The following is a 53123-nucleotide window of genomic DNA, read 5'->3' as shown; positions in this document are numbered from 1 at the left end:
GGGTAAAGCCCGGCATGACCCAATCGGCCCCGGCCTCGGCCTGCGCCAAAAGCGCGCGGATCAGGGCCAACAGGCCGGATTCAGCCGCGTCCAGCTGATCGCGGACCCACAGCTTGAAATCGGTTGCGACCTGATCATTGCGCGAACGCCCTGTGTGCAAACGGCCTGCGGGCTCGCCGATGATCTCTTTCAGGCGTGCCTCGACATTCATGTGGATGTCTTCCAGCGCGGTCGAGAACTGGAACTCTCCGTTCTGGATTTCTGACAAAACGGTGAGCAGCCCTTCCCGAATGGCTTCGGCGTCACTATCACTTATGACGCCTGTAGCAGCCAACATGGCCGCATGGGCGCGCGAGCCTGCGATGTCCTGGGCTGCCATCCGCTGATCGAACCCGATCGAGGCGTTGATCGCCTCCATGATCGCGTCTGGACCGGCGGCAAAGCGGCCGCCCCACATCTGGTTCGAGGATTGATCGGTCATGTAAGAAAACCCGGAGTTGATATGCGCCTATTTCGTCTGATCCCCCTTTATATGGCCCTTGCGCTGGGTGCAAATGCCGCCTTGGCGACCGATGCCGAGACGCTGGCCCCTCTGCGGGAAGACAGCCTGAAACGTCTGATCCTGCACAAGGAGCCGAAACCCGCCAAATCAATCGAGTTCCAGCTGGAAGACGACAGCGGTGTCGGCACGCTTGCTGATTACGAGGGCAAATATGTGCTGCTGAATTTCTGGGCCACCTGGTGTGCGCCCTGCCGCAAGGAAATGCCTCAGATCGCTGAGCTTCAGGAAGAGTTCGGCGGTGACAAGTTTCAGGTTCTGACACTGGCCACGGGTCGCAATTCACCTGCCGGTATCAAAAAGTTCTTTGAAGAAAACGGTATCGCCAACCTGCCCCGTCATCAGGACCCCAGCTCGGCCGCTGCCCGTGAGTTCGGCGTCATCGCTTTGCCGATCACGGTCATCCTGAATCCCGAAGGACAGGAAATCGCCCGGCTGATCGGCGACGCCGAATGGAACTCGGACAGTGCCAAAGCGATCATCTCAACGCTTGTTGGCGCCGAAAGTTAACGTATTTAGAAAAATTCGCGGATTTATGGTACCCTCCCACGCATTAAGAGTGGGAGGATTTTCACGCATTAAGAGTGGGAGGATTTTTATGAAACTCATTTTCAATCTGGCAGCTGCAGCACTACTTGTCACCGGGCTAACGTCTGCCGCTGAAGCCAAAGAGCTGAAGAAACAAAAGCAATTTATCGAAGCTGTAGCGGGTAAAAAGCTTGTTAGCGGTGATACTTGGCTGGTTATTTCCCCGGACGGAAAAATTGAAGGCGTAGGGCGAAACAACGTAAAGATAACCGGTGCCTGGGTCTGGAACAAACGTTTCTGGTGTCGGAATGTCGTCGCGGGTCAGAAGAAATTTCCTGAAGACTGTCTGAAGGTCAAAATTGACGGGTCTCAGGTGGAGTTCATTCGCAACAAAGGCAAAGGCGACGCCATAGTCTACACGATTGCCAATTAGGCACGCGGCTCTTTTCGATTCGTGTTACACTTGAGCCGGCCCCTATGGGCCGGTTTCCGTTTGCGACCTTAGAGAATGGAGGCAATGATGAAACCCGTCGTACTGCTGATCGGACGGTTGCCAAATGTGATCGGTGACGTGGCGCGGCAACTGGATCATCTGCCGATTCAGTGGCTGGGCGCACATGACACGGACGAGGTTCGAAAACAGCTGGATGCCGAGCCCCGGATTGCCTGCGCCATCCTGGGCGCCGGGCTTGACGACACGATCCGTGGTGAAATGGTGGGCATAATCGCCGCCCGGCGCCCGGATATCTGCATCCATCTGAAGGATCGTACATCCGGCCCCGAGGGGCTGGTGCCCTTCGTCGAACGTGTGGTGCAACACGAGATACTGGAAAGGCTGGAAAACAGCTGACGCAACGCCACCTTTGACAGAGTTTCAACTCCTTTGCACTCTGCGCTCAGGAGGATGGAATGCCACTTGAAGTTCTACTGGCGCTGGTCGTCGGCGGCATAGCTGGCGTCACCCTGTTATTGCATCTCACCGGCAGGTCGCAGCAGGTGATGCTGACGCCCGACATTGCACGCTCACAATGGGCACGTCACTTTCCGGACGATGATGTGGTCGATGTCACGGTTTCCCATGATGGCCACGCCGCGGTAGTGCGCACCAGTACCGGCAATGGGTTGCTTTGGTCCTTCGGGGCCGACACCGTGGCCCGGCATCTGCTGGACTATGATCTTCTGGATCATCCGGAAGGCTTTGAGATTCTGTTTCACGAATTCTCGGTGCCCAAAACACTAATCCGACTGGACGAATTCGAACGCCATCACTGGCGTGACCTGATGGAGCCCGCATGACAGACCAGATTAGTTTTCCCGATGCGGTACAATGGGCCGTTCCTTTTTTCATCGCAGCAATTCTGGCCGAGTTTCTGTGGATCGCAGTCAAAGGCAAAGGCGGGCGCTATGAAACACGCGATGCGGTGACCTCTTTGATCATGGGCGCCGGAAACATCGCGTCGGGCTTTTTGCTGGGCTTTATCGCCTATGCGTTTTTCATGTGGCTGTGGCAAATCACGCCGATGAACCTGGGCACGTCAATTCCTGTTATCATCCTGTGCTTCGTCCTGGATGATCTGCGGTATTACTGGGTCCATCGCTTTGGCCATCGCATCCGCTGGGTCTGGGCCAGTCACGTAAACCATCACAGTTCACAGCACTACAACCTGACGACCGCGCTGCGGCAGACCTGGACCTATACGTTCACTTTCATGATGGTCGTACGCGCCCCGCTGATCCTGCTTGGGTTCCATCCGGCGATGGTTCTGTTCGTCGGCGGCCTCAATCTGATCTATCAGTTCTGGATTCACACCGAAGCCATCGGCAAGATGCCCCGCTGGTTCGAGGCGGTAATGAACACGCCCAGTCACCACCGCGCCCATCACGGCCGCAACGCGCGCTATCTGGATTGCAACTATGCCGGGGTGTTCATCATCTGGGACAAGCTGTTCGGCACCTTCGTCCCCGAGCAGGAGGACGACCGGGTGGACTATGGTCTGGTGCACAATATCGGCACCTTCAATCCCCTGCGGGTGGCCTTTCACGAATGGGTGGCCATCTGGCGCGACGCGACCCAGCCGGGCCTGACCCTGAAACAGCGGCTGGCCTACTGCTTTGCCCCACCGGGGTACAGCCACGATGGCAGCCGGGACAGTTCGGAACAGATCAAGGCCAAGCATCTGGCGCGCCATCCGGAAGATCGCGGAACGCCAGGTTTTGAGCATCTGGACAAAAAACTGCCCAGCGGACAAGCAGAACAGGCCTGAAACGGCCGGCTGAACCCTGCTTGTGCCTTGAAACTCGGCCATTCAACGCCATATCGGTCGACAGGCGCCGTGTATTGAGTGAGCGAGGGTCGGTATGAATCGTTTGGCAACCATTTCAACCTTTTTCGGCCTGTTCGGCCTGTTGATGGCCATGCTCGCAGCCCTTGGGGGCGCCGTTTCAGCCCTGATCGCGCTGGGTTTTGCAATGATGGCCCTAGGTGCGATGGGCGCAATACTTGGCGCCGCAGCCTCTTTGGCGCGCGCTTGGCAATCCACCCGCTGAGCCCCCGAGGCGGAAATTTTTCCGACCCCTTAACCGCAGATTCATCTCTTTGCCCCGAGACTGTGACCGGACACCTGTCCCGGACACATGGGAATCCGCGCTTATGGGAAACAAAAAACTGGCACATCTGCCTGAAGGGTCGGACAGCCCGTTGAATGCGGCAGTTTCGACACGGGATCGTTCGGTTGTGCAGATGGCAACCGATGCCGTGAAGCATAAGCAATGCAAACTGGCCTTTCAGCCGGTGATACAGGCGCACGCCCCTTACAGTGTCGCGTTTTACGAAGGGTTCATTCGGGTTCTGGACGAAACCGGCCGCGTCATCCCGGCCCGCGAATTCATGCCTCAGGTCGAAAACACGCCTATCGGCCGCGAACTCGACTGCGTGGCGCTGGAGCTTGGGCTGCGTACCTTGGCGAAGAACCCGGAAATACGCCTGTCGATCAACATGTCAGCCCGCTCGATCGGTTATTCCAACTGGTCGAGAATACTGGACAGGTTTCTGAAACGAGATGCCGGCTTGGGCGAACGGTTGATCCTCGAAATCTCCGAAAGCTCGGCCATGCAGGTACCTGAGCTGGTTGTCGATTTCATGGACCGATTGCAGGATCGTGGCATCGCCTTTGCGCTGGATGACTTTGGTGCCAGCAACTTCAGCTTCCGCCATTTTCGCGAGTTTCTGTTCGACGCAGCCAAAATCGATGGACAGTTCGTGCGGGGCATCAGCACCGACCCCGACAACCAGACATTGGTGCGGGCGCTGATCGCGGTGGCCCGTGAATTCGAAATTCTGGTCACGGCCGAATCGGTTGAAACGCAGGAGGATGCAGCGTTTTTGGTGGCAAATGGCGTGGATTGCCTGCAAGGATTCTTGTATGGCGCACCCAGCGTCGCGGAACCCTGGAAACAGGAAAACAAATCAAAAACAGGAAGTTGATTGCCTGCTCATCGACATTTTCCCACCTTTTCCGACACTGAGACAAGCTGCCCGTTGCTGCATGTGCAGCGTTGCGCTATTGCAAGGGTACTTGAGCGGGGGATCACGGGGCGCTCTTGTTTCGAGAGGACACCTCTTGACCTGCGCCGTCAGAAATTCCGCTGGCCCATGACGGTAAAGGACTGATCATATGACCAACGTAGTAATCGCATCCGCCGCACGAACTGGTGTCGGCAGCTTCAGTGGTTCGTTTGCGAACACCCCTGCCCATGATCTGGGCGCTGCCGTCCTGGAAGCAGTTGTCGAGCGCGCCGGAGTGGAAAAAGGCGAAGTCAGCGAAACCATCATGGGTCAGGTTCTGACTGCCGCCCAAGGCCAGAATCCCGCGCGTCAGGCGCATATCAATGCCGGCCTGCCTCAGGAAAGCGCCGCATGGGGCATCAATCAGGTTTGTGGCTCGGGCCTGCGCGCCGTTGCTTTGGGCGCCCAGCATATTCAGCTGGGAGACGCGGAAATCGTCGCTGCTGGTGGTCAGGAAAACATGACGCTGTCACCCCACGCCGCCGCGCTGCGCGCCGGTCACAAGATGGGCGACATGAAATACATCGACACGATGATCCGCGATGGTCTTTGGGATGCTTTCAACGGCTATCACATGGGTCAGACTGCCGAGAATGTTGCAGAGAAATGGCAGATCAGCCGCGAAATGCAGGATGAATTCGCCGTCGCTTCGCAGAACAAAGCCGAAGCAGCCCAAAAGGCCGGCAAGTTCGCGGACGAAATCGTGCCCTTCACCATCAAGACCCGCAAGGGCGACATCGTGATGGACAAAGACGAATACATCCGTCATGGCGCGACCATGGAAGCCATGGCCAAACTGCGCCCGGCCTTCACCAAGGACGGTTCGGTCACCGCAGCCAACGCCTCGGGATTGAACGACGGTGCGGCCGCGACACTGCTGATGTCAGCCGAAAACGCCGAAAAGCGCGGAATCGAACCTCTTGCACGCATCGCGTCCTATGCGACCGCCGGTCTGGACCCGTCGATCATGGGCGTCGGCCCGATCTATGCATCGCGCAAAGCGCTGGAAAAAGCAGGCTGGTCGGTTGACGATCTGGACCTGGTCGAAGCCAACGAAGCCTTTGCCGCACAGGCCTGCGCCGTGAACAAGGATATGGGCTGGGATCCGTCGATCGTGAACGTAAACGGCGGCGCCATTGCCATCGGCCACCCGATCGGTGCTTCGGGGTGCCGTGTTTTGAACACCCTGCTGTTCGAAATGAAACGGCGCGATGCGAAAAAGGGTCTGGCGACCTTGTGCATCGGCGGCGGCATGGGCGTTGCCCTGTGTGTGGAGCGCGACTAAGCGCTTTGACAATCAAATAGAATTAGGCGCCCAGTTGGGCGCCTTTTTTGTTACATTGAGGTTCTAACCCTTGGATGCGACGATATTGCCGCCTGGAAACCAAGATTCACGACGAAACAATATTGCGCACGATCATCTCTCAGAGTAACAGCATTACCAAGACGACTAAAATTGAAGGAGTCATAAATGGCACGAACAGCTCTCGTAACCGGCGGTTCCCGCGGCATTGGCGCAGCAATTTCCAAGGCGCTCAAAGCCGAAGGATATAACGTTGCGGCCACCTATGCGGGGAATGACGAAGCCGCTGCAAAATTCACCGAAGAAACCGGGATCAAGACCTACAAGTGGAACGTCGCGGATTACGACGAATCCAAAGCGGGCATCGAACAGGTCGAAGCCGAAGTTGGCCCCATCGATGTGGTCGTCGCCAATGCAGGCATCACCCGCGATGCTCCGTTCCACAAAATGACCCCCGACCAGTGGAAGGACGTGATCGACACCAACCTGACCGGTGTGTTCAACACCGTACACCCCATCTGGCCCGGCATGCGCGAGCGCAAGTTCGGCCGTGTCATCGTCATCAGCTCGATCAACGGTCAGAAAGGCCAATTCGCTCAGGTGAACTATGCTGCGACCAAGGCCGGCGACCTGGGCATCGTGAAATCTTTGGCGCAGGAAGGCGCGCGGGCGGGCATCACTGCCAACGCGATCTGCCCCGGCTATATTGCAACCGAAATGGTCATGGCCGTGCCCGAGAAGGTGCGCGAGTCCATCATTAGCCAGATTCCGGCCGGCCGCTTGGGTGAGCCAGAGGAAATCGCGCGCTGCGTGGTCTTCCTGGCATCGGACGATTCGCAGTTCATCAACGGTTCGACGATCTCGGCCAACGGTGCGCAATTCTTCGTCTGATCCAGACTTGTGAACAAAAAACGGGCCGGTCCCTTTGGCCCGGCCCTTTCTGATCCCGTAAGAACGCGCGCGCTGCGATCAGCGGGAACCGAATAACCATCCCCAAAACTGCCAGACCACCCGGCTGCGCTCTTGATGGGCACGCAGGATCGCCATCTGGGCGGCGGGATTTGTCGTCATCTCGATCATGGCAGTCTCCTTTTTCAAATCAGTTTTATTTGACCTGGTGTGAATATGAGGGTTACGAATGAAAGCGGCAAACGAGCTTTCTTGGATCTTCAGTTAAGATTTACTTCACTATGAGTGACTATCTTCCTCCGCTGACCGCGTTGCGTGCTTTTGACGCCGCGGCCCGGCACATGTCTTTTGCGAAGGCGGCGGAAGAGCTGCATGTGACACCAGCTGCCCTGTCCTTTCAGATCAAGTCGCTTGAAGAACACCTTGGACGTCCGCTGTTCCGCCGCCTGAACCGCGCCGTAGAACTGACCGAGGCGGGCCGTGCCCTTGCGCCCGGTGCGGCAGAAGGGTTTGCCACCTTGCAATCCGCGTGGCGCGCAGTGCGCAGACAGGAAGATGACACAAGCCTGACCGTCACCGCGGGCCCTGCTTTGACCGCCAAGTGGCTGGCGCCGCGGCTCTATGAATTTGCCCGGGCGCATCCCGAGATCGATCTGAAATTCTCGGCCACGCTACGCAACATGGATCTGGAGCGGGACGATGTGGATGTCGCCATCCGGTTCGGGAATTCAGCCGATGACGGGCTGTATTCCGTCCCCGTCAGAAAGGAATGGCTGACCCCTGTCATGACCCCGGAGTTGGCGGAACAATTCACCACGCCGGAAAGCCTTGAAGCGGCCCCGCTGATCCATGACGATTCGATCAGTTTTCTGACCCCGCCCTGCGATTGGCCCGCTTGGTTCCGTGCCGTGGGCATGGATTTTACCCCGACCCATGGCGCGCATTTTTCCAATGCAGATCACGCGATTGATGCCGCTGTTGCCGGTGTCGGCGTGGCACTGGGGCGACGCGCCATGATTCTCAAGGACCTGACCGAAGGCCGCCTGGTTGCACCGTTCAAGGTGGCACTGGAAACACAAGGCCGGTTCCGGTTTCTTTGCCTGCCGGGGGCCGAAAAGAAACCTCAGATCGCAGCGTTTCGCGATTGGTTCCTGACCGAGATTGAAAAAACCGCGCATATATCGGATGAGTTCAAAATCATACCGATTGAAGAGGTTTCCCATCCATGACCAAAATGCGCGCAACGGCCATCGGTTTCGTGGCTGTCTTGCTATGGGCCTTGCTGGCGTTGTTCACCGTCGGGTCGGCGCCTACGCCGCCCCTGCTGCTGAACACGATCTGCTTTTCGATTGGCGGTGCGCTTGGGCTTGTCTGGGCGATGGTGACAGGTGGTCTGAGCGATCTAAAGCGAGTCCCCTGGACGACCTACCTGTTTGGCGCATTGGGCCTGTTTGGCTATCACGCGCTGTATTTTTCGGCCTTGCGCATGGCACCGGCTGCCGAGGCCGGGCTGATCGCTTATCTCTGGCCTTTGCTCATTGTGCTTTTGTCGGGGCTTTTGCCAGGTGAGCATCTGCGTATCGGTCACCTGATCGGCGCCTGTCTTGGATTTTCCGGTGCCGCTGTGATCATCGCCGGAGGCGGCGGTGCGGGCTTTCAGGCCCAATACCTGCCCGGATATGCACTGGCCTTGCTGTGCGCACTGACATGGTCGGGCTATTCCGTTCTATCACGCAGATTGGAGGGCACGCCGACCAGTTCCGTCGCAATTTTCTGCCTTGCGGCTGCGCTCGCCTCGGGTCTGCTGCATCTGGCGGTGGAAGACACTGTACTGCCCGATACGGCACTGGGCTGGGCGTCGGTGCTGGCGCTCGGCCTTGGACCCGTCGGGCTGGCGTTCTACGTCTGGGACATAGGCGTCAAGCAAGGCGACATACAAATCCTCGGAACCTCATCCTATGCGGCCCCGTTGTTGTCGACCCTAGCTTTGGTGGTGGCCGGGATCGCGACCCCGTCCTGGGGGCTTGCGATCGCGGCCTTCCTGATCACCGGCGGAGCCTTGATAGCGGCCCGCGCCAGCCTGAAAACTTAAGCAGACAGGCGTTCGATCTCTTCTTTCAGCTTGAGCTTCTGTTTTTTCAGCTGAGCAATATGGAGATCATCGATACCTGGCGAGCGTTGGGCTTCTTCCACTTCCAGACCGAGAGATTCGTGCTTTTTCTTCAGTTCCGTCAGATGTGCGCTCACGCTCATTGCGATCCTCCTTGTTTATGTGTCTGTATGTCACGTAAGAATTTGACCACATCGTTTCCACCCTGTCACGCTGCAGACGCACAGAATCTGTAACAAATCCGACAAATTCGGCTGGTCATTGCCGATGGCACAAGTTCCGAGGCAACGGAGCGGCCTGTCGAAGCACGGCAGAGACCGCCTCGGTATAGCTGTCACCGTCCTTTTCATGGCGCTCACCGGCGTGCAGAATCAAAGGCGCATGAAGACGAAATGCCGCGCGTCCCCCTTTGCGGGCGCTCAGGATGACCAGCTCGGCCTGGCGGCCCGCCCGCGCGCTGAGCGGCAGCACCTCGATGGAACCCAGTTTCCCCTCACATGCCGTCAGCATATCGGGAAGACGGTCGGCTTTCTGTATCATGTGCAAGAACCCCCGAGGGGCAAGGCGTTTGGCCGCCACGGTGATCCAGTCGATCAGCGGCGTATCTTCGCCCAGGGCAATGCTCCGCCCTGTGTCGCTGGCGGGGCTATGCGCCCCTGCACGGTAATAGGGCGGGTTCGCGATAACGTGATCAAAGTGACGCTGTCGGAGGTCATCAGGCAAAGCGTTCAGGTCAGCCTCGATCACGTCCAGATCACAGCCGTTGATTTCCGAGTTGCGGCGGGCCAGATCCGCATAGGCCGGTTGCAATTCGATCCCAACCAATTGCAGCCCTGGTACCCGCGCGGACAGGCACAGAATGGCGGCCCCCGCGCCACACCCCAGTTCCAGCACGGTTTGCCCGGCCTTTGCAGGGACGGATGCGGCAAGCAGAACAGGGTCTACCCCGGCGCGGTAACCTGACGCAGGTTGCAGCAATCGCACCCGACCACCAAGGAAATCGTTGCACGTCAATTCATTGTCGTCAAAGCGCATCATCGGCCCAGCGGGATCTCGTTGTCGCGCATCACACGCTCGGCCCGGGTCAGGTCTTCGGACCGAACCATCAGACGTCGGGGGAATATTCCGATACCACCTTCGAGGATGCTCATATTTACGTCCATCTGAAAGCAGTCTATATCCTCGCCCTCAAGGAGAGCGGATGCAAAGGCCAGGATCGTCGGATCGGTACTGCGCAACAGTTCTTTCATGGGGATGGATGTAAGGGCAAGGCGAGGCGAAAGTCGAGCCTTGTATCAGGAGTGTGATGACCGTCGACATGATCTCAAAACCGCATGAGCGTCTCGCTGAAATTCTGGCGGGTGAGATGGAGGCCGTGAACGGGCTGATCCGCACGCGGATGGCGTCGGACCATGCGCCACGTATCCCCGAAGTGACGCAGCACCTGGTCGAAGCCGGTGGAAAACGCCTGCGCCCGATGCTGACACTGGCCGCAGCGCGCCTGTTTGGCTATTCCGGCGACCACCATGTGCGCCTTGCGGCGACGGTCGAGTTCATCCACACCGCCACCCTGCTGCATGACGACGTCGTGGATGAAAGCGCACAGCGACGGGGCCGCCCGACCGCCAATCTGCTGTGGGACAACAAATCCAGTGTTCTGGTTGGCGACTACCTGTTTTCACGCAGTTTCCAATTGATGGTGGAAACGGGCTCGCTTCGGGTTCTGGATATCCTGGCCAATGCCTCTGCAACCATTGCCGAAGGCGAAGTGCTGCAAATGACGGCCGCAACCGATCTGCGTACGGATGAAAGCGTTTATCTTCAGGTCGTGCGCGGCAAGACGGCGGCCTTGTTTTCAGCCGCGACCGAAGTGGGCGGCGTGATCGCAGGCGCCTCGGAAGAGCAGGTCAAAGCGCTTTTCGCCTATGGCGATTCCCTGGGGATCGCGTTCCAGATTGCCGATGACCTGCTGGATTATCAGGGCGACAGCAAAGCGACCGGGAAGAATGTTGGCGATGACTTCCGTGAACGGAAACTGACCCTGCCCGTCATCAAAGCCGTGGCGCAATCCACGCCGGAAGAACGCGCCTTCTGGGAGCGCACGATCGAAAAAGGCCGCCAACAGGACGGGGATCTGGATCAGGCGCTGGGTCTGATGAACAAATACGCCACGCTGGAAGAAACCCGGCAAGACGCCTTGGGTTGGGCAAACAAGGCCAAAGCCGCTTTGGATGTATTGCCTGACCACGAAATTCGCGGTCTGCTACGCGAATTGGCCGATTACGTGGTTTCACGTCTCAATTGAGCTGCGTGGCGCGGCACCACCAATCAGGATGGGCTGCGCCGACCTCATAGGCGGCAAAATGCGCGTCTTTCATCGTCGGATACAGCGCAAAACAGGTTGATCCTGACCCTGACATGCGCACCACGAGCGCGCGATTGGTCATCTTCAACTCGTCCAACACCTGTTCAATCTCAGGTGCGACGTTCATGGCGGGCACTTCCAGATCGTTGCCTTGATTGCGCAGCCACTGGGCGCACTCATCGGCATTGTCAAACTCAGGCGTGATTTCAGGCAATGGCGGATTGTCTCTGATCGCCAGCGCGTTGAAAACGGCACCGGTGGGCACCTGTACATTCGGGTTGACCAAAAGGGCGGGCAGGTGCGGAAGGTTCACCGCCGTCAAACGATCGCCAATGCCCTGCATTCTGATCGCCCGGCCTTCCAGGCAGACGGGGACATCCGCCCCCAATGACAACGGCAGGCCCTGCGGGAGGTCGTAGCCCTGATCTGCCAGGGCCCCAAGCGTGGCCGCGGCATCAGACGACCCTCCACCAATGCCCGCCCCATGGGGCAAGGACTTGGTCAGTCGGATATGACCGGTCCAACCGACAGCTTCTGCCGCCCTCCAGACCAGATTTCGGCTGTCCGTGGGGACTCCGCCGGCAAACTCGCCGCGCACGTCCATGGACAACTCGGGGCCGGGGCTGAATGTCAGCCGATCACCCAGATCGGCGAATACAACCAGCGAATCCAACAGGTGATAGCCGTCGTCTCGACGGCCGGTCACATGAAGGGTCAGGTTGATCTTGGCGGGCGCAAACGCCTTAATTTCCATTGGCGACTTTCAATGGCTCCGAACCTTCTTCGGCCAGAACGGCATCCAGCCCCACTTCGATCTTGCGCCGGATCCGATCCGGGTCGGCTTCGCCGTCCGTGTCTTCCGGATCGATAAAGGACAGGGCGCGACGCCACTGGAACTCGGCCTCGCGCGCGCGCCCTACAGCCCAATAGACGTCACCCAGATGATCGTTGACCACTGGATCCACCGGCATCAGCTCAACTGCACGTTCCATATGTTCGACGGCCTCGTCGTAACGCCCCAGACGGAACAGAACCCAGCCCAGACTGTCCACGATATAGCCACTGTCCGGACGCGCAGCTACGGCGCGCTCGATCATGTCCAATGCTTCGTCCAGCTTTTCCTTGCGCTCTACCAGCGAATACCCCAGGTAATTCAGAACCTGGGGCTGATCCGGGTTCAATTCCAGCGCCCGGCGGAAATCAGCTTCGGCCTGATCCCAGTGCTTCAACCTTTCATGGCTGATTCCTCGCGCGTAATGCAGGAACCAATTCCCACCCGCCGCGCCATCCGTCAGGGCGATCGCAGTGTCATAAGAGGCCACGGCAGCGGCATAGTTTTCCTGTCGGCGCTGCAAGTCTGCCAAAGCGACATGCACACCCGGAAAATCAGGGTCCTGCGCAGCCAGGTTTTGCAACACCTCGACGGCCGCATCGGTTTTTCCCGAACGGTCCAGAACTTCGGCCCGGCCCAATTCGGCTGCATGGTGATCGTTGCTGTCCGCCGGGACCAGGCGGTACGCTTCAACCGCCAAATCATATTGCTGCAAGTTATCCAGCAGGTCCGCACTCAGCAAAATGGCATCCACATGATCGGGGCGCAGGAAACTGGCCAGGCGTGCGTACAGCAGAACGTAATCGGGCGAAGCTTCGCTGTTCAACGCGGCACCGACGGTAAAGAATATTTCGGCCATGCCGTCCTGAGCGGATCGGACATGAGTGAACGGCAGTGTTTCACCCGCCGCCAACTGGCTCAAATACGCCTCGATGGTCGGGTCACTGCCCGCCACAAAAACACTGTCCAGAAACTGAATGGCGTCTTCGTTGCGATCCAGCTGTGACAGAATCTCGGTGCGGGCCAAGGCGGCACGACGAGAGAACCGGGCAACCGTTCCATCATTGTCCGCAAGTATCGCCTCGGCGCCTTCGAAATCACCGATAGACGCCAAAGCCATCGCCTTGTGGTAAAGCGCGAATTCCCTGAGACCATCCTGTGTGGCGACGGAATCGAACTGTTCCATCGCTTTCGTCATCTCACCCTGTCCCAGATGGGCCCAGGCGATCATCAGGCCGTCAACAAGGGGGCCAACTCCCTGTGTTTCAGGGTCACGGGCCAGCAGGTCGTCAAATTTTCCCTCGGCGATCAGATTGGCCGAAATCACCATACGCGCAGCCTGGCTGGGCAGGTTGGCTTCTTCGATCTGCTGGGCGATCGGCAGCGCGCGCGCCACTTCCCCCAAAGCGATGCGCGCGACGACAACACTTTCCTGCAACAGCGCATTTTGGGGATCAAACCTGAGGGCCTGAGCGTAGTACCTTTCAGCGGCAGAATAGTCGTTTTCGTAAATCGCCTGCCGCCCGGCCAGATATGACCCGGCACCCGTTTCCGAATAGGCCGGAACTGCGACCGACGACATGAACAGCACGGACAAAGCCGCGCGACGAACCAGGGAAAACACCGAAATCCTGCCTTGCTATCGTTGACTGAGGGGTAAGCTAGGGCTTCGGCAGGCAAGAGGCAATGGCAGAGCCTTCACAGCGCCGCCATTGCCCGTTTTTTGCTTACATGTTCGGATAGTTTGGACCGTCGCCGCCCTGCGGTGTGGTCCAGGTGATGTTCTGGCTGGGATCCTTGATGTCGCAGGTTTTGCAATGAACGCAGTTCTGGAAGTTGATGACGAATCGCGGACCGCTCTCATCCTCGACCACTTCATACACACCGGCCGGGCAATACCGCTGCGCCGGCTCATCGTATTTCGGCAGGTTGACCTTCACGGGGATTTCCGGATCGGCCAGACGCAGGTGGCAGGGCTGGCTTTCCTCGTGGTTCGTCGCTGCGAACGAGACATTCGTCAGACGATCGAAGGACAGCGTTCCATCCGGCTTTGGGTAATCGATTGGCTGGTGCTTGCTGGCATCCTCGGTCGATTCCGCGTCGTTCTTGCCGTGACCCAGCGTGCCGAACAGCGAAAAGCCCAGCGTGTTGGTCCACATGTCCAGACCACCCAACATCAGGCTGGCGGTCAGGCCCCATTTCGACCACATCGGCTTGACATTGCGAACCTTTTTCAGGTCGGAACCAATCGCGCCATTGCGAACTTCGGTCTCGTAAACCGTCAGTTCATCGCCCGAACGCTCGGCCTTGATGGCGTCATAAGCAGCTTCGGCCGCAGCTTTGCCCGACAGCATCGCGTTGTGGTTGCCTTTGATGCGCGGCACGTTGACCATGCCCGCCGAACAGCCCAACAGCGCCACGCCCGGAGCAACCAGTTTTGGCATCGACTGATAGCCGCCTTCCGTAATCGCGCGGGCGCCGTAGGCCACGCGCTTGCCGCCTTTCAGCAGATCGGCCACCATCGGGTGGTGCTTGAACCGCTGGAACTCCATATAGGGGTACAGATGCGGGTTCTTGTAGTTCAGGTGAACCACGAAGCCGACGTAAACTTGATTGTTTTCAAGATGGTAAATGAACGAACCGCCGCCTGCGTTGCTGCCCAACGGCCAGCCCATCGTGTGCGTCACGCTGCCTTCCTTGTGCTTGGCAGGGTCGATCTCCCAGATCTCTTTCATGCCGACACCGTATTTCTGCGGCTCTTTGCCGGCAGACAGATCGTATTTGGCAATCACTTCCTTGGACAGCGACCCACGGACACCTTCCGACAGGAAGACATATTTGCCGTGCAGCTCCATCCCCGGTTCGGTGTTGGGGCCATAGGAACCGTCTGGTTCCAGACCGAAGACACCGGCAACCACGCCTTTGACTTCGCCATTTTCGCCATAGACCATTTCCGAGCACGCCATGCCCGGGAAGATCTCGACACCCAGTTCTTCGGCCTGTTCAGCCATCCAGCGGCAGACATTGCCCATCGAAACGATGTAGTTGCCGTGGTTGTGCATCAGGGGCGGCATCGGGAAGTTCGGGATACGGACCTGACCCGCCTCACCCAGCATGTAGAACTTGTCGTCTTTCACGGGCACATTCAGCGGCGCGCCTTTTTCCTTCCAGTCCGGTATCAGAGCGTCCAGACCACAGGGGTCGAGAACCGCGCCTGACAGGATATGCGCGCCAACCTCCGAACCTTTTTCCAGAACCACTACGTTCAGGTCGGCATCCAGCTGTTTCAGACGGATGGCCGCAGACAGGCCCGCAGGACCTGCACCCACGATCACCACGTCATATTCCATCGCTTCGCGTTCAATCTCGGCCATCGCGGGCTCCTTAGCTAACTTTCCGAATTGGCGCTGTCACCGCATGATCTGCGCAATTTTGTTTCACGGCTGATTACATGGTCACAAAGACATTGGTCAATCGAAACACGGCGTAACAAGGGCGCTATTCGACACATCAACCTTCCGGTGTGTCCCCCATCAGGTATCTGGGACCGCTACCATGCGATTTTGCCCGGTCATCGGAGTTGTAAAGCGCGCATTTCGGCAGGCTCAGACACCCGCATCCGATGCAGCCATCCAGATTGTCGCGCAACCGCGTCAGGGTATCGATTCGCTGATCCAGATGGGCCCTCAGCTGTACGCTGATCGCCTTCCAGTCCTGAGGCGTCGGTGTGCGGTTTCCGGGCAGGCCCGACAACACCTGCCGGATTTCAGGCAGGGTCAGGCCGAACTGCTGCGCAATCATCACAAAGCTCAGCCGCCGAATATCGGCCCGTTGGTAACGTCGCTGCCCGCCCGCGTTGCGCCAGGGCGAAATCAAACCCTGCGCTTCGTAGTACCGGATGGCCGAAACGGCCAGACCTGTGCGCCGGGCCAATGCGCCAATCGCCAGCCCCTCTGATACCGCCATCAAACCCTCACGAGAAATACCTTGACCTAAAGTTAGGTTTAGAAATTACGCTGAGTCGGGACAAGCCAAAAAACACAGGAGATCCCATGATGGCGACGCTTGAACACACCAATTTCACTGTCCGCGACCCGCAGGCCTCGGCCGGTTGGATGCAAAAGGTCTTTGGCTGGAAAACCCGTTGGGAAGGCCCTGCAATTGCCGGTGGATACACTGTGCATGTCGGCTCGGCACATACGTATCTGGCGCTGTACAAACCTGACGACCCGAAACAGTCGGATGAAAGCAGCTATGATGTGATCGGGGGGCTGAACCATGTCGGTGTTCTGGTCGAAGACATAGATGCCACCGAAGACAAGGTTCGCAAGGCGGGATTCGAGCCCCACAACCACGCCGATTACGAACCAGGGCGCCGGTTCTATTTCCGCGATGACAACGGGATCGAGTTCGAAGTGGTGCAATATGATTGAGATGATTTGGCTTTGCACCCCATCGCAGCGTTGGCGCAGGTCGCGGCATCCCGATCATCGGCACAGGCCCCACCCCAAATCAAAACGGCGCGAAGTCGCGAATTGATCGCTGCTGACGCTGTCACCTCTTGCAATTCACGTGGCATTTGGGTCAGGTAACTGCCAATCTAACATTCGCCCCGACGCTCCTGTGCGGCGGGGCGACTCAATTTATGCGTGGACGTAGAGAGTATGGAAAAGATCCCGATGACGCCTGCGGGCAATGCCGCGCTCGAGGCGGAGCTGAAGAACCTCAAATCCGTTGAACGCCCGGCGATCATCGAAGCCATCGCCTCGGCGCGCGAGCTGGGCGACCTGAAGGAAAACGCCGAATACCATTCTGCCCGTGAAAAACAGGGCTTCATCGAAGGTCGCATCAAGGAACTGGAAGGTATCCTGTCGCTGGCCGATGTCATCGACCCGGCAAAACTGTCGGGCGCGGTCAAGTTTGGCGCAAAAGTCACATTGGTCGACGAAGATACCGATGAAGAAAAGACCTGGCAGATCGTTGGTGAATACGAGGCCAATATCGAAAACGGCCTGCTGAACATCAAATCCCCCATCGCCCGCGCCCTGATCGGCAAAGATGAAGGGGACAGCGTCGAAGTGCGCACACCCGGCGGCGTGCGCTCTTACGAAATCCTGAGTATCGAGTACGCCTGACCGGAGCGCATGTAATGTCGGGGCCAAAACCTGACCCGGAAACCGAAAAGCCGACGTCGCTGGGCATCTATGATCGCCCGAAGACTCCGGCTGTCACCGAAATCGAGATTGCCGCACTGGTGCTCAGCCTGATCTGGCTGGTGGTGTCGGTTGTCTTTCTCGTGCTGCCCGGTCAGGGGCAGAACGGTGGCCTCGTCGTCACCTTTCTGGCTGTATTCATGCCTGTGGCGATGATCTGGGTTGCGGCCACCGCGATGCGTGCCAGTCGGGTGATGCGAGAGGAAAGCGAACGCCTGCAAACGGCAATCGACGCGATCCGGCAGGCCTATGTGGCGCAGCAGCAGCGCGCCTCCAGCACTTATGAACCCGCGGTGACCAAAAAGCTGGATGAAATCGCTGCGGCCACACGGAAAACCGAAGACGCCTTGGCAACGTTCTCGACCACACGCACAGCGCGCTCTGCCGCGGCCTCGCAGCCTTCCGCTCAGGGAGACCAGACCTCGTTGGAACTGGGGACGCCTGCGGAAGAGATCACACCACCACTGAGTACCGAGGTTTTCATCCGTGCCCTGAATTTCCCCGAAACGCAGGATGACACCGAGGGGTTCAATGCGCTGCGTGTTGCATTGAAGGACCGCAAGACGGCACAGCTTGTGCAAGCTTCGCAGGATGTTCTGACGCTGCTCAGCCAGGAAGGCATCTACATGGATGACCTGCGCCCCGACATGGCCCGGCCAGAAATCTGGCGCCAGTTCGCCCAAGGCACACGCGGGCGCGCCGTGGCGGCGCTGGGGGGTGTGCGCGACAGATCTTCATTGGCGCTGACAGCGGCCCGAATGAAGCAGGACCCGATTTTCCGCGACGCCGCGCACCATTTCCTGCGTCGGTTTGACAAGATGATAGCCGAGTTCGAACCCACGGCCAGCGATGCGGAACTGAGTGAATTGGGTGAAACCCGAACGGCACGCGCATTCATGTTGCTGGGCCGCGTGGCAGGCACGTTTGATTAATCCTGCCCGACAACCCACGACATTTTGGTCGCGCTGCGGAAATTGAACAGATACTTCAGTGGTCCGGTTTTTTCTTGACCCAGGGGCTGGAACCCCTCGCGTTCGTACAAGCTGCGGGCGCGGGGGTTTGTGTCGATGACATCAAGCTGAACCTCTGACATGTTGCGGTTGCGGGCCTCGGACTTGATGGCATTCAGCAATGCCGTGCCCACTCCTTTGCCGCGCGCCTCGGCGGCGACAAAAATACCGTCCATCTGGAACACGCCCGGTTTCAGTTCGCGCTCCAGCACGCTCAGAACCAAGGCGCGCCAGATCGCCCCGAACCATCCATAAACCCGCGCAAGGTCGGACATGCTGCCCCCTGAAAAGGCTCCCTCGCGCGTCTTGAATCCTGCCAGGCCCAGCACCCGCCCTGTTTCATCCCGCGCAACCAGCGCGAAATCCGGGTTCAATGCGATTTCAAAGAAAGCCAATCCTTTTTCGTCCGGCCCCATGACTTTGCCCAGCTTGGCCGCAAATGCCTGCCAGAACAGCGCCGCCGCCTGCGCGCGTTCCTGATCGGCGAATCCTCGTGAAATCGTGACCGTCACACGCCGAAACTTCCATAAGGAAGGAACCGGACCATATCGCCCGGTTTGACATGGCGCGCACCATCTTCGATTTCAACCAACCCTTCAGCCCAGCTGAGGCCACTGATCCGGCCTGACCCTTCCGAGTGGAAGACCTCGGCCCGCCCATCCCGCATTCTGGCACGCAGATATTCCCGACGACCGGGCTTCTTGCGCTTTTCAAAGGCGGCAGGCACTTCGAAACCTTGCGGTTCTACCCAGCCTTCACCGGACATCAGCCCCAAGGCCGGACGCGCGAAGATCAACGTACAGACCATGGCGGCAACCGGGTTTCCGGGCAGGCCGAACACCGGCACGCCGGACCACAAACCCAAAGCCAGCGGCCGCCCGGGTTTCAACGCAATGCGCCAGTGCTGCATCGCTCCGGCCTGACGCAACAGGGCCGAAACATGGTCTTCGTCACCCGCTGACGCGCCACCGCTGGTCAAAACCACATCAGCCCGTTCTGCGGACTGGTCCAATCGATCCCGCAAGGCGTCGCGATCATCCGAAACACGCCCCATGTCCACGGGCACGAAGCCCATACGTTCGATCAAGGACAGCAGCATCGGGCGGTTGGCGTCGAAAATCTGACCCGGACCCGCGCGCTCTCCGGCTTCGACCAATTCATCACCCGTAGAGACCACGGCCACGCGAAGCGGTTTGCGCACGTTGACTTCGGCGATCCCCACGGCAGACAGCAGCGCAAGATCGGCGGGGGTCAGCCTGCGCCCGGCAGAAAGAGCGATATCGCCTGCGGCCACATCTTCTCCCGCGCGCCGTGTGTTGGCGCCTTTTTTCAGCGGGCCGTGGAAGGCAATGTGGCCGTCCTTGACCGTGACATCCTCTTCCAGAATGACCGTGTCGACACCGGCAGGCAGCGCCGCCCCCGTCAGCACGCGCAAGGCACGGCCTTCAGGCACGTCACCGTCGAACGGGATCCCTGCCGCCGCGCGCCCGTCAATCAATGGCATGATCTGCGGGCCATCAGGGGCGGGACCGGCAAACCCGTACCCATCCACGGCCGTATTGGGAAGCGGCGGGTTCGAACGTCGGGCGACCACATCCCGGGCCAGAACGCGCCCGCACGCCTTGGTCAGCGCCATCGTCTCAGATGCGGTAATCGGGTGCAGCCTGTCACGCAAATAGGCCAGCGCCTCATCCACCGGTGTCCAGTTGACCCCGGCGGGCAAGGCAAAACAATCGTTCCGCAACGGGGGCGGGGCTATGTTCGGCTTGTCCTGAGGCACACCCAATATCCAACCTTCCTCTGCCGCTGAGACGTTCAATTGCGCATCCAACTCCTGCTCTGTTAAACCCGACAGAGTCAAGGCGACCTGTTCAACCTGCCAGGCATCTTTGATCCGCCCTTCCGGAGGCGCACCCAAGGTCAGAGACGGCCAGATTTCCACGAAGGCGACTGGTTTATCCACCGGTTCGAACGGCCAGACCGAGATTTGCCCGGCAAACCGATGGCGAAGCCGGTTCAGAACCGGAAGGCCCATCATCACCTGCCCGCCCACTGCACCCGCACCCGCCATCTGCCAGCAGGTGAAACTGCCCTTTGCCAAAGTCTCCACGGCACGACGGTTCGGGAACGGGTTGGAATAGTCCGATTTGGTGCGTGGCAGGCCATCAATATCTCGGCGCAGTCCATTCATCCAGAACGGGCCACGGCCGCCAAACTGAAGGTTGATCCGACCCGCCAGATCAAAGCGGTTGTTGGCCTTCGGGGAATCCTCGATATGTTGGTCGAACCAATCCCACAACGCCAGCGGATCGTCCGTTCCGGTCATCGCCCGCGCGAAGCCGCATGGATATCCAAAAGGAAAATCGAACCCAAGAAGCAGACGGCGACCGGCCATCAGTTCGGCGTGGATCAGAGCATCCAACCATTGCTCTGCAACCAGCCTGTTACGCAGGTATTCGGGGTCAAGCACTTTCCCATTACGTACAATGCAGGCCCAGATCGCATCCTTGCGCGGGGTCGGTCCGGTGTCGTTTCCGCCAGACCAATCCACCATTGCAAAGGTCTGGAACAGGCTCACAATCCGACCTCTTTCAGGATGAAATCCGCGACGCCGGCAGTGTCGTTCAAGTCAAAAACCGGGCGGTCCAGATCCAGCGCGGTGTCGCTGGCCACCGCGCGGATGGTGCCGTTTTCCGGTGCCATCAGCGCATTGCCCGCCGCTGCGCGATACGCTTCGATCTTGGGGTGGTCCTCGCGCTTGAACCCTTCGACCAACACCAGATCGACCGGCGAGAGCCGCGCCAGCAGCTCGGCCAGCGGCGGTTCAGGCGCGCCCCGCAATTCCTGCATCAAAGCAATACGTTGCCCCGAGGCAAGCAATACCTCGCTGGCCCCTGCCACGCGGTGCCGGTGACTGTCGGTGCCCGGCTGATCCACATCGACGCTGTGATGCGCGTGCTTGACCGTAGAGACCGCGAATCCCCGGCCTGTGATCTCGGCCACCAGCCGTTCCATCAGCCCGGTTTTGCCGGCATTCTTCCAGCCCGTGACGCCGTAAACCCTCATGCCTGCTCCAACAAGGCTCGGGCACGATCCAGATCTTCAGGCGTGTTGACGTTGAAGAAAGGATCGAACGGGTCGGCGCTGAACAAAGCCTCGCGCCCGTCATGTTTGTCGGTCCACAGCACCACCTTGCGCAACCCGTCCATCAGCGCCGCCCGCAGATCATCGCGCAGCGCAACGGGCCAAAGCCCGAATGTCGGGTGTCGGTTGACCCGCTTGCCGCCACCGGATTTCAGCGCCTCGTCACCCGTACGCGGCGTGGTGGCCAAGACCAATGGGTGTACCTGCCCTTCCGCAGCCTGCGTCAGTCGCGCCACCAGATCGCGCGGGAAAAAGGGCGTGTCCGCGGCAGCTGTCACGATGCTGTCCGCCCCCTGCTCTGCCGCCCAGTCGAGCCCGGCCAGCACACCGGCCAGAGGCCCGGCGAACCCTTCGATCGTGTCAGGCAGGACGGGCAGGCCCAGATCAGCGAACCGCCCAGGGTCGCCATTGGCGTTCAGCGCCAGCCCATCGACCTGTGGCGCAAGCCGGTTGATCACATGAGACAGCAGGCTCTGCCCCCCGATCTGCAACAGGCCCTTGTCACCGCCGCCCATACGGGTGGCCTGCCCGCCTGCGAGAATGACGCCAAGCGGTTTGGTCATGATGGGTCCTCGATGTCCGGCCATTTTCGGAATTTCTCCAGCGGTGTGAAAATCCAAACCCCGCTGCCCGCACCCAGCAAGATGAAACACAGGCTCAAAGGAAGTCCGGAAAAACCGGCCAAGACATGGCTCAAGCGAATGAAAGCGAAAAAGAGCACCAAAACCGCCACTGGCGCGAAAAACGACCAGAAATAGCACCGATACCTGCGGAGTGATCGTCGGATCTCGTCGGGTAATACAACTGAGTCCGGTAAACCTTGAAGGAGGATACGTTGCAATACGGCGCTTTGTTTTTGCACCGCCAATCCCCAAGCCGTCCACCCCATCCGGAATGGGGCAAACAGGTCAAATGTGCCGATATAGTCTCTTGCTTCCCATCCCAATCGATCCAGAGTTTCCTCGTCCAACCGTGCCATGCCGTCTACGATTGTCCGTTTGCTGCGTGCGTAGTTTCGCGCAGCAAGAATGCTCAGCGGCAAGATACCGACCGTCACAACAAACAGGAAAAAGGGTCTAAGGGTTTCCAAAATCATCCTGCACTTTTCCGGCGGTGTTTCCTGTCTTCGACAGCAACGGTTGACGGGTCCACGTCGCGCAGCAGGCGGTCGTCGCCCGACAGGCAGACAAAGCGCTGCCCGCGCATCCGCCCGATCAGCGTCAGCCCGACCTCGCGCGCGATCTCGACGCCCCATGCGGTGAAGCCCGAGCGGGAGGCCAAAACGGGGATTCCCATCATCGCCGTTTTGATCACCATCTCGGATGTCAGGCGACCGGTGGTATAGAGGATCTTGTCCTCCGCCGCCTCATTCTCGGACAACATCCAGCCTGCAATCTTGTCGACGGCGTTATGACGGCCCACGTCTTCCATATATACCAGCGGGCGGTTTTCGCGGCACAAAACAGTGCCGTGGATTGCCCCGGCCTCGAGGTACAGCGACGGAGTGCGGTTGATTTTGGACGCCAGGTCGTACAGCCACGACGTCCGCACCTGAACCTGCGGCAATTGCACGTCTTCAAGACCTTCCATCATGTCGCCAAACACCGTACCTACGGCACACCCGCTGGTGCGGGTCTTTTTCTTCAGCTTGTCCTCGTAAGACGTCTGGCGCGCGGTGCGGACGATCACGGTTTCAAGATCGTCATCATATTCCACGCGCGTGATTTCGTCATCCGCCAGCAGCATCCCCTGATTGCGCAGAAAGCCCAGCGCCAGGTATTCGGGGTAATCGCCAATCGTCATCGCCGTCACGATTTCCTGCGAATTGAGGAATATGGTCAGCGGGCGCTCTTCAACCACCGAAATCTGGCTGATTTCACCGTTCTGGTCCACGCCCTCGACCGCGCGGGTCAGGCGTGTCGCGCCCGGATCAGGGGCGATAAGATAGTCCGACAGATTGAATTCCGTGGCCAATTGCAACCCCTTCCCAAGACAGATACTGCTGCACGCATCACCATAGGATTTAGACATGGCCTCTGCCACATCCAAGTCATACTTCTGGAAAGGTTTTCGGGACGGGACGCCGTTTATCTTCGTCGCCGTGCCCTTTGGCCTTCTGTTCGGTGTTTTCGCGACCGAAGCCGGGCTGACCCTTGTCCAGACGATGGCCTTTACATCGACCGTTTTTGCCGGAGCAGCGCAGTTCGCGGCCCTGCAACTGTTGCAGGACAACACTCCGACCGTGATCATCATAATCTCGGCGCTGGCGGTGAATCTGCGCATGGCGATGTATTCCGCATCACTGACACCTTACCTGGGTTCCGCGCCCATGTGGCAGCGTGCCTTTGCGGCATATCTGACCGTGGATCAATCTTATGCCTGCTCCATCGTGCGGTTCGAGAAAGAGCCCGACCTGTCAGTGCCGCAACGCATGGCCTATTTCGTGGGCTCTGTCACGCCGATCACACCGCTCTGGATTCTGGGTACGTATCTGGGCGCAGTGCTGGGTGCGCAAATACCGGAAAGCTGGGCGCTGGATTTTGCCCTGCCTATCACCTTTCTGGCCATGATAGGGCCGATGATGCGGACCTTTGCACATGTGGTCGCGGCCCTTGTGGCCATCACGGTATCGTTGCTGACCGTCGCAATCCCGTTCAATCTGGGTCTGTTGATTGCCGGATGCGCTGGAATGATTGCCGGAGCGCAAGCGGAACTGATCCTCGAACGTGGAAAGACGCAGTCATGACGCAGCCTGATTCCGTCACCATCTGGGCCATTATCATCGGGCTTGCCATCGGCAGCTATGCGCTGCGCTTTGTTTTTATCGGTTTTGTAGGTGATCGCCCGATGCCGCCCTGGCTGCTGCGTCACCTGCGATATACAGCGGTGGCCATCCTTCCTGCATTGATCGCGCCGCTTGTTGTCTGGCCATCGGCCACCGAAGGACAGCCCGATCTGCCCCGCATGTCGGCGGCGGCTGTTGCCCTGGTGGTGGGAGTGATCAGCAAAAACGTGCTGGCGGCCATCTTTTCCGGGGCCGCCACGCTCTATGGTCTGCTGTATCTACTGAGTTGAGGAAGCGTTCAGCTGGTTGAGACGCGCATTGTTTGCCGCCAAACCTTTTTGCAGATCCGCATCGTCATTTTCCCGGTATTCTTCGGTCACGACGCCCGGAATCTGTGCGAACTGTTCCGACAACTTCACCGGATAGAACGTCACATCGATCTGCTCGAACCCCGGCACCTGTTTCAAAAGTTGCGATGTCGCATTGGTGCAGAACGCGCCAGCCACCGGACCGGATTGTTTTGCCAGTTGCAAGGCGATTTCAGCCTGTTGCGGGCTCACCTGGATGGTCTGTATGCGGGCATAATGCGTCTCGCGCGCGTGCGAACTGCGATAGGCCCGCTCGACCGCCGGGGTAATGCCGTAAAGCACATCATCCTTCACCGGAACCACATCCGCCCGGAACGAACCGGCAGGGTCAAAGATCACCCGCTCGCTGCCCGAAATCATCAGCGACGTATGTGCGCCCGATCCGGTGCGAGTGCTGATCATCGTGTACAGCGTCAGCGTCGATGGCCCCGGATCACGGTAGGACCGGGACACGATTTCGTTCCGATCCGCCTGCGGACGGCTTGAATTGGCGCAACCCGCCACTGTCGCTGCCAGCAAGCAGGCAATCAATATCCTGAGCAAGTCAGCCCCCGAAACGATTAGGAGGCGAATACCGCCAGGAACAGGCACAGAAAGGCAATGGCGACCACACACCACGTGGTGGCTTTGATGAAACCGTTGAATGTCTTGGTTTGGACCGTGATGTCCATTTCGCCGTGCTTGTATTCAGCCATGAGTCTCAGATTCCCAATTCGCGTGTTTGATCTGTTGGATAATGGAAAACACAACGCCTGTCACCACGTCATTCGCGCGCAGGGCGCTGTTACTTGAGAACCGAACAACCGAGATACCCGAAACCCCACCGCCAGGGCAGGCCGCTGCACGGCCCGCCACCGAATCGCACCGCCCCATACATTGCATCCGCAGTTATCGCGTGCACGCTGCGAATCTGGTCAGGTGTCATGTCGTACCGGTCGGCATAATCTTCTGCATGACGGTCTCCGTGCTCTACCACACAGGCGTGCAAGGCGTCATCCGCAGCCAGACGTGCGTCAAAGCTTTCCTCGGCCGTCTCCGATCCTCCTGCATTGTGATAAGCCCGGTCATGGGTCACGCAGCAATACTCCCAAGGGGGGTGTTCTTCGTATAGCGCGCCGACTTGTGGGAACTGCTTTGCCACCCAGCGCCAACTGGCTGACAACCCGCCCGAACAGCCATCGGTTTCAAACGACGTCAGTTCGGCGCCCTCGCTTTGCTCGATCAGGGCGCGGTGGCCCGGCATTTCAATTCCGCGCATCAGATCCTGCGCCCATGCCGACAGCGGCAGCATGGCCAGAATCAGCGCCAGTTCAAGGGCTTTCATCGCGCATCGCCTCTGTATCGACCTGCAATCCGAACGTAGTGGCCAGCCACAGCAACAGCCGCTCGCCCGGCCCCATTTCAGCGCGTACACGCAAAACCTCATTGGCCATGGCCGGACGGTCAGTGATCAGACCATCCACCCCCATCGAGGCCATTCTGGACATCTGCAACGGATCATTCACCGTCCAGACGTAGATATCCTTGCCGGCGTCCTGCACCTTGCGGATCAGCCCGGGTGTCACCATGCCTGCATTGACGGCGACAAATTCGCCTTCCAGCCCCGACAGATCCCCAATGGCCGTGGCCGCCAACACACCAGAGCGCCAGTCGGGCCGCACCTTTTCCATCTTTTGCACGGCCGGGTATTTCAGCGACATGGTGGCAACGTCGTTCTGCATCCCAAGCTCTTCGACAAGGCCGATCACCCGGTTTTCCAGATCGACGTCGTGACCATAGTATTTCAGCTCGATAAGGACCTTGGACTTGCCCCTGGCCGCTTCCAGAACCTCTCGCAGGGTCGGGGTCCGCTCCGCGGCGTATTCCGGCCCGAACCAGCTTCCAATGTCGATATCAGCCACATCCTGCATCGTCGCATCCCAGACCTTCAGGTTGACGCCGGCCAACTTCATGAAATCGCTGTCATGGGCCACGACAACCACATCATCCGCCGTTTCCTGAACGTCTATCTCAACCCAGTCCGCACCATCCTCGATCGCTTTCAGGACCGAGGCCATTGTGTTTTCCGGTCGCAAAGCCGCAGCACCCCGGTGACCGATGACCTCGGCATGATCCGGCGCCTGCACCCGTTCCAGCAGGCTTTGGCCAAACCAAAGGCCAATGCCCAATGCCGCAAGGGCCGCTGCGACAGTCACAAGTACCGGTACGCGGATCCTTCGGGGTTCGGGATGGGGAACCTCTTTTGTCTCGGCTTCGAAAAACGCGTCCAGCAAGACCGCCAGCGCGCCCAGCGCCGTTGCCGCCAGAACCAATCCCGCCAGGGACCAAAGCCCCGCGATGATCAGGCTGAGGATCAATGCCAGTCTGAGACTGCCGCCTTCCTGCACCGGCACAACCGCAAACAACAGACTGGCCACCGCCGCAATCAAAGCCGCAATCACAAGCCGCAGTCCCAGCCAAAGGGCAAGCTCGATCTTCAAACGACCGCGCTTGCCTTCCATCTTTTGTTCACTTTTCGCGAATGCTCCGCGTGGTGAGGCCCCTTCAAACAGAACCAGATGCAGCGCCAGCGCCCACCCGGACAGACGGCGGATCAACACCCATGCCAACGCGAGACCGACAAGCCCGATCAGAACCACGGCCACCTGAAAGGCCGGAGGGTGGAATGTCAGGTAATAATTGATGTCATATTCCGTCAGCGTCCACCATGCGATCAACCCCGCGATGGCCACAAACGGCAAGGCAAGCAGCAGAACGCGCAGGATGAAACGAACGGCAAACCCGAACAGCGCCGGAAAGCGGGACAGGTTCAGTGCCAGCGCCGCGCTTCCTGCGCGCCAGGGGTCGCCTTCCCCCATACGCAAGGACCCGGCCATGACCGCGAACACAAGCACCTCGGCCAGCAAGAACAGACTGAGCACCGTGACACCCGCGATGAACCCGGCAGGAGACAGCAGGAACATCGCAATGTCCTGATCGGTCAGAGCGGTCTGATTAGACAGAGAGACCGCCAGATTGACGGCCACGGCCACACCCGGCGCGATCAGCGCCACCAACAGCAAGCGCACAGCGATGTAGATTGGCACAAAGACACGGCGCAGGGCCCAAGCCTCGGCGTAGGCATGTGTTACTGCTTGAAAAAATCGTGTCACGTGGGCGCCTCCGGACTGATGCAGTCATTCAAAGGCGCGCAGGCGTGAATTGCAAGTCAGCTGTCTTCCAGATCCGCCGCCAGACGGAAACCGATGCGGTTGGCAGGTTTGTCCTCGACCGATTTGGGCAGGGCGCGCAACATCACGTTCAACTGACTGACATGCTGCACCAGTTGCGTACGGGCCCCGGTTCCGTCAGATCCGTAAAAGGTGATCATGTCGGGGTCGAAATACCCCATCCCTTCGATCCGCATGACGCCGGCATCGCCGCCGGTAAAGCCCATGGCGACTTCGTGATCGCCGTCCAGCGTCTTTTCAAAGTTCTGGATATACATGATCAGACGTTCGTAAGCCCATTGCGCCGGGCTTTTGTTGGCAACAGGCTTTTTCAACCCTTCGGGCAGGTCCTTGGCACCGGATTCGGCATTGGGATCCGCGTGCACCTCGTGACACCGCGGCAAAGCGGCGGCTTCGGCGGCCTCGGCCGAGGTTTCGATCTGGTCCTGCATTCTTCTACCCTTTGCGCTGATACAGCCATGCCCCGTCATCGCGTTGCGTCCGGGTTACCGCACCAATGTGGTAGAGATGATTCACATGCGCAACCGCCTCAACAAGCGCAAGCCCATATTCGCCTTCGCGGATCGTGCGTTTGAACAGTGGCAGAAAACAATCTGCGGCCGCTCTGGGTTGATCCAGATGCTTCAACAGGCGATCCAACGCGCCATGGTGGTTGTCGATCAGCTGTTTCATCCTAAGCGGCAGGCCCGAAAACGGCAGCTTGTGCCCGCCCAGAACCAGATGATCGGGCCGGGCATGGGCCTGCAACCGCTCGCAGGCTTCCAGCCACGCTGAAACCGGATCGGCCATCGGTTCCGTGGCATAGACGCCCAGATTGGGACTGATCGAGCTGAGAATCTGATCGCCGCTTAACACCAGATTGTCGTCACGGCTCCAGAAGGTGGCGTGTTCCGGCGCGTGGCCATTGCCCATATGAACGTCCCAGTCGCGCCCACCCATTCGGATCACGTCGCCCTGCTTGATCCGGGTAAAGCCCAGTGGCATGGGATAGACCGTGTCGGCAAAGTTGAAGGGGCGATCCTTCATCCGCGCATTCAGAACCTGGGGCGCCATGCCGGCGCTGCGATAGAAATCAAGCGTCTCCTGCGGCCATGTTTCCTGCACATCCAGCGTCAGCATCCGCGCAAACAGCCATGAGGTGCGGCTTGTGACCAGTTCGGCCCCGTGTTCCGACTGAAACCACCCGGCATTGCCGACATGGTCAGGATGATGATGCGTCACCACCACACGGGTGATCGGTTTGCCTTTCAAAGGCCCGCCCATCAGGGTTTCCCAGATACGCCGCGTCTTGTTCGACGACAGCCCGGTGTCAATCACCGTCCAACCTTCGCCATCGTCCAGCGCGTAGATATTGACGTGATCCAGCGCCATAGGAAGAGGCAGGCGCATCCACAGGACGCCCTCGGCAACCTCGATGGCTTCACCCGGCGCGGGCGGTTCAGCCCACGGATATCTGATCCCCGATACGCGATCCCCGTCCATCACGCCGCCAATTCATCCGGGCTGAGCGAAAAGAGGTCATCCGCACCGCTTTGCACCCGCGCCAGAAGGCCGGAATGCTCGGGCAACAAGGCGTTGATGTAGTAGCGCGCCAATTTGGCCCGTGGTCCTTCCGGATCAGCCAGAGCCGCGGACAGGTGATAATGCCCGCCAAGAACCCGGGCAAACGCCTGAAGATAGGCCGTTGCGCCTGCAAATCGGTCGTTCATGTCGTCCTGCGCCACCAACCATTCGGTTGCCTCGCGCAGGGTTTCTGTTGCCTCCCACACTGGACCGGCCAGATCGGGCATCGTCGTACGCGCGTGTTCGGCCTGTTCTTCGATCTCGTCCAGAAGGTTCGAAGCCGCCTCGCCCCCGTCCATCATTTTGCGCGCAACAAGGTCCATGGCCTGAATGCCGTCGGTTCCCTCGTAAATCGCGGTCACGCGAACATCGCGGGAATATTGCGCCGCGCCTGTTTCTTCGACAAAGCCCATTCCGCCATGCACCTGTACGCCGGTTTCGGCCACGCGTATCCCGGTCCGGGCCCCAAAGTTCTTGCCGATTGGCGTCAACAACGCGGCCCGCGCGGCCCAATCGGCGTCGCCGGTGGCTTTCGCCATGTCAATCGCGGTCGCGTTGGCCAGAAGAATAGCCCGAGCGGCAAAGATATCGGCGCGCATATCCATGATCATGCGACGCACATCCGCATGATCGATGATCGTCCCCGAAGGCGTCCTGCCCTGCTTGCGTTCCAGCGCATAGGCCAAAGCGTGCTGATAGGCGCCTTCCGCAACGCCCACACCCTGGCCACCCACGCCCAGGCGGGCATTGTTCATCATGGTAAACATGGCCGCCATACCACCATGTTCCTTACCGACAAGCCATCCTTTGGCGCCCTCATATTGCATCACGCAGGTGGGTGAGCCGTGCAGACCCATCTTGTGTTCGACAGATACAACCTTCAGGTCGTTAGCCACGCCGGGATTGCCATCCGACTCGGGGATGTATTTCGGCACCAGAAACAAGGAAATGCCCTTGGTGCCGGGCACACCGTCCGGCAGGCGGGCCAGAACCAGATGGCAGATATTTTCGGCAAAGTCGTTGTCGCCCCAGGAAATGAAGATCTTCTGCCCGGTCACCGAGTATGTGCCATCACCGTTTGGTTCAGCCTTCGAGGTCAGCGCCCCGACATCCGATCCGGCCTGCGCTTCGGTCAGGTTCATGGTGGCTGACCATTCGCCGGAAATCATTTTGGGCAGATACAGCGACTTCAGTTCGTCGCTGGCGTGATGTTCCAACGCCTCGATCTGGCCCTGCGCCATCAGCGGAGCCAGTTGCAACGACAGGCAAGCGGCGCTCATCATCTCGTTCACGGCAGTGGTGACAGCCATCGGCAGGCCCATACCGCCGTATTCAGGATCAGCGCTGATCCCGATCCACCCGCCTTCGGCAATCGCCTTCCAGCCATCGGCATAACCCGGAGAGCTGCGCAGCACACCATTTTCAAGCCGCGCCGGTTCCAGATCACCGGCACGCTGCAACGGGGCCAGAACCTCTTCGCTCATCTTGGCCGCTTCGGTCAGGATGGCCGTGACGACATCGGCGCTGGCATCTGCGAAAGTCTCGGTGGCGGCGACCTGGTCGAACCCGACGACATGGTCCAGCAGAAATTGATAATCTGAGATTGGGGCGCGATATGGCATGATTTCTCTCGGGGTCTAACGGATCAGAATACATCGGCGGGCTTGGAATCAAATGCAAGCGCCGGTAAGCGTGTGGGCCTGAACCGATTACCTACCTTTCCTCAAGTTCCAGGCAACCAAAACGCGGCGTCATCAGATATGATCTCATCCGGCACACAGGAATTGACGGCAGATCCCGGCGGTATCGCGCAGGCTGCCGATTTTTTGCGCCAGGGGCTTCTGGTCGCCTTTCCGACCGAAACGGTCTATGGCCTTGGCGGCGACGCCCGCAACGGTCAGGCCGTCGCATTGATCTACGAGGCCAAGGGACGGCCCAGCTTCAATCCGCTGATCGCCCATGTCGCCTCGGTCGAAGCGGCACAGCGGTTTGTGCAATGGTCGGATCAGGCCGAGCAGCTGGCACAGGCCTTCTGGCCCGGTCCTCTGACCCTGGTTTTGCCTTTGCGCGAAGGACACGGGATTTCCTCACTGGTGACCGCCGGGCTGGACACTCTGGCCGTGCGCGTGCCCGCGCATCCGACGGCGCGTGCGCTGCTGGCCGACTTTGACGGACCGGTCGCGGCCCCCTCGGCAAACCCCTCGGGTCAGATCAGCCCCACGACGGCGGCTCATGTGTGGTCCGGTCTTGGCGGAAGGATCGCAGCTGTTCTGAACGACGGCCCCTGTGCGGTGGGTTTGGAATCCACCATTGTCGGTCTGGCCGGAGAGCCCACATTGCTGCGTCCGGGTGGCGTTGCGTTGGACCGGGTCGAAAGCGTGCTGAACATGCGACTGCACCTGCATCAATCCGGCGATCTGCTGACCGCTCCGGGACAGTTGCAGTCGCATTATGCGCCGGATGCGCCTGTTCGCCTGAATGCCACGGCCCGTCAGGGCGATGAGGTTCTGCTGGGCTTCGGACCAGCGGATTGCGACCTGAACCTGTCTGCCGAAGGACGTCTGACCGAGGCGGCCGCGAACCTCTTTGCAGCCCTTCACAGGCTGAACGAGACCGGGCGACCAATTGCCGTATCTCCGATCCCGAACACCGGATTGGGGGCTGCAATCAATGACAGGTTGCGCCGCGCCGCCGCACCACGCGACAGCTGATCAGGCCCGGCCAGCGCTGGCGGACAACGTCAGAGGATCCACACCGAGCGTCGCCAACGCAGCTTCCCATTTTTCGTCATCGGGCACGTCGAAGACAAGTTTCGTCGTGGCTTCGGTGGTCAGCCAGCCGTTCATGGCAATTTCGTCCTCAAGCTGGCCTGGCCCCCAGCCGGAATAGCCCAGCGTCAGCATCGAATTCAGCGGTCCGCTGCCAGACGCCAGATCTTCAAGCACATCCAGCGTCGCCGTCATGCTGAAATCTGCGGAAATATGCATCGAATGCAGGTTGGCCTCATAGTCGGCGCTGTGCAGGACAAATCCGCGCGACATCTCGACCGGGCCACCGAAATGCACAAGGCGCTCTCCGATGACCGGGATACGACAGGCGATGTTCAGTTGCCCCAGCAACGTCTTGATTCGCAGATCCGAAGGCTTGTTCACGATCAATCCCATAGCGCCATCGTCGCCATGGCTGCACATATACACTACCGAATGGTCGAATCGCGGATCGCCCATTCCGGGCATCGCAATCAACAGTTTTCCGGTCAGGTCCATGGGCCGTCATCTCTTTGTCAGTTCACGTCAACAATGGCCCCGCCGCACCATAGTTTGCAAGAGTCGAACCCGTATTTCGACGGATTTCATCGCGGTGACCGGATCGTGACTTGGAATCCGCGCCAACGACGCGCATTTATGGGGTATGAAGATGTCGATGAAACCCACCGCTGTCGCCGCACTCGCGTGTCTGAGCCTGTCCGTTCCAGTTGCCGCGCAAGGCCTGGATGACGTGGTTCAGCTGGATGTTCTGGATGGCGGGCGGACGGCCAACGGCACCTACATGTCCGCTTTGAAGCTGACGCTCAAGGATGGCTGGAAGACCTACTGGCGCGCGCCAGGAGATTCCGGCATCCCGCCCGAGTTCGACTGGAAGCGATCCAGCAATATCGGCCAGGTGGAAATCATCTGGCCCGCGCCCGAAATCTTCGATCAGGATGGCCTGCAATCGATTGGCTATGAAAACCAGCTGGTCCTGCCCATCAAGGTCACTCCGCGCAACCCGGCAAAACCGGTCCACCTGAAAGGCAGGATGGATCTGGGGGTCTGCAAAGACGTTTGCATCCCGGAACGCCTGGATTTCGACCACACGCTCGACGCGGACGCTGATCGCAACCCGGCGATTGCCGCAGCGATGGCGCAAAGGCCCTATTCCGCGCGCGAGGCCCGTGTCACCAAGACCACCTGCAATCTGACTCCCACGAAAGACGGAATGCGGATCGAGGCGCGGATGACGATGCCGTCAGCGGGTGGCCGTGAAGTCGCCGTTATCGAACCCGGCAATCCTTCGCTTTGGGCCTCGCAACCTGTGTCTCGAAGGCAGGGGGATACATTGGTGGCTGAAGCGGAGATCATACACGCATCAGGTGCACCTTTTGCACTGGACCGGTCCGAGATCCGGATCACTGTTCTTGGGTCCGATCACGCCGTCGATATTCTGGGCTGTAGCGCGGGCTGACTGCATGAGCCAATCCCCCAAGATCGGTGCGTTGGCGGTTGTTCTGCATCAGAGCAAGGTTCTTCTGGTTCAGCGCAGCAAACAGCCGGACAAAGGGCTGTGGGGGTTCCCCGGCGGCCACGTGGAGTGGGGTGAAACCGTTTTGCAGGCGGCGCAGCGCGAGTTGCGCGAAGAAACCTCGGTGATTGCGGAACCGTCTCATTACCTGAGAAACCTGGATCTGCTGCGCCACGACAAGGCGGGGCGGGTTCTGTCCCATTACCTGTTGGTCGGCGTTGCCTGCCGTTATCGGTCCGGCACACCACAGGCTGGTGACGACGCGCTGGATGCCCGCTGGTTTGCCATCGAGCAGATACGCCGGGGCGACCTGCCGATGAGCGCGCGGGTCATCGACCTTTTGGAACACGCGATCCGCGCGGATCAGACATCGGCCGATCTTGTCAGCCGCCCATAAAGCAAACCTGACAGCACCACGCTCAGGACCACGATCAGAATTGCCCCGGCCAGGAATGCACCCAACCCCATTCGCAGCACCGCAATGCCATCTCCACCCACATAGAGGCCTTGCAGCACACCAAGCGGCGCGCCGGTAACCGCGGGCCATATCATCGTCAGGCCGAACCAGACAGCCAATGCGGCCCCGGTTGCCGCCAGTGCCCCCCGAACCACCCGGTCGGGTGCCCGCGCAGCGCGGCGCATGGCTGTCATCGGACGCGCCACGTCATTGAGGATCGCCAGCAGGGCAGGCACCAGGATCAGAACCAGCAGCATCCCGAACCCAAGACCGTAAACCAGCGTGATCACGGTCGGCTTGAGGAATTGTGCCTGTTGCGAGCCTTCGTAAAGCAACGGCGCAAGTCCAAGAACCGTGGTCAAAGTGGTCAGCATCACCGGCCGCAACCTGTCTGCGGTACCTTCGACAATGGACGGAACCAGACCTCGGTCTTTTTGATAGGCATCTATCGTCGTCACCAGAACGATCGAGTCGTTGATGATGATCCCCGTCATGCCCAGCAATCCGACCACCGTGAACATGCTGAGCGGCACTTCCCAGATGTAGTGGCCCCAGATCGCACCAACGAGGCCGAAAGGGATGATTGCCATGACAACCACTGGCCGTGTCCAGCTGGCGAACACCCAGGCCAGAACAAGGTAGATACCTGTCAGGCACAGGATCAAACCGGTGCGGGCTTCGGCAAGGAATTCATTTTCCTGTTCACTCAGACCCGACATGCGCCACTCAACTTGCCGCTCGGCTGCGATATCGGGCAGAATTTCTTCCTGCATCGCCCGTTCGATTTCGGTGGCGCGTGCCGGATCATCTTCCGAGATGTCGCCGTAGACCGAAACAACCCTCAGGCCGTTTTCGCGCCGAACCGTCGAGAAACCGGATTTACGCTCGACCGATACGATGTCGGCCAGCGGTACGTAAACCCCGTCAGGAGACCGCATCAGCGTACGCTCGAGGAAATCTGCCGTCAGTTCGCCTTCAGGCAGTTCCACACGGATCTCGGCACTGCGTGGCCCGTCCGGGAATGTCGCCGCTTCGATGCCGTTCAGGCGATTGCGCAGGGCGCGACCCAGCGTTTCAATCCGGAATCCCAGCGCCTCTCCCTGCGCGGTCAGGTCCAGGATGAACTCTTCCTTGTCATAAGCCAGGTTGTCTTCCAGCGCCGAGACTTCGGGGAATTTCGACAGCTCGGCCTGCAAGTCTTCGGACGCGGCCTTGAGAACGCTCACATCAGAGCCGAAAAACTGCACATCGATGGCATCGCCGCCAGGGCCGGACCGCCAACCGCGGAAGCTTACCACTTCGAGCTTGGGATGGCGCGGCGCGAATTCCTGCAACTCTCCGACAAATTCGAAACTCGAATAAGGGCGCAGATCGGCATCGATAAGCTCGATCGAGATACCGCCCAACAAACTGCCATCCTTACCATCCGCGGCAGCCAGTTGCCGGCCTGCGTTGCCGCCAACCTCGGCCAGGACATAGTCGATCGGATTGCGGCCGTGGCGCTCTTCGTAGATCTGGCCCAGATCATTGACCGCCTGTTGCAGAAGGCGCATCATTTCCAGCGTATCTGATCGCGTCGAGCCTTCGCGCATGATAAAGCCGCCGGTCACCGAACTTCGTTCTGGTGCATTGAAAAAACGCCAGTTCACGTCGCCGCGAATGAACAGCGCGACCTGGCTGGCCAGTACCGCGATCATCAGCGCCACGACCACGTAACGCGCCCATATCACCCAGGCGATCAACGGGCGGAACAGGTGGTCCCGAACCCAACGGAAACCACGATTGACGACCCGGTTGGGCAGGTCATACCAGTGTTCCTTGGCCGAGTGCGCTATGGCGTGCGCCATGTGGTTGGGAAGGATCAGGAAGCATTCGACCAGCGAAGCGATCAGTACAGCGATCACTGTAAAAGGAATGTCGCGGATCAGTTCGCCGAACCGCCCGCCCACCAGGGTCAGACCGAAGAACGCGATTACCGTCGTGACGGTCGCAGCCAGAACCGGCATGGCCATTCGCCGCGCCGCACGTTCCGCAGCCACGACAGGCGGCTCACCCAAACGCCGGGCGCGGAAATCCGCGTGTTCCCCCACCACGATGGCGTCATCAACCACGATGCCCAGCGTGATGATCAGACCGAACAGCGACACCATGTTCAGCGACAATCCCCCCAGATACATCAACGCAATTGCCGCTGACATCGCCACGGGAATACCTGCCGCAACCCAGAAGGCGATGCGCGCGTTGAGGAACAAGAACAGAAGGCAGACGACAAGGCCAAGACCCATCAACCCGTTGTTGACCAGGATGTTCAATCGGTCGGTTATGGCCTGGGCGCGGGTGCGGATAAGCTCAATCTTCACACCTTCGGGCAAGCTGGCCTGCATTTCGCGGGCAACGTCTTCGACCGTGTGCTGGATGTCTATCGCATCGCCCAGATTTGACCGGTCGACCCGGATGGACATGGCCGGATCGTCGTCGACGAAATAACTGCGATGCCGTGTGACACCTTCGACCCGAATCCTGGCGATATCACCGACTTTCAGCTTCGACCCGTTGGCAAAGGTCCGCAGCGCGATGTCTTCGATCTGTTCCGGGGTCCGCTTTTCGGTTCCGGCCCGGATACGCGCACCTGCGCCCTCAACCTCACCAGCGGGATCGGTGCTGACCTCGCCCGCAATCGCCGATGCGATCTCTTCCATGGTGATGTCATTGGCGATCAATTGCGCCGTGGTGATCTCGACAATGATCTGGGGCGCGGCAATGCCCCTGATTTCGGTACGCGTGACGCCCGCCGAGAACAAACGGTTGATGAACTCATCCGTCAGCTTCGCCAGTTGATTGGTGTCGGTGGGGCCACTGATAACGACATCCGTTACCCGATCCCGCCAAGCGCCGCGTCGAATTTCAGGTTCTTCGGACCCTTCCGGCAGATCCGTCACACCGTCTATCGCGGACCGGACGTCTTCGACCGCGCGGGACATGTCCCAGTTCGGCTCGAACTCCAGTCTGACGCGGGTCCAACTTGGGTGTGAACTGGCCTCGGTACTGGTTACCCCTTCAACGGCCAGCAGCGCAGGTTCCAACAACTGCACGATACCGGCATCCATGTCCTCGGGGCCTGCACCTTCCCACGAGACGGTCACATCGATGCGTTCCAGAATGACATCCGGAAAGAACTGCGCCCGCATGTTCGGAATGGCAGCCGCGCCCAGAACCAGCATCACCAGCAGCAGCAAATTGGCCACCGTCCGGTGCCGTGTGAAGTAACTGAGAAGGCCACCCGCTGCGCCAGGTATCTCGCGCATCATGACGCTCAGCCCCCGGCCTTGGTTTCAATGCGCCGCACCAGAGATGAAGGCACGCGCGCTTCCCGCAACTGACCGAGAACCTGAGTTTTTTCATCCTGAGGCATGGTTTCGTTGGCCTCGACCCGGGCCACGAGTTCAGCGCGTTTCGCATCTGACAGCTCGACCATGCCCGGGTCTGCCCCGGCCTCAAGCCGCAAGGGCCGCACCCGCACGCCGGGCCCAAGCAATGGCGTGCGACCGATGACGACCTCGCGCCCTTCCAACCCGTCGCCCCGCAGCAAAACCTCGTCACCCTGTCTGCGGACAAGCTGCACCGGCAAGCTTTCCAGACGGTCATCCGCACCCAGCACCAGAACCGTTCCTGATGCGTCCAATGCCGAAGACGGCAAGCGGAACACGTTGGCAAGCGGTTGTTCCTGAACCGAGACGGTGACGAAATCTTCTGGCTTGAACCCGGATGCTTCTTGCAGACGCGCATAGATCAAACGTCCGGTCCGGCCCTCGCCCGCCGACCCGCTGTCACGGCTGATATAGCCTGTCGCGGTCAGATCGGTGCCCGTCACCTCAAGCGAAACCGTCACCGGTGCGTTGATCAGCCTGTCATTCTCGTCCAACAGACGCACATATTGTGCCGTTGACACCCGGAATGCCACTTCAAGAGCGTTTGGATCAACAAGTTCAGCCAGTTTTTCATTTGCCGACACCAAGCGCCCTTCCACAAGCGTCACATCGGTCAGGGTGCCGCTGAAACCGGCCCGAATGGTCATATCTTCAAGATCGCGTTCCGCCGCCTCCAGGGCTATCTCCGCCCGCGCCAACAATGTCGTTGCCTGATCGACGCGGGATTCAGCCTGTGCAAGCGCGATACGACGCGCCAGAACGGCCTGTTGGGCTGACGCAGCCGCCAGTTCCGCCTCTTCCACGCTGGCGGCGGCGCCTACCCCTCGGGACTCCAGATCGCGTTGCCGTTGCAGCGCCCGTTCCCGCAGTTCGGCTTGCGCCTCGGCCGATTTCAATTCGTCCTGCGCCAGCAGCAGAGACCGTTCGGCATCACGTTCTTCGAATTGTGCGTCCAAAAGATCGGACTTGGCCCGATCCAGCGCGGATTGGGCATCCGCCGGATCCAGTTCAACCAGAACTTCCCCGGCAGTTACCGTTCCGCCATCCACAAAATCCTCTGCCAGGGCAACAACACGGCCACCCAGTGCCGCACGCAATTCCAGCCTGCGCCGGCTCTGGACCTCTCCGAATGCTTCGAGATAGGGGATAACGGTTTCCGCCTCGGCCTGACGTACGGCAATCGCAAAGACCCGTTCCCGAGCGGCGGGCGCCTGGTCCTCACGCGTCAGGACGTCTTGAACAGCACCCATGATGATCTGCGCAGCAACAAACAGCAAGGCAAGCGTCAGGAACGCCAGAAAGATACCGACAAGACTCTGCCGTAGAAATCGCATCAAACAGTTACCCCGGTTGCACCAAGCTGCCGTCCACAACATGTAGCCGGATCACGAATTATGCCAAGCCACAAAGCGGTTATACGGAATTGAACGTACGACCAGTCTACTTCCGTCGCAGATGTTCGTCCAATCTGGGCATTATTTCCACAAAATTGCAGGGGCGATGCCGGAAATCGAACTGTTTTTCCAAAATCCCATCCCACGCATCCTTGCAGGCCCCCGGGCTGCCGGGCAATGCAAACAGGTATGTTCCCCCCGCAACGCCCCCGGTTGCACGGGACTGCACCGCCGAGGTGCCGATTTTTTCCATCGAGATGATAGTGAAGACGGTACCGAATGCGTCGATCTCTTTTTCGTACACGTCCCGATGCGCCTCGACTGTCACGTCCCGCCCGGTCAGGCCCGTTCCGCCGGTCGAGATCACGACATCGATCTGCTCATCAGCCACCCATGCACGCAATTGTTCGGCGATCTGGTCGCGCTCGTCCCGGATGATCTGGCGATCCGCAATCACATGGCCCGCTTTTTCGATCCGGTCCACCAATGTCTGCCCCGAGCGATCTTCGTCCATCGATCTGGTGTCCGAAACGGTCAGAACGGCAATTCTTACGGGGATGAACTCCATGGTTTCGTCAATGCGTGACATCTTGCGTCAGGCCCTTTCCATCATGACAAATCGGATTGCGAGGGCGGAACATATGCACCCCGTGATCCAACCAATAATACGCGAGGCGCGCCGGTTGCCGGCATGCAGCCCGTTCACGACAAACACTCCGACGGCAATGATCCCGCCCCGGGGTTCACAAACTGCCGAATGGACGCCAACAAGGGGAAGGTTTCGGTCATGGGCCTACTTCAAACCAATTCGGTTTCGGTCCCAGATTGGCCAGTTGTGTTCGACCCAAGGACCCTCGATAGCCCCAGCTTTCATGCACATGGCCAAAGAACGCAAACCCCGGCTGAAGGCGTTCCACCGCATCTCGTATGGCAGTTGATCCGACCGAAAGGCCCTGCGATGTCTGATCCCCATACCCTTTGGGTGGAGAATGAACGATCAGGACATCAGCCGTTTCACACCGGTCGAGCATCTCGGACGCCTCACCTTCTGTCAGATCACAGGACCAGTCTCCGAACGGAGTCGGTGGTACGCCGTAGCCAAGGCCAAACAAGCGCAAGCCGTCTATGGTCATGCCAGACCCATGCAGGACATGAACACCGTCCGGGGCCGCATTGCCCAGCTCTTCTGCACTTTCCGCGTTTCCCGGGATCAGGACCAGCGGGGCCGAAATGCCCGACAGCATCTGCATCGCCTCGTCCAGCCCCTGACGTGAATTGCAATAATCACCGGCGCCGATGACCAGATCAGCCTCGGCGCTGGCGGCAACCAGATCGGCCGCACGGTTGCGCGCCATGTGCAGATCAGAGAATGCCAGAACCTTCATGTTGCACCTCGCAGCCGCGCTTTCAGTTCCAGCAGATCCGCCCAGGCCTGCCGTTTCATCTGCGGTTGTCGCAGCAGATAAGCCGGGTGGAACATCGGAATCACCGGCAGATCCATCGCCTGATCCCATTTGCCGCGCAGGCGGGTGATGCCGCGTTTGCCAAGCACGGCCTGACAGCTGATATTCCCCATCACCACCAGAACCTCTGGCCTGGCCAGGGCCACATGACGTTCCAGGAACGGCTTCATCATCCCGATCTCTTCGGGTTTGGGGTCGCGGTTCTGCGGGGGCCGCCATGGCAGCACGTTGGTGATATAGACGTTCTCGCGACGATCCAGCTCAATTGCCGCCAGCATCCGGTCCAGCAATTGGCCCGCACGGCCGACAAAGGGCTTGCCTTCGCGGTCCTCATCGCGGCCCGGCGCCTCGCCAATGATCATAACCCGTGCGCCGGGGGTCCCAGCGGCAAAGACCAACTGCCGCGCACCGCGTTTGAGCTCGCAGTGTTCGAAAGCGTCCATCGCTGCGCGCAACTGATCCAGCGATCCCGCGCCCTGTGCTGCGGATCCTGCGATTGCTACTGGGTTTACATCCCGTGGCTTCGCCGGGGCGGCGGGGCGCGCTTCTGCTTTCTTGGGTTTGGCCGTGGTGTCGGGCAACGCGTACCGGTCAACCGGCGCATCTCCGATTGCCTCGGTGGCGCCCAGTTCGATCTGCCATTCCAGCAGCGCCCGCGCAGAATAATAGTCCAAACCCGATTCCATAGGGATAACTTACCCGCCTGAGGGCTGAGGGAAAGCGAATAGGGCTTGATCGGTCGCTCTGTCGCGCCGACCATCGGCCTGCGATGCTCAGATTTCTGCGATTCCTCATCATTGGACTAGTGCTGGTTGTCACTGGTGATCCGGCATTGGCCACATTTCACGACAAACACGGGCAGTGCCGTGGGGGTCAGTTCAAATGCGGCAGCACATGCTGTTCAGGCGGGCAAAGATGCAGTTTTGATGGCCATTGCATTCCGCTGGGCGGCACCTATTGCGGCGGCGGGCGCAGTTGCGGTCCGTTCGAACGCTGCGTTGCGGGTGGACTTAGATGTGCGCCCGCAGGCCTGAACAAATGCGCCTCGCGGCTGGATTGTCCGGGCGACAGTTTCTGCAATGGTCGTGGCGAGTGTGAACGGAACGCACCCGAGTTGGATACGACGCCTCCGACCACTTGCGCTGATGGCAGAACCTGCGCGCGTGGCTCGTCCTGCCTGCCCGGCGGGGGATGCTCTCGTCCGGGATGGTTCCTGTGCGAGGAAACCGGATCACAATGCCGTCCCGGTTTCAAATGCTCGGCCCATCAAGGGTGCGTACCGATCAAGGCCATCGACTGTGGTTATGGCAAGTGGTGCAAGCCGGGCCAGCAATGCCTGCCCGAAGGCGGCTGCGAAAAACTGCCTGAGGGTACGGAACCTTAGGTTGCCTTGCGCCGCCCGGCTTCCTATAAGCGGCGCGATTGTCAGACAGGAGCCCGCCCATGCGTTTCGCCCATCGTCACCTTCTTGGCATCGAGCATCTGTCGCAATCCGATATCACCGACATTCTGGATCTGGCCGAGACCTATGTCGACATGAACCGCCAGTCGACCAAGCATTCGGACGTTCTGTCGGGGCTGACCCAGATCAACATGTTCTTTGAAAACTCGACCCGCACACAGGCCAGTTTCGAACTGGCGGGCAAACGCCTGGGTGCGGATGTGATGAACATGGCGATGCAGGCCAGTTCGATCAAGAAAGGTGAAACCCTGATCGACACCGCGATGACGCTGAACGCGATGCACCCGGATCTTCTGGTGGTGCGGCACCCGCATTCCGGCGCGGTCGATCTGCTGGCGCAAAAGGTCAATTGCGCCGTTCTGAACGCCGGTGACGGCAAACATGAACACCCCACGCAAGCCCTGCTGGACGCCCTGACCATCCGTCGCGCCAAGGGGCGCCTGCACCGGCTGAACATTGCCATTTGCGGCGATGTCGCCCATTCCCGCGTCGCCCGATCGAACCTGATCCTGCTGGGCAAGATGGAAAACCGCATCCGCCTGATTGGCCCGCCGACGCTGGTGCCCAGCCAGTTCGCCGAGTTCGGGGCCGAAATCTATGACGACATGAACGAGGGCCTCAAGGACGTTGACGTCGTCATGATGCTGCGCCTTCAGAAAGAGCGGATGGATGGCGGGTTCATCCCCTCGGAACGCGAATATTACCACCGCTACGGGCTGGACGCCGCAAAGCTGGCGCAGGCCAAGCCGGACGCGATCGTGATGCATCCCGGCCCGATGAACCGCGGGGTCGAGATCGACGGCACGTTGGCGGACGACATCAACCGATCCGTCATTCAGGAACAGGTGGAAATGGGTGTCGCCGTCCGCATGGCCGCGATGGATTTGCTGGCGCGCAACCTGCGCGAGGCCGCATGAGCGATCTGACCGTCGCCCCACACGAACGCGGCGTTTTGCGCCTGTTCGCGCTGGACATGCGCCCGGAAGAGGCGAAGTTCCTGCGCGAACCGGGTGCCGCCGATCAGGTGCTTGGGGTCGACGGGCTGGACCCCAGCCACATCGATGTTTTCCCGGTCTCCGACCTGGAAGACCTCGGCCTGTACGGCTATCTGACCGAGGGCTGCGGCGTGTCTGCGGATCAGCTGGACCGGAACGCTCTGGCCTCTGTCGACGGTTGGGTCATGGTCCTTCGCAGCGCGGCTTTCAACGGGCGCCCGGCGACGCTGAACCCCGATCCGCGCCTGCACCTGATCGGCCTGTTCACGGAAGAGGCCACGAACTGGACCGGGGGGACCATTGAAACCGAAAGCGCCAAGCCCTTTTCCGCTCCGCAAACCGTCACAGCGGGTGACACCCCACGCCGCGTCGGATCGGCCATACTGGCACTGGTCGCGCTTTTGGTCTTCGGAGGCATCTTATGGCTGATCCTGTGATCTTCGCCCCGGACAAGGGGGCCTATATCCGCACCAACGCATGGCTGGCTGCTCTTGCCATGGCCGGTGCGATGATCGTGCTTTGGCTGATCGGCAATCCCTACGTCTGGACCGGAGCCCCCGCCGGCCTTGCTGCCATCGGCATACGCGCCTGGTATCTGGCCTCGGAAGAGCTGGTCGCCAATTGGGAAATGTCAGACACAACACTGACCGGTCCCGGCGGACGCAGTGTGCCGCTGAACCAGATCACCGCCGTGAATATCATGGGCAGCTTCGTCCAGGTTGTCACCAAATCCGGCGACAAGCATCTGATCAAGTACCAGTCAGACCCGGCCGCCACCAAAGCCGCGATTGAAAGGGCCATTCCATGACCACCCTGATCTTCACCAATGCCCGCCTGATCGACCCTGAAACCGGCACGGACAATCCCGGCTGGCTGCACATTGCCGACGGCCTCATTCAGGGCACCGGTGACGGGGATGCGCCCACCACCGACGGGCAGGTCATCGACTGCGGCGGCAAGTGCCTCGCCCCCGGCATCGTGGATATCGGCGTCAAGGTCTGCGAGCCGGGCGAGCGGCACAAGGAAAGCTACAAGTCCGCAGGTCTCGCTGCCGCGGCCGGTGGTGTGACCACCATCGTCACCCGCCCGGATACACTGCCGGCGGTCGATACACCGGAAACGCTGGAATTCGCGACCCGGCGTGCTCAGGCGGATGCACCGGTCAACGTTCTGCCGATGGCCGCGCTGACCAAGGGGCGCAACGGGCGTGAGATGACGGAAATCGGGTTCTTGCAGGACGCAGGCGCCGTGGCCTTCACCGATTGCGATCACGTCATCACCAATACCAAGGTGTTTTCCCGCGCACTGACCTATGCGAAATCCTGCGGCGCGCTGGTGATTGCCCATCCGCAGGACCCGGGCCTGAGCCATGGCGCTGCGGCCACCAGCGGCAAATTCGCCGCCCTGCGCGGATTGCCTGCGGTCTCGCCCATGGCCGAGCGAATGGGGCTGGACCGTGACATCGCGCTGTTGGAAATGACGGGCGCGGCCTATCACGCCGACCAGATCACCACGGCCCGCGCCCTGCCCGCGCTGGAACGGGCCAAGCGCAACGGGCTGGACATCACCGCTGGCACCTCGATCCATCACCTGACACTGAACGAGCTGGACGTGGCCGACTATCGCACCTTCTTCAAGGTCAAGCCTCCGCTGCGGTCCGAGGATGACCGGCAGGCGGTGATCGAGGCGGTGCGAACCGGTCTGATCGACACGATCAGTTCGATGCACACACCGCAGGACGAGGAAAGCAAACGGCTGCCGTTCGAAGAAGCCGCCTCGGGCGCGGTGGCGCTGGAAACGCTGTTGCCTGCGGCATTGCGCCTGTATCATGCCGACCAGTTGGACCTGCCAACCCTGTTCCGGGCGATGGCATTGAACCCGGCCAAACGGCTTGGTCTGGAAAGCGGCCGATTGTCGGAAGGCGCCCCGGCGGATCTGGTTCTGTTCGACCCGGATGTGCCTTTTGTGCTTGATCGCTTTGCCTTAAAATCCAAATCTCAGAACACTCCATTTGACGGCCAGCGGATGCAAGGTAAGGTCATTTCGACCTATGTTGCAGGTAAAGAAGTGTTCCGGAGTTCCTGATGCCCCCGATCGACAACTCGACTAGCGAACTGCTCCAGTGGGCGGTGGTTGGATATCTGATGGGCTCCGTTCCCTTCGGCCTGCTGCTTGCCAAGGTCATGGGGTTGGGAAATCTGCGCGAAATCGGATCCGGAAATATCGGCGCAACCAACGTCCTGCGCACCGGCAACAAAGCCGCCGCGGCGCTGACCTTGCTGTTCGACGCGGCCAAGGGCGCGGTGGCGGTTCTGATTGCCCGTGCTTATGCCGGAGAAGACGCCGCACAGATCGCAGCCCTTTTTGCCTTTCTGGGTCATTGCTTTCCCATCTGGCTGGGTTTCAAGGGCGGGAAAGGCGTGGCCACCTTTCTGGGCCTCTGGCTGGCGCTGGACTGGCGCGTCGGAGTTGCGTGCTGTCTCAGCTGGTTGGTGGCGGCGGCGATCTGGCGGATATCTTCGGTCGGCGCGCTGGCCGCGGCCGCGCTTTCAACGACCTGGGTGCTGGTTTTGACAAACGGACAATCCTTTATCCTGGGGATTATCCTGACCCTTCTGATCTATTGGCGTCACAGCACCAACGTCGCACGGATCAAGGCCGGGACTGAACCGAAAATCGGAAAGTCGTGACACCGCCGGACGCTTTCGTTTCCGCGTTTTTCGCGCTGCCCGAAGGCAGTTTTACCGGTTCATCGGGGGATCGGCGCTATGTCGTCGTGCGCCAACAGATGGCAAAGGGGAAATCCCACAAGCTGGTTGCGCACGAATTGGGCGGCACCGACTATATCAGCATGAACCTGTATCAGACGCGCCTCAGCGGCGCCCTGCTGAAGCCTTGTGAAATGGCGGCCTGCAAAGTCATCGCGTTTGTTCTGGATTTTGAACCGGACGCGTAATGTCAGGTCTGCATTATTGAACAGACGCTCCTCTCTGGCGCACAATCACGATTCATTGTTTTGAACGTGATCCGCCTGCTTCCCAGATCGCTGTCGTGACGGTCAATTACGGGCCACACAGGACAACAATCCGGAGCCTTCGATCGGCACACAGACGAGGCTCCTTTCACGAAAGGTGGAACAATGAACAAGTTTAAATCTCTGATCGGTGGCGTCGCTCTGTCCGTTGCACTGGCAACATCCGCTCTGGCCGCTGGTGTGGACATCAACGCAAGCTCGACTGGTCTGGCCATGCAGGGTTATGACCCGGTTGCCTATTTCACCGTTGGTGAAGCGACCAAGGGCGACTACCGCATCACCGCGCTGCACGACGATGCGTTGTACCGTTTCTCGTCCGAGGAAAACAAAGCCGCCTTCGAAGCCAACCCGGAAGCCTACCTGCCTGCCTACGGGGGCTACTGTGCCTTTGGCACAGCCATGGGCTTCAAGTTCGACGGCGACCCGAACTACTGGAAAATCGTCGACAACAAGCTATACCTGAACCTGTCGGAAGACATCCAGGAACGCTGGGAAGGCGACATCCCGGGCTTTATCGAAAGCGCGGGCGCAAAATGGGAAGACATCGCGGACAAGACCCCTGCTGAATTGCAGAAGCAATAACCCGCTGAAACTTTCAGACGTGTCGGCGGCGGAATGTTCCGCCGCCGCATGTCGTTTGAAGACCTCTCATTTCGTCCTATCTCATCTTTATCAGAAGTGGCCGTTTTCAGAGGGCACCGGCGTGTCTGTTTTTGTTTCAACGCCAGAATACGGGCTGGAATTCGTAGGTATCACTGATCCGATAACGCGAGCGGATCGTAATGGTCTGCATAGGTGAACTGAATTTCACTTGAGCAGAGTGACAATCGAAAGGAAATGAGATGACTTTGAAATTGGCTCTCATCACCACTGTCGCAACCGTGGTCGCGGGATCGGCAATGGCGCAATCCTCGGGCAACTGGACAGGGTTTTATGGCGGTCTGCAACTGGGTTATGCCGATGTGGACACCAGCCTGTCCGGGGTCGACGGCGATGGCGTAATCGGTGGTATCATCCTGGGTTACGACTATGATCTGGGCGACTGGGTCGTTGGCGGCGGTTTTGACTATGACTGGACTGACGTGGGCCTGTCCGGCGCGGCAACTGTTGAAGATGTCTGGCGGTTGAAAGCGCGCGCCGGCTACAAGGTAAACCCGCAAGGTTTGCTGTACGGCACGGCAGGCTACGCCGAAGCGGGCACCGACACCCTGGGCAGTGATGACGGGTGGTTCATCGGCGCAGGCTATGAACAGATCGTGGCCCCGAATGTCAGCATTGGCGGAGAGCTGCTGTACCACGAATTCGATAACTTCAACGGAAACAATGTGGATGTCGACGCAACCACATTGCAGGTTCGTGTCTCTTACCGGTTCTGAACGGCACTCCGGATAAAGTTGAACCCGGCCTGACAGGCCGGGTTTCGCATCAAAGGTCCAGAATCGTACTGCCGGTCGTCTGCCGCGCTTCCAACGCGCGATGTGCATCGGCCACCTGATCCAGCGCAAAGCGCTGATCGATGTGGATCTTGACCTCTCTGCCCTCGACCTTGCCGAACAAGCGGCGCGCCATTGCCTGACACACGGAGTGGTCCGCAATATGGGTGAACAAGGTGGGTCGGGTGATCTTGAGCGATCCTTTCCGACCCAGAACACCGATATCGAATGGCGGCACCGGCCCTGAGGCGTTGCCGAAGGAAATCATCATCCCCAAGGGTTTCAGGCAGTTCAGCGACCCTTCGAACGTGTCCGCCCCGACGGAATCCATCACCACGTCCACGCCCTTGCCTTTGGTGATCTCGGCCACCCGTTCGGCGAAATTCTCGGATCGGTAGTTGATGCAATGCGCAGCCCCGTTGAACCGGGCGAGGCTGCATTTCTCGTCGGTCCCCGCCGTACCAATCAGGGTGATCCCTTCGGATTTCGCCCATTGGCAGGCGATCAGTCCGACCCCGCCCGCCGCTGCATGGAACAGCACAGTATCCCCGCGTTTCAGCGGAGTGGTTCGGTGAAACAGGTACTCAACCGTCAAGCCCTTCAACATCATAGCCGCGGCAGCGTCGAAAGAGATGTCGTCCGGCAGAGGGCACACCTGTGCCGCAGGCATTACGCGGGCCTCGCAATACGCGCCGGGCGGGGCTGCCGCATACGCGGCCCGTTGACCGGGTTGCAGGTGCGTTACCCCGTCCCCGACGGCCTCGACGACACCCGCCGCTTCCATCCCCAAAGCATGGGGGAGTTCCAGGGGATACAATCCAGTGCGTTGATAAACATCGATGAAATTAAGACCGCAGGCATGATGGCGGATACGTATTTCACCCGGTCCGGGGTCGCCCAATGGCCTGTCTTCGATCCGCAACACCTCGGGCCCGCCGAATTCGTGCAATACCACCGTTTTCGCTGTTGTCTGCATCCTGACCTCCTCTTGCCTGACATCAAGCTAACATGACTGCAATGCAGGGCAATCCGTCTGGTGCCACAGTGTTGATCAGGATTCCGCCAAACTGTGCTATACTGCGACCAGGCGTTGTCGGCTGGTCCGGCCGCGGACAACCAAATGCCGGATCCATTCCGCGGCGCAATTCTCGCCAGGAAAGGGGATGAAAATGGCTAAAACAATCGGAAATCCGATCAGTTGGGCCGCCCGGAATCTGGGGGCGGCCAGTGATCATGTCTCGGATAGCGTTTCACAACTCGGAAGCGCAGATACCAAACACTTGCCGATGGTGCAGACATTGACGGTGCAGGATCTGCGCGCTTGCCTGCGGGCGGGGTATCACGACTTTGTCGAAACACGGGCGGATGCCATATTCATTGTGTTGATCTACCCGATCGCGGGGCTTTTGATGTTCGGCTTTGCCCTGAACGTCAACATGGTTCCACTTCTGGCGCCTCTGGTCGCAGGTTTTGCCTTGATCGGTCCGGTGGCAGCTGTGGGTTTGTACGAGATCAGCCGCAAACGTGAACAAGGCAGCACGGTGCATTGGCTGGATGCGTTCGGCGTATTCCGCTCGCCGGCATTCGGCGCAATTCTGGTTTTGGGCTTCTATCTGGTGATGCTTCTGCTGATCTGGCTGATGGTGGCCCAGAGCATCTATACGCATACAATGGGGCCTGAAGCCCCCGCATCACTTGGCACTTTTGCCACGCAGGCTTTCACGACGACTGCCGGCTGGACCATGATGGTTGTCGGACTCGCCGTTGGTTTCGTATTCGCTCTTTGCGCTCTGGCCATCAGCGTCGTCAGCTTTCCGTTGCTTCTGGACCGGCAAGTCGGATTGCCGGTGGCGGTCGTGACGTCGTTTCGCGTGTTGCGTCACAACCCCGGCGTCATCTTGACTTGGGGGTTCATCGTGGCGGCCCTTCTGTTTCTGGGAGCCCTGCCGATGCTGTTGGGCCTGATCATAGTGATGCCGGTTCTGGGTCATGCCACATGGCACCTGTACCGCCGCGCGGTTGCGTGAACGCGCGGGTCTGCCCCGCGCGCGCAGAGTTCAGCCCGCGACGTTCAGAACGATCTTGCCAATATGGCCCGAGCTTTCCATGCGTGCATGGGCGGCGGCAGCCTCGGCCAGATCAAACTCGCTGTCCATGACAGGCGCAACCTTGCCGGCCTCAAGCAGAGGCCAGACAGCTTCGCGCAGGTCCTGCGCAATCCGGGCCTTGGCCAGATCGCTTTGCGGGCGCAGGGTGCTGCCGGTCAGGGTCAGGCGCTTGACCATCATCAGGGCATAGTTCAGCTCGACCACCGGGCCTTGCAGAAACGCGATCTGGACCAGCCGCCCATCCTCGGCCAGAGCTTTGACGTTGCGCGGGATATAGTCGCCACCGACCATGTCGAGGATCAGGTTTGCCCCGCCTTCGGCCCGCATGACGGCCACAAAGTCCTCATCGCGGTAGTTGATCGCCCTTTCCGCACCCAATTTGACGCAAGCCTCACATTTTTCATCCGACCCTGCGGTGGCAAAAACGCAGGCCCCAAAAGCATTGGCCAACTGGATGGCCGTCGTGCCAATCCCGCTCGAGCCACCATGGACCAGAAATCTCTCGCCTGCCTTCAGCCCGCCCCGCGTGAACACGTTGGACCAGACGGTGAAAAAGGTCTCGGGCAGGCAGGCCGCCTCTTTCAGTCCCATGCCGGCAGGGACCGGCAGGCAATGGGCCGCAGGGGTGGCGACATATTCGGCATAGCCGCCGCCCGGCAGCAACGCGCAGACCTGATCGCCGACGGACAGTCCTTCGACCCCGGCCCCGACCGAGACCACTTCGCCCGAAGCCTCAAGCCCCGGCAGGTCGCTGGCACCGGGCGGCGGATCGTAAGCGCCCGCGCGCTGCAACGCATCCGGGCGGTTCACCCCGGCATAGGCCACTTTCAGAACGACCTGCCCTGCACCCGGTTCGGGAATCGGACGCTCGGTCAGTTGCAAAACATCGGGACCACCCGGTTCGGTGATCTCAACAGCGCGCATCATCTGGGTCATAGGCACCTCCTTTGCCCAATGCCTAGCAGGCATCAGGGCCAAGGCCCAGCACCAAGACGCGCTACTTTCGGGGGTTCAGCATCCCCGGAAGATCGGCCCGCATTTTTACCGGAGCCTTCACCTGACCCGCCAGCCAGTTCGGAACCGCCAGAAACGGTTTCAACACCGGGTTGTCGCGCATCTGTGCCTTGAACTTTTCAAACTCCATGACATTAGCGATCCGGCGATCCAGAAACTCCCACGTGCGCTGATGATCCGGGCTGTCATCGCCCAGCCAGAACAGCAGCGTCGAGGAATAGACACCCGATAAAGTGGCCCGCTTCGTGTACCAGTTCACATCATCCGAGGTGTCGCCCAGCGCATCCCAGATCAGATCGCAGGTCTGCCAAACCGCCCTGGCACCATCCGCTGCATGTGTCGGCAGGGAAAACAGCGTCATGCCCCGGCGCACCAACTCTTTGTCCTCGACGGCCTGCAACCGAAACCGAACCGCAGCGGCAATCCTGTCACGGAATTTCAGCCCGCTCAGGTCATCGGACTTGATGCGGTCCAGCATCGCCTGATCGCCGCGCGCGTGGTAGGCCAGCGCCAGATCAACCGCGCCGCGCGGACAGATCGCGCGCGCCAGGCCGTCATCCAGACCACAATCGGAAATGGAGGCGCGAAAACTGGATTCCGACCACCCATCGAAGGGAACATGGATCAGCATTGCATCCAAAAGCTGCTGTTTTGCATCTTCATATGTGGTCGTCATGGCGGTTCTCCGGTTGTCGGCCCCAGTACTAGACAAGTTAGAGCGGCTTTGCTATACGGCCAACTCCTGCAATTTCCTTGCAACTCTATCTAGAAAGGTGGTGACAACCACATGCAGGTTAGTGTTCGCGACAACAACGTCGATCAGGCGCTTCGTGCCCTGAAGAAAAAGCTGCAGCGCGAAGGCGTGTTCCGTGAAATGAAGCTGAAGCAACATTTCGAGAAACCGTCCGAGAAAAAAGCGCGCGAGAAGGCTGAAGCGATCCGTCGTGCCCGTAAACTGGCACGCAAGAAAGCACAGCGCGAAGGTCTGCTCTAAGACTTTCCTCGTCCAGCTTTGGATGACACTATTTGACGACCCCCGAGGCATCGCCCGGGGGTTTGTCGTTTCGGGGATCGGTTTCAATCCGCCGACTCGTGGTACCGGCTGTGCGACAAGCCGCCATTTCCTCACCAGCAACATTTTGCCCGGCATTTTGCAGCGCAGCGAATCCCGCACCGGTAGCATCGGGTTGCCAAAACTCGCCTGAAGTGAACCGCCCCCTACCACCGTCGACACCCCCACCTCTAAGTGAGCCCGTCCGGAAGGACACAAACACAAACGGAGGCAAAAATGTCGACTGCAAGTACATTCGAACGCGAGATGCTGGGGCTGATCAACCAGGAACGCACATCCCGCGGGCTCAACCCGCTGCAACTTGAGACGCAGCTGAACGATTCATCCGAAGATCACAGCACCTGGATGCTGGACACAGACACGTTCAGTCACACCGGTTCGGGCGGTTCCAGTGCAACCCAGCGGATGCAAAACGCCGGATTTGATCTTGAGGGAAACTGGCGGACCGGCGAAAACATCGCATGGCAGTCCGAACGCGGGCAGCCCGGCATCAGCGATGACGTGGCGCAGTTGCACCAGAACCTGATGAACAGCCCGGGCCACCGCGCCAATATCCTGAATCCGGATTTCAAATATATCGGGATCGGCGTCGAAACCGGTGACATGCAGGGCTTTGATGCGGTGATGGTCACCCAGAACTTTGCCGCAACCGACGCGGCAGTCATGCTGGACAACGGCAATACGAACACGCCGCCCGTTCCGCCAACCACGCCGGACGAAGTTGCCGTACCAGAAGAGCCGGAAGTCGAAACACCCGATACTGACGTCACCGAAACCGAAGAGCCAGGAACTGAGACTCCCGGAACCGAAGAGCCTACACCCGAGACACCAGACACCGACGTCACCGAAACCGAAGAGCCGGAATCCGAGACACCGGATACTGACGTCACCGAAACCGAGGAACCGGAACCCGAAATGCCCGGAACCGAAGAACCAACACCCGATGCACCAGATACCGACGTCACCGAAACCGAAGAGCCGGAACCCGAAACGCCGGACACCGAAGTGGTTGATGGCGGTGAGCCCGAAGCATTCTGCTTTGACGTTCAGGCTTTCCTGGATGAAATCGCCAGTTTCCTCGAAAACCTGCAAGCGCAGTTTGACGAGTTCAACTGGGGTGACGATGTGAACGGCGACACGGACGTGGCAGACACCGATGATATCGACATGATGCCGACCGCCGACGCCACGCCGGAAACGGAATCCGAGCCTGCGGGCACCGAAACCGCCGACGTCGATGACTGTGACATCACAATGGTCAACTTCTTCCACTTTGACTGCATGATGGATGCAGCCTGATCAGTTGACCCTGTGCGAGGCCGGCCGTGTCGGCCTCGCATATTCCGGCTCAGAGCCTGATTTTGCTTCAATAGATCTTTGGTACGTAAAGCTCATCCGGCAAAACGCGGCGTTCGTATTCCGGGTTGTACTTGCGGTCGGGCAGATTGACCTTTTCCTGAGGCACGTCCTCGTACGGGATTTTTGTCAAAAGATGCTC

Annotated in this window: 63 protein-coding genes (2 of these 63 only partly in view); 32 read left to right on the top strand and 31 right to left on the bottom strand. The window is 59.6% G+C overall.

The window, feature by feature from the left end:
* Positions 1–481: the start of an argininosuccinate lyase gene (argH, locus tag AC2FFD_RS18310; protein WP_496873785.1), read on the bottom strand. 908 nt of this gene lie to the left of the window's left edge; only the first 481 of its 1389 coding nucleotides appear in the window; the start codon lies at positions 479–481; its stop codon lies beyond the left edge, outside the window.
* Between the two features lie 21 nt (positions 482–502).
* On the opposite strand from argH, the gene AC2FFD_RS18305 reads away from it, so the two are divergent.
* From AC2FFD_RS18305 to yddG, 11 genes are all read left to right on the top strand, one after another.
* Positions 503–1069, top strand: coding sequence for a TlpA disulfide reductase family protein (locus AC2FFD_RS18305; RefSeq protein ID WP_425078958.1), 567 nt, complete (start codon positions 503–505; stop codon positions 1067–1069).
* Positions 1070–1157: 88 nt separating this feature from the next.
* Positions 1158–1520, top strand: coding sequence for a hypothetical protein (locus AC2FFD_RS18300; protein WP_496873784.1), 363 nt, complete (start codon positions 1158–1160; stop codon positions 1518–1520).
* Positions 1521–1607: 87 nt separating this feature from the next.
* Positions 1608–1937 (top strand): hypothetical protein, encoded by a 330-nt coding sequence (locus tag AC2FFD_RS18295; RefSeq protein WP_152456810.1) that lies wholly within the window; start codon positions 1608–1610, stop codon positions 1935–1937.
* Between the two features lie 59 nt (positions 1938–1996).
* Positions 1997–2383, top strand: a complete 387-nt coding sequence (locus AC2FFD_RS18290; RefSeq protein ID WP_496873783.1) for a hypothetical protein — start codon at positions 1997–1999, stop codon at positions 2381–2383.
* Positions 2380–3351 carry a sterol desaturase family protein gene (locus tag AC2FFD_RS18285; protein ID WP_170346335.1) on the top strand — a complete coding sequence of 324 codons (972 nt, stop codon included), beginning with the start codon at positions 2380–2382 and terminating at the stop codon, positions 3349–3351. Before AC2FFD_RS18290 ends, AC2FFD_RS18285 begins: the two co-directional genes overlap by 4 nt.
* Positions 3352–3445: 94 nt before the next feature.
* Entirely contained in the window at positions 3446–3634 is a 189-nt protein-coding gene (locus tag AC2FFD_RS18280) for a hypothetical protein (protein ID WP_170346334.1), read from the top strand.
* A 103-nt stretch (positions 3635–3737) separates the two neighbouring features.
* Complete coding sequence (locus AC2FFD_RS18275; protein WP_496873782.1) at positions 3738–4571, top strand: EAL domain-containing protein; 834 nt, start codon at positions 3738–3740, stop codon at positions 4569–4571.
* Positions 4572–4761: 190 nt separating this feature from the next.
* A complete protein-coding gene (locus AC2FFD_RS18270; RefSeq protein ID WP_170346332.1) occupies positions 4762–5937 on the top strand; it encodes an acetyl-CoA C-acetyltransferase in 1176 nt (391 codons plus the stop codon).
* Between the two features lie 186 nt (positions 5938–6123).
* Positions 6124–6846 carry an acetoacetyl-CoA reductase gene (gene phbB / locus AC2FFD_RS18265; RefSeq protein ID WP_170346331.1) on the top strand — a complete coding sequence of 241 codons (723 nt, stop codon included), beginning with the start codon at positions 6124–6126 and terminating at the stop codon, positions 6844–6846.
* Between the two features lie 299 nt (positions 6847–7145).
* Positions 7146–8093, top strand: coding sequence for a transcriptional regulator GcvA (locus AC2FFD_RS18260; protein WP_496873781.1), 948 nt, complete (start codon positions 7146–7148; stop codon positions 8091–8093).
* On the top strand, positions 8090–8956 hold the full coding sequence (gene yddG, locus AC2FFD_RS18255; RefSeq protein ID WP_496873780.1) for an aromatic amino acid exporter YddG: 867 nt from the start codon (positions 8090–8092) through the stop codon (positions 8954–8956). Before AC2FFD_RS18260 ends, yddG begins: the two co-directional genes overlap by 4 nt.
* On the opposite strand, the gene AC2FFD_RS18250 is transcribed toward yddG, so the two are convergent.
* From AC2FFD_RS18250 to AC2FFD_RS18240, 3 genes are all read right to left on the bottom strand, one after another.
* A complete protein-coding gene (locus tag AC2FFD_RS18250) occupies positions 8953–9117 on the bottom strand; it encodes a YdcH family protein (protein ID WP_170346328.1) in 165 nt (54 codons plus the stop codon). The genes yddG and AC2FFD_RS18250 overlap by 4 nt on opposite strands.
* Before the next feature lie 115 nt (positions 9118–9232).
* Positions 9233–10012, bottom strand: coding sequence for a tRNA1(Val) (adenine(37)-N6)-methyltransferase (locus AC2FFD_RS18245; RefSeq protein WP_257599935.1), 780 nt, complete (start codon positions 10010–10012; stop codon positions 9233–9235).
* On the bottom strand, positions 10009–10224 hold the full coding sequence (locus tag AC2FFD_RS18240; RefSeq protein WP_152456800.1) for a putative signal transducing protein: 216 nt from the start codon (positions 10222–10224) through the stop codon (positions 10009–10011). Before AC2FFD_RS18240 ends, AC2FFD_RS18245 begins: the two co-directional genes overlap by 4 nt.
* Before the next feature lie 56 nt (positions 10225–10280).
* Between AC2FFD_RS18240 and AC2FFD_RS18235 the strand changes: the two genes are divergently transcribed.
* On the top strand, positions 10281–11279 hold the full coding sequence (locus tag AC2FFD_RS18235) for a polyprenyl synthetase family protein (RefSeq protein ID WP_257599934.1): 999 nt from the start codon (positions 10281–10283) through the stop codon (positions 11277–11279).
* Here AC2FFD_RS18235 and AC2FFD_RS18230 read toward each other — a convergent pair.
* From AC2FFD_RS18230 to soxR, 4 genes are all read right to left on the bottom strand, one after another.
* Positions 11272–12093 (bottom strand): 4-(cytidine 5'-diphospho)-2-C-methyl-D-erythritol kinase, encoded by an 822-nt coding sequence (locus tag AC2FFD_RS18230; protein WP_496873779.1) that lies wholly within the window; start codon positions 12091–12093, stop codon positions 11272–11274. The two genes, AC2FFD_RS18235 and AC2FFD_RS18230, sit on opposite strands and share 8 nt — an antisense overlap.
* Entirely contained in the window at positions 12083–13753 is a 1671-nt protein-coding gene (locus AC2FFD_RS18225) for a tetratricopeptide repeat protein (protein WP_496873792.1), read from the bottom strand. The genes AC2FFD_RS18230 and AC2FFD_RS18225 overlap by 11 nt, the downstream gene beginning before the upstream one ends.
* A 145-nt stretch (positions 13754–13898) precedes the next feature.
* Positions 13899–15545, bottom strand: coding sequence for an electron transfer flavoprotein-ubiquinone oxidoreductase (locus tag AC2FFD_RS18220; protein ID WP_496873778.1), 1647 nt, complete (start codon positions 15543–15545; stop codon positions 13899–13901).
* A 136-nt stretch (positions 15546–15681) separates the two neighbouring features.
* Positions 15682–16137: a redox-sensitive transcriptional activator SoxR gene (gene soxR / locus AC2FFD_RS18215; RefSeq protein WP_496873777.1), complete on the bottom strand. Its 456-nt coding sequence runs from the start codon at positions 16135–16137 to the stop codon at positions 15682–15684.
* 86 nt (positions 16138–16223) lie between these two features.
* Here soxR and AC2FFD_RS18210 point away from each other — a divergent pair, with 86 nt between their 5' ends.
* From AC2FFD_RS18210 to AC2FFD_RS18200, 3 genes are all read left to right on the top strand, one after another.
* On the top strand, positions 16224–16604 hold the full coding sequence (locus AC2FFD_RS18210; protein ID WP_170346322.1) for a VOC family protein: 381 nt from the start codon (positions 16224–16226) through the stop codon (positions 16602–16604).
* Between the two features lie 231 nt (positions 16605–16835).
* Positions 16836–17306, top strand: a complete 471-nt coding sequence (greA, locus tag AC2FFD_RS18205) for a transcription elongation factor GreA (protein WP_170346321.1) — start codon at positions 16836–16838, stop codon at positions 17304–17306.
* A gap of 14 nt (positions 17307–17320) precedes the next feature.
* Positions 17321–18316 (top strand): hypothetical protein, encoded by a 996-nt coding sequence (locus AC2FFD_RS18200; protein ID WP_425078968.1) that lies wholly within the window; start codon positions 17321–17323, stop codon positions 18314–18316.
* Here AC2FFD_RS18200 and AC2FFD_RS18195 read toward each other — a convergent pair.
* From AC2FFD_RS18195 to AC2FFD_RS18170, 6 genes are read right to left on the bottom strand one after another with little or no spacing between them, the layout of a single operon-like run.
* Entirely contained in the window at positions 18313–18906 is a 594-nt protein-coding gene (locus AC2FFD_RS18195) for a GNAT family N-acetyltransferase (protein WP_496873776.1), read from the bottom strand. The two genes, AC2FFD_RS18200 and AC2FFD_RS18195, sit on opposite strands and share 4 nt — an antisense overlap.
* Positions 18903–20948, bottom strand: a complete 2046-nt coding sequence (locus AC2FFD_RS18190; RefSeq protein ID WP_480684745.1) for a molybdopterin-binding protein — start codon at positions 20946–20948, stop codon at positions 18903–18905. The genes AC2FFD_RS18195 and AC2FFD_RS18190 overlap by 4 nt, the downstream gene beginning before the upstream one ends.
* A 20-nt stretch (positions 20949–20968) precedes the next feature.
* A complete protein-coding gene (mobB, locus tag AC2FFD_RS18185; RefSeq protein ID WP_170346319.1) occupies positions 20969–21460 on the bottom strand; it encodes a molybdopterin-guanine dinucleotide biosynthesis protein B in 492 nt (163 codons plus the stop codon).
* Positions 21457–22101, bottom strand: coding sequence for a molybdenum cofactor guanylyltransferase MobA (mobA, locus tag AC2FFD_RS18180; protein ID WP_496873775.1), 645 nt, complete (start codon positions 22099–22101; stop codon positions 21457–21459). Before mobA ends, mobB begins: the two co-directional genes overlap by 4 nt.
* Positions 22098–22634 (bottom strand): hypothetical protein, encoded by a 537-nt coding sequence (locus AC2FFD_RS18175; RefSeq protein WP_257599928.1) that lies wholly within the window; start codon positions 22632–22634, stop codon positions 22098–22100. Before AC2FFD_RS18175 ends, mobA begins: the two co-directional genes overlap by 4 nt.
* Entirely contained in the window at positions 22631–23569 is a 939-nt protein-coding gene (locus AC2FFD_RS18170) for a formate dehydrogenase accessory sulfurtransferase FdhD (RefSeq protein WP_496873774.1), read from the bottom strand. Before AC2FFD_RS18170 ends, AC2FFD_RS18175 begins: the two co-directional genes overlap by 4 nt.
* On the opposite strand from AC2FFD_RS18170, the gene AC2FFD_RS18165 reads away from it, so the two are divergent.
* Together AC2FFD_RS18165 and AC2FFD_RS18160 are read left to right on the top strand one after the other, a co-directional pair.
* Positions 23568–24284 carry an AzlC family ABC transporter permease gene (locus AC2FFD_RS18165; RefSeq protein ID WP_170346316.1) on the top strand — a complete coding sequence of 239 codons (717 nt, stop codon included), beginning with the start codon at positions 23568–23570 and terminating at the stop codon, positions 24282–24284. The genes AC2FFD_RS18170 and AC2FFD_RS18165 overlap by 2 nt on opposite strands.
* Positions 24281–24613, top strand: a complete 333-nt coding sequence (locus tag AC2FFD_RS18160; RefSeq protein ID WP_170346315.1) for an AzlD domain-containing protein — start codon at positions 24281–24283, stop codon at positions 24611–24613. The genes AC2FFD_RS18165 and AC2FFD_RS18160 overlap by 4 nt, the downstream gene beginning before the upstream one ends.
* On the opposite strand, the gene AC2FFD_RS18155 is transcribed toward AC2FFD_RS18160, so the two are convergent.
* From AC2FFD_RS18155 to AC2FFD_RS18125, 7 genes are all read right to left on the bottom strand, one after another.
* Positions 24602–25234 (bottom strand): hypothetical protein, encoded by a 633-nt coding sequence (locus AC2FFD_RS18155; protein WP_170346314.1) that lies wholly within the window; start codon positions 25232–25234, stop codon positions 24602–24604. The genes AC2FFD_RS18160 and AC2FFD_RS18155 overlap by 12 nt on opposite strands.
* 17 nt (positions 25235–25251) lie before the next feature.
* On the bottom strand, positions 25252–25386 hold the full coding sequence (locus AC2FFD_RS18150; RefSeq protein ID WP_117870443.1) for an aa3-type cytochrome c oxidase subunit IV: 135 nt from the start codon (positions 25384–25386) through the stop codon (positions 25252–25254).
* An 89-nt stretch (positions 25387–25475) separates the two neighbouring features.
* Positions 25476–26015 carry a hypothetical protein gene (locus AC2FFD_RS18145; protein WP_496873773.1) on the bottom strand — a complete coding sequence of 180 codons (540 nt, stop codon included), beginning with the start codon at positions 26013–26015 and terminating at the stop codon, positions 25476–25478.
* The gene (locus AC2FFD_RS18140) at positions 26002–27843 is read right to left on the bottom strand and encodes a glycerophosphodiester phosphodiesterase (protein WP_496873772.1); all 1842 of its coding nucleotides are present in this window, start codon (positions 27841–27843) and stop codon (positions 26002–26004) included. Before AC2FFD_RS18140 ends, AC2FFD_RS18145 begins: the two co-directional genes overlap by 14 nt.
* 56 nt (positions 27844–27899) lie before the next feature.
* Positions 27900–28352 (bottom strand): DUF6173 family protein, encoded by a 453-nt coding sequence (locus tag AC2FFD_RS18135; RefSeq protein ID WP_170346311.1) that lies wholly within the window; start codon positions 28350–28352, stop codon positions 27900–27902.
* 4 nt (positions 28353–28356) lie between these two features.
* Entirely contained in the window at positions 28357–29403 is a 1047-nt protein-coding gene (locus AC2FFD_RS18130) for an MBL fold metallo-hydrolase (RefSeq protein ID WP_425078973.1), read from the bottom strand.
* The gene (locus tag AC2FFD_RS18125; RefSeq protein WP_496873771.1) at positions 29403–31106 is read right to left on the bottom strand and encodes an acyl-CoA dehydrogenase; all 1704 of its coding nucleotides are present in this window, start codon (positions 31104–31106) and stop codon (positions 29403–29405) included. The genes AC2FFD_RS18130 and AC2FFD_RS18125 overlap by 1 nt, the downstream gene beginning before the upstream one ends.
* A 138-nt stretch (positions 31107–31244) precedes the next feature.
* Here AC2FFD_RS18125 and AC2FFD_RS18120 point away from each other — a divergent pair, with 138 nt between their 5' ends.
* Positions 31245–32195, top strand: coding sequence for an L-threonylcarbamoyladenylate synthase (locus AC2FFD_RS18120; protein ID WP_496873770.1), 951 nt, complete (start codon positions 31245–31247; stop codon positions 32193–32195).
* Here AC2FFD_RS18120 and AC2FFD_RS18115 read toward each other — a convergent pair whose 3' ends face one another.
* Entirely contained in the window at positions 32196–32750 is a 555-nt protein-coding gene (locus tag AC2FFD_RS18115; protein WP_152456781.1) for a YqgE/AlgH family protein, read from the bottom strand.
* Positions 32751–32907: 157 nt separating this feature from the next.
* Between AC2FFD_RS18115 and AC2FFD_RS18110 the strand changes: the two genes are divergently transcribed.
* Positions 32908–33708 (top strand): protein-disulfide reductase DsbD domain-containing protein, encoded by an 801-nt coding sequence (locus AC2FFD_RS18110; RefSeq protein ID WP_480683551.1) that lies wholly within the window; start codon positions 32908–32910, stop codon positions 33706–33708.
* Positions 33709–33712: 4 nt separating this feature from the next.
* Positions 33713–34162: an NUDIX hydrolase gene (locus tag AC2FFD_RS18105; protein ID WP_496873769.1), complete on the top strand. Its 450-nt coding sequence runs from the start codon at positions 33713–33715 to the stop codon at positions 34160–34162.
* On the opposite strand, the gene AC2FFD_RS18100 is transcribed toward AC2FFD_RS18105, so the two are convergent.
* The 5 genes from AC2FFD_RS18100 to AC2FFD_RS18080 all read right to left on the bottom strand — a co-directional run bounded on the left by AC2FFD_RS18100 (position 34129) and on the right by AC2FFD_RS18080 (position 41193).
* The gene (locus AC2FFD_RS18100) at positions 34129–37530 is read right to left on the bottom strand and encodes an efflux RND transporter permease subunit (RefSeq protein ID WP_496873768.1); all 3402 of its coding nucleotides are present in this window, start codon (positions 37528–37530) and stop codon (positions 34129–34131) included. The two genes, AC2FFD_RS18105 and AC2FFD_RS18100, sit on opposite strands and share 34 nt — an antisense overlap.
* Before the next feature lie 5 nt (positions 37531–37535).
* Complete coding sequence (locus AC2FFD_RS18095) at positions 37536–38984, bottom strand: efflux RND transporter periplasmic adaptor subunit (RefSeq protein WP_496873767.1); 1449 nt, start codon at positions 38982–38984, stop codon at positions 37536–37538.
* A 106-nt stretch (positions 38985–39090) separates the two neighbouring features.
* Positions 39091–39633, bottom strand: a complete 543-nt coding sequence (moaB, locus tag AC2FFD_RS18090; RefSeq protein ID WP_496873766.1) for a molybdenum cofactor biosynthesis protein B — start codon at positions 39631–39633, stop codon at positions 39091–39093.
* 196 nt (positions 39634–39829) lie between these two features.
* A complete protein-coding gene (locus AC2FFD_RS18085) occupies positions 39830–40429 on the bottom strand; it encodes a metallophosphoesterase family protein (RefSeq protein ID WP_496873765.1) in 600 nt (199 codons plus the stop codon).
* Entirely contained in the window at positions 40426–41193 is a 768-nt protein-coding gene (locus tag AC2FFD_RS18080) for a uracil-DNA glycosylase (RefSeq protein ID WP_257599915.1), read from the bottom strand. The genes AC2FFD_RS18085 and AC2FFD_RS18080 overlap by 4 nt, the downstream gene beginning before the upstream one ends.
* Before the next feature lie 83 nt (positions 41194–41276).
* Between AC2FFD_RS18080 and AC2FFD_RS18075 the strand changes: the two genes are divergently transcribed.
* The 9 genes from AC2FFD_RS18075 to AC2FFD_RS18035 all read left to right on the top strand — a co-directional run bounded on the left by AC2FFD_RS18075 (position 41277) and on the right by AC2FFD_RS18035 (position 47374).
* A complete protein-coding gene (locus AC2FFD_RS18075) occupies positions 41277–41891 on the top strand; it encodes a scavenger receptor class F, member 2 (protein ID WP_496873764.1) in 615 nt (204 codons plus the stop codon).
* 59 nt (positions 41892–41950) lie between these two features.
* Positions 41951–42886: an aspartate carbamoyltransferase catalytic subunit gene (locus AC2FFD_RS18070; protein ID WP_171233153.1), complete on the top strand. Its 936-nt coding sequence runs from the start codon at positions 41951–41953 to the stop codon at positions 42884–42886.
* Positions 42883–43401, top strand: coding sequence for a hypothetical protein (locus tag AC2FFD_RS18065; RefSeq protein WP_496873763.1), 519 nt, complete (start codon positions 42883–42885; stop codon positions 43399–43401). Before AC2FFD_RS18070 ends, AC2FFD_RS18065 begins: the two co-directional genes overlap by 4 nt.
* A complete protein-coding gene (locus AC2FFD_RS18060; protein WP_496873762.1) occupies positions 43386–43772 on the top strand; it encodes a hypothetical protein in 387 nt (128 codons plus the stop codon). The genes AC2FFD_RS18065 and AC2FFD_RS18060 overlap by 16 nt, the downstream gene beginning before the upstream one ends.
* Positions 43769–45049, top strand: a complete 1281-nt coding sequence (gene pyrC / locus AC2FFD_RS18055; protein WP_496873761.1) for a dihydroorotase — start codon at positions 43769–43771, stop codon at positions 45047–45049. The genes AC2FFD_RS18060 and pyrC overlap by 4 nt, the downstream gene beginning before the upstream one ends.
* Positions 45049–45654, top strand: coding sequence for a glycerol-3-phosphate 1-O-acyltransferase PlsY (gene plsY / locus AC2FFD_RS18050; protein ID WP_170346295.1), 606 nt, complete (start codon positions 45049–45051; stop codon positions 45652–45654). The genes pyrC and plsY overlap by 1 nt, the downstream gene beginning before the upstream one ends.
* Positions 45651–45920 carry a hypothetical protein gene (locus tag AC2FFD_RS18045; protein WP_170346294.1) on the top strand — a complete coding sequence of 90 codons (270 nt, stop codon included), beginning with the start codon at positions 45651–45653 and terminating at the stop codon, positions 45918–45920. Before plsY ends, AC2FFD_RS18045 begins: the two co-directional genes overlap by 4 nt.
* 183 nt (positions 45921–46103) lie before the next feature.
* Positions 46104–46580, top strand: coding sequence for a YHS domain-containing (seleno)protein (locus AC2FFD_RS18040; RefSeq protein ID WP_170346293.1), 477 nt, complete (start codon positions 46104–46106; stop codon positions 46578–46580).
* Positions 46581–46840: 260 nt separating this feature from the next.
* Positions 46841–47374: an outer membrane protein gene (locus AC2FFD_RS18035; RefSeq protein ID WP_170346292.1), complete on the top strand. Its 534-nt coding sequence runs from the start codon at positions 46841–46843 to the stop codon at positions 47372–47374.
* A gap of 49 nt (positions 47375–47423) precedes the next feature.
* Here the strand turns inward: AC2FFD_RS18035 and AC2FFD_RS18030 are convergent, their stop codons facing one another.
* Complete coding sequence (locus tag AC2FFD_RS18030) at positions 47424–48407, bottom strand: quinone oxidoreductase family protein (protein ID WP_425078987.1); 984 nt, start codon at positions 48405–48407, stop codon at positions 47424–47426.
* Positions 48408–48600: 193 nt separating this feature from the next.
* Here AC2FFD_RS18030 and AC2FFD_RS18025 point away from each other — a divergent pair, with 193 nt between their 5' ends.
* A complete protein-coding gene (locus AC2FFD_RS18025) occupies positions 48601–49458 on the top strand; it encodes a DUF2189 domain-containing protein (RefSeq protein WP_170346290.1) in 858 nt (285 codons plus the stop codon).
* A 30-nt stretch (positions 49459–49488) separates the two neighbouring features.
* On the opposite strand, the gene AC2FFD_RS18020 is transcribed toward AC2FFD_RS18025, so the two are convergent.
* A complete protein-coding gene (locus AC2FFD_RS18020; RefSeq protein ID WP_496873760.1) occupies positions 49489–50475 on the bottom strand; it encodes an NAD(P)H-quinone oxidoreductase in 987 nt (328 codons plus the stop codon).
* Between the two features lie 61 nt (positions 50476–50536).
* Complete coding sequence (locus tag AC2FFD_RS18015) at positions 50537–51229, bottom strand: COQ9 family protein (RefSeq protein WP_496873759.1); 693 nt, start codon at positions 51227–51229, stop codon at positions 50537–50539.
* 111 nt (positions 51230–51340) lie between these two features.
* Between AC2FFD_RS18015 and rpsU the strand changes: the two genes are divergently transcribed.
* Together rpsU and AC2FFD_RS18005 are read left to right on the top strand one after the other, a co-directional pair.
* Positions 51341–51547 carry a 30S ribosomal protein S21 gene (gene rpsU / locus AC2FFD_RS18010; protein WP_005614280.1) on the top strand — a complete coding sequence of 69 codons (207 nt, stop codon included), beginning with the start codon at positions 51341–51343 and terminating at the stop codon, positions 51545–51547.
* A 294-nt stretch (positions 51548–51841) separates the two neighbouring features.
* Positions 51842–52924, top strand: coding sequence for a CAP domain-containing protein (locus AC2FFD_RS18005; RefSeq protein WP_496873758.1), 1083 nt, complete (start codon positions 51842–51844; stop codon positions 52922–52924).
* Between the two features lie 67 nt (positions 52925–52991).
* On the opposite strand, the gene ppk2 is transcribed toward AC2FFD_RS18005, so the two are convergent.
* Positions 52992–53123, bottom strand: the 3' end of a protein-coding gene (ppk2, locus tag AC2FFD_RS18000; RefSeq protein ID WP_496873757.1) for a polyphosphate kinase 2. Its footprint extends 786 nt past the window's final position; only the last 132 of its 918 coding nucleotides appear in the window; its start codon lies off the right edge, out of view; it ends in the stop codon at positions 52992–52994.

It is taken from the genome of Ruegeria sp. YTSC002, from assembly GCF_059609845.1.
This window is presented reverse-complemented; position numbering and strand designations above follow the sequence as displayed.

What these genes read in the sequence shown, in the direction of transcription:
- AC2FFD_RS18130 (WP_425078973.1), bottom strand. Translation starts at nt 29,403, where the DNA reads ATGGACGGGGATCGCGTATCGGGGATCAGATATCCGTGGGCTGAACCG.
- AC2FFD_RS18200 (WP_425078968.1), top strand. Translation starts at nt 17,321, where the DNA reads ATGTCGGGGCCAAAACCTGACCCGGAAACCGAAAAGCCGACGTCGCTG.
- plsY (WP_170346295.1), top strand. Translation starts at nt 45,049, where the DNA reads ATGCCCCCGATCGACAACTCGACTAGCGAACTGCTCCAGTGGGCGGTG.
- AC2FFD_RS18240 (WP_152456800.1), bottom strand. Translation starts at nt 10,224, where the DNA reads ATGAAAGAACTGTTGCGCAGTACCGATCCGACGATCCTGGCCTTTGCA.
- AC2FFD_RS18125 (WP_496873771.1), bottom strand. Translation starts at nt 31,106, where the DNA reads ATGCCATATCGCGCCCCAATCTCAGATTATCAATTTCTGCTGGACCAT.
- AC2FFD_RS18145 (WP_496873773.1), bottom strand. Translation starts at nt 26,015, where the DNA reads ATGAAAGCCCTTGAACTGGCGCTGATTCTGGCCATGCTGCCGCTGTCG.
- AC2FFD_RS18005 (WP_496873758.1), top strand. Translation starts at nt 51,842, where the DNA reads ATGTCGACTGCAAGTACATTCGAACGCGAGATGCTGGGGCTGATCAAC.
- AC2FFD_RS18270 (WP_170346332.1), top strand. Translation starts at nt 4,762, where the DNA reads ATGACCAACGTAGTAATCGCATCCGCCGCACGAACTGGTGTCGGCAGC.
- AC2FFD_RS18105 (WP_496873769.1), top strand. Translation starts at nt 33,713, where the DNA reads ATGAGCCAATCCCCCAAGATCGGTGCGTTGGCGGTTGTTCTGCATCAG.
- rpsU (WP_005614280.1), top strand. Translation starts at nt 51,341, where the DNA reads ATGCAGGTTAGTGTTCGCGACAACAACGTCGATCAGGCGCTTCGTGCC.
- AC2FFD_RS18285 (WP_170346335.1), top strand. Translation starts at nt 2,380, where the DNA reads ATGACAGACCAGATTAGTTTTCCCGATGCGGTACAATGGGCCGTTCCT.
- AC2FFD_RS18060 (WP_496873762.1), top strand. Translation starts at nt 43,386, where the DNA reads ATGGCTGATCCTGTGATCTTCGCCCCGGACAAGGGGGCCTATATCCGC.
- AC2FFD_RS18065 (WP_496873763.1), top strand. Translation starts at nt 42,883, where the DNA reads ATGAGCGATCTGACCGTCGCCCCACACGAACGCGGCGTTTTGCGCCTG.
- AC2FFD_RS18250 (WP_170346328.1), bottom strand. Translation starts at nt 9,117, where the DNA reads ATGAGCGTGAGCGCACATCTGACGGAACTGAAGAAAAAGCACGAATCT.
- AC2FFD_RS18220 (WP_496873778.1), bottom strand. Translation starts at nt 15,545, where the DNA reads ATGGCCGAGATTGAACGCGAAGCGATGGAATATGACGTGGTGATCGTG.
- AC2FFD_RS18100 (WP_496873768.1), bottom strand. Translation starts at nt 37,530, where the DNA reads ATGATGCGCGAGATACCTGGCGCAGCGGGTGGCCTTCTCAGTTACTTC.
- AC2FFD_RS18080 (WP_257599915.1), bottom strand. Translation starts at nt 41,193, where the DNA reads ATGGAATCGGGTTTGGACTATTATTCTGCGCGGGCGCTGCTGGAATGG.
- phbB (WP_170346331.1), top strand. Translation starts at nt 6,124, where the DNA reads ATGGCACGAACAGCTCTCGTAACCGGCGGTTCCCGCGGCATTGGCGCA.
- AC2FFD_RS18295 (WP_152456810.1), top strand. Translation starts at nt 1,608, where the DNA reads ATGAAACCCGTCGTACTGCTGATCGGACGGTTGCCAAATGTGATCGGT.
- AC2FFD_RS18190 (WP_480684745.1), bottom strand. Translation starts at nt 20,948, where the DNA reads ATGGTGGATTGGTCTGGCGGAAACGACACCGGACCGACCCCGCGCAAG.
- AC2FFD_RS18115 (WP_152456781.1), bottom strand. Translation starts at nt 32,750, where the DNA reads ATGGACCTGACCGGAAAACTGTTGATTGCGATGCCCGGAATGGGCGAT.
- AC2FFD_RS18040 (WP_170346293.1), top strand. Translation starts at nt 46,104, where the DNA reads ATGAACAAGTTTAAATCTCTGATCGGTGGCGTCGCTCTGTCCGTTGCA.
- AC2FFD_RS18290 (WP_496873783.1), top strand. Translation starts at nt 1,997, where the DNA reads ATGCCACTTGAAGTTCTACTGGCGCTGGTCGTCGGCGGCATAGCTGGC.
- yddG (WP_496873780.1), top strand. Translation starts at nt 8,090, where the DNA reads ATGACCAAAATGCGCGCAACGGCCATCGGTTTCGTGGCTGTCTTGCTA.
- soxR (WP_496873777.1), bottom strand. Translation starts at nt 16,137, where the DNA reads ATGGCGGTATCAGAGGGGCTGGCGATTGGCGCATTGGCCCGGCGCACA.
- AC2FFD_RS18120 (WP_496873770.1), top strand. Translation starts at nt 31,245, where the DNA reads ATGATCTCATCCGGCACACAGGAATTGACGGCAGATCCCGGCGGTATC.
- AC2FFD_RS18275 (WP_496873782.1), top strand. Translation starts at nt 3,738, where the DNA reads ATGGGAAACAAAAAACTGGCACATCTGCCTGAAGGGTCGGACAGCCCG.
- mobB (WP_170346319.1), bottom strand. Translation starts at nt 21,460, where the DNA reads ATGAGGGTTTACGGCGTCACGGGCTGGAAGAATGCCGGCAAAACCGGG.
- AC2FFD_RS18175 (WP_257599928.1), bottom strand. Translation starts at nt 22,634, where the DNA reads ATGATTTTGGAAACCCTTAGACCCTTTTTCCTGTTTGTTGTGACGGTC.
- AC2FFD_RS18035 (WP_170346292.1), top strand. Translation starts at nt 46,841, where the DNA reads ATGACTTTGAAATTGGCTCTCATCACCACTGTCGCAACCGTGGTCGCG.
- AC2FFD_RS18280 (WP_170346334.1), top strand. Translation starts at nt 3,446, where the DNA reads ATGAATCGTTTGGCAACCATTTCAACCTTTTTCGGCCTGTTCGGCCTG.
- AC2FFD_RS18150 (WP_117870443.1), bottom strand. Translation starts at nt 25,386, where the DNA reads ATGGCTGAATACAAGCACGGCGAAATGGACATCACGGTCCAAACCAAG.
- AC2FFD_RS18245 (WP_257599935.1), bottom strand. Translation starts at nt 10,012, where the DNA reads ATGATGCGCTTTGACGACAATGAATTGACGTGCAACGATTTCCTTGGT.
- AC2FFD_RS18170 (WP_496873774.1), bottom strand. Translation starts at nt 23,569, where the DNA reads ATGTCTAAATCCTATGGTGATGCGTGCAGCAGTATCTGTCTTGGGAAG.
- AC2FFD_RS18235 (WP_257599934.1), top strand. Translation starts at nt 10,281, where the DNA reads ATGACCGTCGACATGATCTCAAAACCGCATGAGCGTCTCGCTGAAATT.
- AC2FFD_RS18305 (WP_425078958.1), top strand. Translation starts at nt 503, where the DNA reads ATGCGCCTATTTCGTCTGATCCCCCTTTATATGGCCCTTGCGCTGGGT.
- AC2FFD_RS18025 (WP_170346290.1), top strand. Translation starts at nt 48,601, where the DNA reads ATGGCTAAAACAATCGGAAATCCGATCAGTTGGGCCGCCCGGAATCTG.
- mobA (WP_496873775.1), bottom strand. Translation starts at nt 22,101, where the DNA reads ATGACCAAACCGCTTGGCGTCATTCTCGCAGGCGGGCAGGCCACCCGT.
- AC2FFD_RS18225 (WP_496873792.1), bottom strand. Translation starts at nt 13,753, where the DNA reads ATGTCGTCGGTCGCAGTTCCGGCCTATTCGGAAACGGGTGCCGGGTCA.
- AC2FFD_RS18210 (WP_170346322.1), top strand. Translation starts at nt 16,224, where the DNA reads ATGATGGCGACGCTTGAACACACCAATTTCACTGTCCGCGACCCGCAG.
- AC2FFD_RS18165 (WP_170346316.1), top strand. Translation starts at nt 23,568, where the DNA reads ATGGCCTCTGCCACATCCAAGTCATACTTCTGGAAAGGTTTTCGGGAC.
- AC2FFD_RS18085 (WP_496873765.1), bottom strand. Translation starts at nt 40,429, where the DNA reads ATGAAGGTTCTGGCATTCTCTGATCTGCACATGGCGCGCAACCGTGCG.
- AC2FFD_RS18030 (WP_425078987.1), bottom strand. Translation starts at nt 48,407, where the DNA reads ATGCAGACAACAGCGAAAACGGTGGTATTGCACGAATTCGGCGGGCCC.
- AC2FFD_RS18020 (WP_496873760.1), bottom strand. Translation starts at nt 50,475, where the DNA reads ATGACCCAGATGATGCGCGCTGTTGAGATCACCGAACCGGGTGGTCCC.
- AC2FFD_RS18300 (WP_496873784.1), top strand. Translation starts at nt 1,158, where the DNA reads ATGAAACTCATTTTCAATCTGGCAGCTGCAGCACTACTTGTCACCGGG.
- moaB (WP_496873766.1), bottom strand. Translation starts at nt 39,633, where the DNA reads ATGTCACGCATTGACGAAACCATGGAGTTCATCCCCGTAAGAATTGCC.
- AC2FFD_RS18135 (WP_170346311.1), bottom strand. Translation starts at nt 28,352, where the DNA reads ATGCAGGACCAGATCGAAACCTCGGCCGAGGCCGCCGAAGCCGCCGCT.
- AC2FFD_RS18160 (WP_170346315.1), top strand. Translation starts at nt 24,281, where the DNA reads ATGACGCAGCCTGATTCCGTCACCATCTGGGCCATTATCATCGGGCTT.
- AC2FFD_RS18230 (WP_496873779.1), bottom strand. Translation starts at nt 12,093, where the DNA reads ATGGAAATTAAGGCGTTTGCGCCCGCCAAGATCAACCTGACCCTTCAT.
- AC2FFD_RS18095 (WP_496873767.1), bottom strand. Translation starts at nt 38,984, where the DNA reads ATGCGATTTCTACGGCAGAGTCTTGTCGGTATCTTTCTGGCGTTCCTG.
- AC2FFD_RS18110 (WP_480683551.1), top strand. Translation starts at nt 32,908, where the DNA reads ATGAAACCCACCGCTGTCGCCGCACTCGCGTGTCTGAGCCTGTCCGTT.
- AC2FFD_RS18070 (WP_171233153.1), top strand. Translation starts at nt 41,951, where the DNA reads ATGCGTTTCGCCCATCGTCACCTTCTTGGCATCGAGCATCTGTCGCAA.
- AC2FFD_RS18015 (WP_496873759.1), bottom strand. Translation starts at nt 51,229, where the DNA reads ATGACGACCACATATGAAGATGCAAAACAGCAGCTTTTGGATGCAATG.
- pyrC (WP_496873761.1), top strand. Translation starts at nt 43,769, where the DNA reads ATGACCACCCTGATCTTCACCAATGCCCGCCTGATCGACCCTGAAACC.
- greA (WP_170346321.1), top strand. Translation starts at nt 16,836, where the DNA reads ATGGAAAAGATCCCGATGACGCCTGCGGGCAATGCCGCGCTCGAGGCG.
- AC2FFD_RS18075 (WP_496873764.1), top strand. Translation starts at nt 41,277, where the DNA reads ATGCTCAGATTTCTGCGATTCCTCATCATTGGACTAGTGCTGGTTGTC.
- AC2FFD_RS18260 (WP_496873781.1), top strand. Translation starts at nt 7,146, where the DNA reads ATGAGTGACTATCTTCCTCCGCTGACCGCGTTGCGTGCTTTTGACGCC.